Here is a 56,816-nt window from a genome sequence, read left to right as displayed (position 1 = left end):
ACTCTCGTTCCGGGAACTCGCGTCCAAGCGCGTCACCGGCTACGTCAACTGGCACCGCAACCGGCGGCGGGTGATGTTCGGCGACACGCTGACCTCGCTTGTCGCCGACATGAAGGCGCAAGGTCCCGACCATGTGGCGGTGACCGGCGATCTGGTCAACCTCGCCACCAAGACGGAGATCGTCGGTGCCGGCCTCTGGCTTAGGGATCTGGGGACGGCCCACAACGTTTCCGTCGTCCCGGGAAACCACGATGCCTATGTCCCCGGCGCCTTGAAGCGGGCTTGTGCCGAGTGGCACGACTACATGGTCGGCGACAATCCGCTCGCCTCCATCGGCCATCTCTTTCCCTATGTCCGGCTGCGCGGCAATGTCGCCATCTTCGGCGTCAACAGCGCCGAGGCGACGGCGCCCTTCTTCGCCACCGGCACGTTCAAGCGCAAGCAGGCGCTGGCGCTGGCGAAGATGCTGGGAGCCTGCCGCACGACGGGGCATTTCTGCGTGGTGATGATCCACCATCCGCCGGTGTCGAACGCCACCTCCTGGCACAAGCGGCTGATGGGCAAGCAGTTCTTCTGGAAGGTGATCCGCGAGGTCGGCGCCGATCTCGTGCTGCACGGCCATACCCATCTCGACACGCTGCACTGGATCGCCGGCGTCGACGGCCTGGTGCCGGTGGTCGGCGTGCCCTCCGCCAGTCAGAGCGCCGGCAGTGCCAAGCCCGCAGCCCGCTACAACCTGTTCCAGATCGACGGCGAGCCCGGCGCCTGGACGCTTGTCCAGCGCGAGCGCGGCCTGAAGCGCGACGGCAGCGGCATCGACTGGATCCGCCAGCGACAGCTGATGGCCAACGGCGAGACCGTCAATGTCGGCGATCAGGAGGATGCGCTGCCGGCCGGCGGCGGCCTGTAAGGTCAACAGCCGACCTTGGCGGTTGCGACGGACGCTCGGGTCGGGCAGAGCAGAGGCCCGGCCTTTTCACGGCAGCCTTGTCCATGCACCGATTACCGCCCCTCCCCACCGTCACGGCCGGCCTGCTGGCTGCCTTCGTCGGCTTCACCAGCTCGTTCTCGGTCATTTTGCAGGGACTCGGCGCGATGGGCGCGACGCGCGACCAGGCCGCCTCCGGCCTGATGGCGCTATCGGTCGCGATGGGCCTCTGCGGCATCGCCCTCAGCCGGAAGACGCGGATGCCGATCTCGATCGCCTGGTCGACGCCCGGCGCCGCGCTCCTGGCCACCTCCGCACTGCCCGAGGGCGGCTTTGCCGTCGCGGTCGGGGCCTTCGTCGTTTCCGGCCTGCTGGTCATTCTGGCCGGCGTCATCCGGCCGCTCGGGCGGCTGATCGCGCTTCTGCCGGCGAGCCTTGCCAATGCCATGCTCGCCGGCATCCTGTTCTCGCTCTGCCTGGCGCCGGTACGCGCCGTCGCGGCGACGCCGCTGGCGGGCCTCGCCGTCGCCGGCACCTGGCTCCTGGTCTCGCGGCTGAACCGGCTGCTGGCGGTGCCCGCCGCCGCGCTCGTCGCCATCGGCGTCATCGTCCTGACCCATTCCGACGGGCTGTCGACCCTTGGCCCGGCGCTGCCCTATCCGGTGGGGGTGATGCCCGTCTTCACCCTGGCGAGCCTCGTCGGCATCGCTTTGCCGCTGTTCCTGGTGACCATGGCCTCGCAGAACATCCCCGGCCTCGCCATTCTGAAGGTCAACGGCTTCGCGCCTTCGCCGGGGCCGCTGTTTGCCGTCACCGGCCTGTTCAGCCTCGCGGCCGCGCCTTTCGGCGGCCATGCGGTGAATCTGGCGGCGATCACGGCGGCGATCTGCGCCGGCGAGGAGGCCGGCCCCGCGCGCGAACGGCGCTACTGGGCAGGCGTCGTCTCGGGCCTCGCCTATGTCGGCTTCGGCCTCGCCGCCGGGCTCGTCACCGCCTTTGCCAGCCTGTCGCCGCTGCTCATCCAGGCGGTGGCGGGTCTGGCCCTGATCGGCGCCTTCTCCGGCGCGGCCCATGCCGCGCTGGCGGCGCCGGGAGAGCGGGAGGCCGCGACGCTGACCTTCCTCGTCACCGCCTCCGGCGTCGCCATCCTCGGGATCTCGGCACCGTTCTGGGGGCTTCTGGCCGGGGCCGGGCTGATGCTCGTGACGCCGCGCCCGGTCGCGGCTCCCCCCGTCGTGGCCGCCCGGCGTGAGGATGCCCCGTCCGCGCGGACCTGACGACGCCTGTCGCCGGCGAGGCGAATCGCGGCAGCTTCAGTTCAGCGAAAAACCGCGAACCGACGCGATGGCGTAGAGCGTGCCGGCGCCGATGACGAGGCCGATCATCAGCCAGGAGAGGGCGACGGCGAAGCTCGTGCCGGCGGGCGGCGGCACCGGCCGGGCCGGGATCGGCGCAGCCGCTGCTTCCGTCTTCCGCTCCCCGCGTTCCATGACCCGGACGCCGAGCCCGTCGCTATCGGCAAAGGCCTTGTCGCGCTCGACGATGCGCTCGGCGACATAGTCGGTGACGCGGTCGGCGATCACGGCGACATCGGCGGATTCCCCCAGCATCACCCGGCCGAGCCGCGTCTCCCGCGCGAAGCGGTAGGTCCGCCGGTCGCGGGCCATGGAGACATGCGCCGTGCCATCGATCCAGAACCGCGGCTGCGGGCCCCCGGAAATGGTGAAGTCGAAGCGGTCGTCGCCCGGCGGGACCTCGTCGGCGACGCTCTGCATTTCCTCGGCGAGAATCTCCAGCCGCGCCCGATCCGCCTCTCGAATGTCGACGACGACGTCGCTGCGATGCGCCGCGGCGATCTTGGCCGCCCGGATCGCGTCGGCAAGCCGTCGGTTCCCCATCAGGGACGACACATTGTCCTTGCCCTCGCCCATCCGTGCTGGTCCCTGTCGCTCACTGTTCACAATTGATTAACCATAAGTCGTCGCATCGCGAATGGGAACCGTCGTCGTCGCATTCCCCGTGCCTGCCGTCAGGGGCTGGCGTGCGAAACGCCTGATGACTCTGCGGTCTCAAGGGCTTGGGCGATATGGGCGATCGACTCCTCGCACGCCTCGTCCATCAGCATGTGCCCGGTCCCCGCCAAAGCGGCGAGCGCAAAGCCTGCGGGAACACCCGCACTCTGGGCAAAGGGGGTGATCCTGTCCTCGCGGCCCCAGATCAGCTGCACCGGCACGCCCGTGCCGGCGACGGCATCGAGCGGCAGCGACCCCTGTGTGCCGCCGCGAAACAGCAGCGCCTGGATCGACGCCAGCGCTGCGGTGGACTGCGACGCGCGGATGCGGCGATGCAAAGAGAGAACCGCTTCGTCCGGCTGCCAGCCGGGGCGGCCGAGGCCGATCAGGCTGTCGCGCAGCTCCGGGTCGGACTGCGCCGCGGCAAAGCGCGCGAGCGCCTCGGCGCCGATCTCCGGGCCGAACCCGCCCGGCGCCAGAAGCGTCAGCGAGGCCACCCGCTCGGGCGCGAACAGCGCGATGAGCGCCGCGATCGAGCCGCCCATGGAATGACCGACGAGATGGGCCGAAGCGATGCCATGCCGGTCGAGCTCGGCAATGACGGCCCGGGCCGCCAGTTTCGGCGGGCCGAAGCCCGGAAAGTCGCGCGCCTCGCCGTGCCCCGGCAGGTCGAAGGCGAGCGTCGGTCGGCCTACGGCGATTGCCGGCTGAATGCCTTCCCAGGACAAAGCGGCGCCGCCAAATCCGTGCAGGAAAACGGCCGGCTGGGCCGTCCCCTCCCCCATCGCGACGACCGGCAGAGCCGGTCCGGACGGGGAGCGATCCGCTTCGGCGCTCATGCGCTCACATCGACGCGGGAAAGGGCAGGCGCGCCGTGACCGAGATGCGATCGGGATCGGTCTTGATGTGCAGGAGCGCCAGCCCCCCGCTCGCCACCGCCGCGTCGAAGGCGGCGGCAAAGTCCTCCGTCCGCTCGACGGCCGCGGCATAGGCGCCATAGCTCCGGGCGAGCGCGGCGAAATCCGGATTGACCAGCGCGGTCGCCGAGGGGCGGCCGGGATAGTGCCGCTCCTGGTGCATGCGGATGGTGCCGTACTGGCTGTTGTCGACGAGAAGCACGATCACGGCCGCGCCCGCCTGCGCGGCGGTGCCGAATTCCTGCATCGTCATCTGGAAGCAGCCGTCGCCGGCAAAGCAGACGACCGTCCGCTCGGGATGCCGGAGTTTCGCCGCCACCGCCGCCGGCAGGCCGTAGCCCATCGAGCCCGAGGTCGGTGCAAGCTGCGCGGCGTGGCCGACGAAGCGGTGGAAGCGGTGCAGCCAGCCGGCGAAGTTGCCGGCGCCGTTGGTCAGCGTGCTCGTCGCCGGCAGCACCTTTTCCAGATGCGCCATCACGCCGTTCATGTCGACATACCCCGCGCGGGCGGCGGTGTCCGGGGCGGGCGTCGACCAGGCGAGGTAGGTGGCGTGCGCCGCCTCCGCCTCGCCCGACCAGGCGACCGTCGCGGGCGCCACCAATTGTGCGGCCTTGCGCGCGAAGGAAACGGGATCGGCGAGGATCGACAGCGCGGGATGATAGACCCGGCCGAGCTCGGCGTCATCCGGCAGGACATGGACGAGCCGCTGCTTCGGCTGGGGCACGTCGAAGAGCGTGTAGCCCTGGCTCGGCATCTCGCCGAGCCGCGCGCCGATGGCGATGACGAGGTCGGACGCCTCGATCCGCGCCTTCAGCGCCGGCGCGATGCCGATGCCGACATCGCCGGCATAGTGGGGATGAAGGCTCGGGAACAGCGCCTGGCGGCGGAAGGAGCAGGCGACCGGCAGGTGGAAATGCGTCGCGAACGTCTGGATGTCGGCGATGGCGCCGTCGGTCCAGCGCGAGCCGCCGAGGATGAGGATCGGCGCCTTGGCTCCCTCCAGCATGGCCCAGAGATCTTCGAGCTTGGACTCCGCCGGCGGAATGTCGATCGCCTCGACGCGGCTCGGGATCTCCGCTTCCGCCTCGCCGGAGAGTGTGTCCTCCGGCAGAGCGATGACGACCGGTCCCGGCGCGCCGTCGAGGGCGATGCGGAACGCCTCGGCGACGAGGTCGGGCAGTTCGGCGGCGGTGGCGGCCTCGAACACGGCCTTGGCCATGCCGCCGAAGAACTTGTCGTAGTCGACCTCCTGGAAGGCGCCGCGGCCGCGGAACTCGGTCGGCACCTGGCCGATGAACAGGATCATCGGCGTCAGGTCGTGGGCGGCGACATGCACGCCGGACGCGGCGTTCGTCGCGCCCGGCCCGCGGGTGACGAAGGCGATCCCCGGCCGACCGGTGAGCTTGCCATCGGCCTCGGCCATCATCGCCGCGCCCCCTTCCTGCCGGCAGAGGACGGTGTCGATGCCGCTGTCGACGAGGGCGTCGAGCACCGGGAGATAGCTTTCCCCCGGCACGCAGAAGACGCGCGAAACGCCCTGCGCTTCCAGCGCGCGGACGAGGAGGACGCCGCCTTCCACCTTCATTTCACCGCTCCGATGATCCGGTTGGCCGCCGAGACGATGCCCTGCAGCGACGCCGTGACGATGTTCTTGTTGATGCCGGCGCCGAACAGCCGCCCCTGGCCGAACGCCCCGCCCGCGTATTCGATGTCCATGTAGGAGATCGCCGAGGCGTTGGAGCCGTGCTGGAGCGAGTGCTCGGAATAGTCGGCAACCGACATCTCGATCCCGAGATGGCGCGAGAGCGCATCGACGAAGCCGTCGATCGGGCCGGTGCCGCGTCCGGTGATCGTCACTTCCCTGTCGCCGTCGAGGATCGTCGCCTCGAGCAGCCGCTCGCCACGGTGCTCGGGATCGGGCAGCGTGTGATGGTCGAGGAAGCGGATGCGGGCGCCCGGCTGCTCGACATAGCGCTCGATGAAGCGGTCGTAGATGCGCTTCACCGACAGCTCGGTGCCCTCGGCATCGGTGATCCGCTGGACGTCCTCGCGGAACTCGACCTGCAGCGCGCGCGGCAGGTTGAGGCCGTAGTCGGCCTGAAGGACATAGGCGATGCCGCCCTTGCCGGACTGCGAATTGATGCGGATGATCGCCTCGTAGGAACGGCCGACATCCTGCGGGTCGATCGGCAGATAGGGCACTTCCCAGAGCGTCTTGTTTGATGCGCGCGACGCCTTCATGCCCTTGTTGATCGCGTCCTGGTGCGAGCCGGAAAACGCGGTGTAGACGAGTTCGCCGACATAGGGGTGACGCTCGGGGATCACCAGCTGGTTGCAGTATTCGTAGACGTCCTTGATCTTGTTGACGTCGGAGACGTCGAGCAGGGGATCGACGCCTTGCGTGAACATGTTCAACGCCAGCGTCACGAGATCGACATTGCCCGTGCGTTCGCCATTGCCGAACAGGGTGCCTTCGACGCGGTCGGCGCCGGCCAGGAGCCCGAGCTCGGTCGCCGCGATCGCGGTGCCGCGGTCGTTGTGCGGATGCAGTGAGACGATGATGTTCTCGCGGTTGTCGAGGTTCCGGCACATCCACTCGATCTGGTCGGCATGGATGTTCGGCGTGGACATCTCGACCGTCGCCGGCAGGTTGATGATGAGCTTGTTGTCGGCCGTGGGCTTCACCACCTCGATCACCGCGTTGGAGATCTCCAGCGCGAAGTCGAGTTCGGTGCCGGTGAAGCTTTCAGGCGAATACTCGAAGCGGTAGCCGCCGCCGGCCTTGTCGGCCATCTCGGTGATCATCTTCGCCGCCTCGACGGCGATGGCCCGCACGCCGGCGCGGTCCTTCTGGAACACGACGCGGCGCTGCAGCTCGCTGGTCGAGTTGTAGAAATGCACGATCGGCCGGTGCGCGCCCTCGAGCGACTCGAAGGTGCGGGCGATCAGTTCCGGCCGGCACTGGACCAGCACCTGCAACGACACGTCCTCGCCCACGCCGCCATGCTCGACGCACCAGCGGGCGAAGTCGAAATCGGTCTGCGAGGCCGAGGGGAAGCCGATCTCGATCTCCTTGAAGCGCATCCATTTGAGCAGCTGGAAGAAGCGCTCCTTCTTTTCCTGGCCCATGGGATCGACGAGCGCCTGGTTGCCGTCGCGCAGGTCGACCGAGCACCAGATCGGCGGCTTCTCAATGCGTTTCGAGGGCCAGGTGCGGTCGGCGAGATCGACCGGGGGATAGGGCTGGTACTTCGCGGCGGCCTTGGCCATCACGGGGGCCGGCGAAGTGGCCGGTGCCGCGATGGGCGCGGGGGGAAACGTCGTGGATGCGGACATGGATAGGGCCTTCGTCGCTCGTCGAGACGGCGCGCCGTCATGCGGCTGCAGCATCGTCTTCAGCTGGGGGGACCGGTCGTGTCAAACCGGCATGAAGCGGAAGGGGCACGGCGCGCAAGGCGACCGGCTCGATCGCCGGACGCCCCTTGAACTAACGGGTCCGACGATCGCTTCTAAGCGGAAGGAGGAGAAGCTTCGGCGCGCGCGCGACAAAAAGGCCGGTCGACAGGGACAGGGCCAGAATCGTCAGAAGGGCGAGCGCGAGGTTCATGAAGAGCAGCCTAGCCGATATCGCCGAGACTGCAAGCTGGAAAGTTCAGGCCGGGTCCGGCAGTCGGAACCGCAGTTCCGAGACCGCGCCGGCCTCGTTGCGGAAGGCGAAGCTGCCGCCGATCTGCTGGGTCAGCGACAGGACGATGCGCATGCCGAGATTGCGCGAACGCCCCGCCTCGTAGCCCTCCGGCCAGCCGGGCCCGTCATCGGCGACGGTCAGAACGACCTCGCCGTCGCCGCGCTGGCGCAGGGTCACCGAAAGCGTCCCCGCACGGGAATGCGCAAAGCCGTGCTCGATGGCGTTGGAGATCAGCTCGGTCGCGATGAGGCCGAGCGGCACCGCCAGAGCGGCGGGCACGTCGAGGGGTTCGGCATTGACGGCGTAGGCGATATGGTCGGCGCCGGACGCCTCCATCAGATCGGGCCCGAGCTGCCGGAGATAGGGCGCGAGGTCGAGGCTCTGGCGCGAGGGATCGTGCAGCTGGCGCTGGATCTTGGAGATCAGGCCGATCCGGGCCGAGGCCTGCACCAGCGCCGCCTGCCCCGCCTCGCCCTCGAGCGCGCGGGACTGGGCGCTCAGCATGGAGGAGACGACGGCGAGATTGTTGGAGACGCGGTGCTGCAGCTCCTGGAACAGGAGATCGCGCTGCCTTGCATAGCCCTCCGCCTTCTCCCGCTCCCGGCCGAGGCGATCGACCGACAGATGCATCCAGTGCAGGAGGAAAATGTCGACGGAGACGATCGCGATGTAGAAGGCCAGCGCCAGCGGCGCGCCGCCGACCAGGGAGAAGGTGTGAAACGGCGGGATGAAGAAATACCAGGACGCCAGACCGCTGGCCACGGCGACCGCGATGCCGGGATAGAGGCCGGCGAAAAACGTAGTCAGGATGACGGCGGGAAAGAAGGTCAGGTAGGGAAAGCCGACGGGCAGCTGGTCATTGAGACCATAGCGCAGGCCGAAGGCGACCACGAAAGCAGCGACGGCCACCGACCACTGGAAGAGCGGCAGGCGCCGCAGGTGCGCGGTGCGGACGAGGGCGAGATGAATCGGCCTGCTCAGCGATCGGACGTCCGTCAGGGCCAAGATCCCGCCATTCCTCGAAAACACATGCGTTTCAGCAGTCGTGCCGTTCCGTCATCGGTCACATGCTTCGCTACTGCGCCTAACATTCAATTGTGGCAAGCGGCAAAAATTGTCAGGATTACGGCGCAATCCCTCAGGCAGCCAATGAATTAGTCCGACGTCAGACGACCGGAACGCCCGTCTGCTTGATTTCGCCCTCCGGCTCGACGTGGATCTGGACGGTGGCGTGAGCGAAAGCACCCTGCAGCGCCTCCTCGATGCGGTCGCAGATCTCGTGCGCGTCCCCGACGGTCATCGCCTCCGGCACGACCATGTGGAACTCGATGAACAGGGCCCGTCCCGCGATCCGCGTCTTCAGGTCGTGCACCTCGAGCGCCCCTTCGGCATGGCCGGAGATGATGCTGCGCACCCGCTCTTCCTCGCCCGGCTCCATCGCCTGATCCATCAGGCCGCTGAGCGAACTGGTGACGACGTGCCAGCCCTCGCGCAGGATGTTGACGGCGACCAGCGCGGCCATGATCGGATCGAGGACATGCCAGCCGGTCACCGAGGCGATGGCGAGACCCGCGAGCACTCCGACCGAAGTGACCACGTCGGCCATGATGTGGCGCCCGTCGGCGGCCAGCGCCGGCGAGCGGCGGGCCCGGCCCGCCCGGATCAGGAACTGCGCCCACACAAGATTGATGACGGTGGCGCTGCTGTTGATGGCGATGCCCAGCATCGGTGCGTCGAGAGCCCGCGGCGACTGGTAGGCGTCCCAGGCCTCGCGCAGGATCAGCAAGGCCGCGACGATGATCAGCGCCCCCTCCACCACGGCGGAGAAATACTCCGCCTTGGTGTGGCCGAAGTGGTGGTCGCTGTCGGCCGGCGCGAAGGAGACGCTGACGGCCCACAGCGCGATGATGCCGGCGACGACGTTGACGATCGATTCCAGGGCGTCGGAATACAGCGCCACCGAGCCGGTGACGTAATAGGCATAATACTTGATCGCGAGGACGACCAGGCCGACGCCGATGGTCGCGGTCGCGATGCGTTTCACCGGCCCCGCATCCGGATGGACGCCGTCAACATTCAGCATGTCAGGCAGCCTTCTCGCGGGCACGCCGGGGCAGATGCGCGACGATGTTCTCGATCATCCGCATGCCCGCGCCGCCGCCGAGGCTCATGATGCTTTCGGGATGGAACTGCACCGCCGCAACCGGCTCCGAGCGGTGCTCGAAGGCCATGACGATGCCGTCCTCGGTCTCGGCGGTGACCTCGAATTCCCGGGGCAGACGGACCGGATCGGCAAAGATCGAGTGATAGCGACCGACCGTCACCTCCGACGGCAGGCCGGAGAAGATGATGCCCGGCTTCTGCACCTTGATGCGCGAGGGCTTGCCGTGCACCGGCACGTGCAACGTCCTGAGCGTTCCGCCATAGGCTTCGGCGAGCGCCTGCAGGCCGAGGCAGACGCCGAACATCGGGATCTTGCGGGCCCGTGCCGAGGCGATCGTGCCCTTGCAGTCGAAGTCGGCCGGGTTGCCGGGGCCGGGCGACAGCACCACGAGATCGGGATCGATCCGGTCGAAGATCTCCTGCGCCACGGGCGTGCGCACGGTGGTGACGGTGGCGCCGGTCTGGCGGAAGTAGTTGGCGAGCGTGTGGACGAAACTGTCCTCGTGATCGACGAGCAGGATCTGCAGCCCCTCCCCGACCTTGGCGCCGGCGCGTTCGCCCAGCACGTCGTTCGGCTGGCCCGCTTCGCGGATGGCGGAGATGAGCGCCGAGGCCTTCAGCTCGGTCTCGGCCTCCTCCTCTTCCGGGTTGGAGTCGTAAAGCAGCGTCGCGCCGGCCCGAACTTCCGCGATGCCGTCCTTGAGGCGGATGGTGCGCAGCGTCAGGCCGGTGTTCATGTCGCCGTTGAAGTGGATCATGCCGACGGCGCCGCCATACCAGGCGCGCGGGCTCTTCTCGTGCTTCTCGATGAAGCGCATCGCCCACAGTTTTGGCGCGCCGGTGACCGTCACGGCCCAGGCATGGCTGAGGAAGGCGTCAAAGGCGTCCATGCCCTCGCGCAGCCGGCCCTCGATGTGGTCGACGGTGTGGATCAGCCGCGAATACATCTCGATCTGGCGCCGGCCGATGACGCGCACCGAGCCCGGCTCGCAGACGCGGCTCTTGTCGTTGCGGTCGACGTCGGAGCACATGGTCAGTTCCGACTCGTCCTTCTTGGAATTCAGGAGCTTCAGGATCTGCTCGGAATCGGAGATCGCGTCGTCACCGCGCTTGATCGTGCCGGAGATCGGGCAGGTCTCCACCCGCCGCCCGTTGACGCGCACGAACATTTCCGGCGAGGCGCCGATCAGGAATTCGTTGTCGCCGAGATTGATGAAGAAGGAATAGGGCGAGGGATTGATCGCCTTCAGGCGGCGCGACACGGCCGAGGGCGGGCTTTCGCAGCGCTCGAAGAAGGTCTGGCCGGGGACGACCTCGAACAGGTCGCCGCGGATGAATTTTTCCTTCGCCGCCTTGACCAGCTGGGCGTATTCGCCCGGCCGGTGGTCGCCGCGCGGCGGGATGCGGTCGGAAGCAGCGAACGGCGCCTCGGGCCCGCCGCCGGCGAGACCCGACGTCGTCGCGCCATCCTTCTCGAACTCGTAGCGGTCGACATAGGCCTTGGCCGAGTAGTGGTCGACCATCAGGATCTCGTCGGGCAGGAACAGCACGACGTCGCGGCGGTCGGCCGGCCGCGGCAGCGTCTCCGTCACCGGATCGAACTGGAAAGCGAGATCGTAGCCGAAGGCGCCGTAGAGGCCGAGATCGGCATCCTCCTCGGAGCGGAAGAGGGCGACCACCGTGCGCAGCACGGAAAACACCGTCGGCATGCGCGAGCGCTCTTCCTCGGTGAAGACGCGGTCCGGCAGCTTGACGGTGAGCGCGAGCCGCATGGCGGTGCGCTGCTGCGTTGCGATGTCCTCGTGGCCGTCGAGCGCCGCGGCGACGAAACCGAGCAGAACCTCGCCGCGCGGGTTCATCGCCTCGATGACCATGTCACGGCTGGTCGAGGTCAGCACCAGCGGCGGATCGACGATCGCCGTGTCCCAGCGCGTGTAGCGGCCGGGATATTCGTAGTTGGACGAGAAGACCGCGCCGCGGCGGGTGTCGAGCCGGTCGGCGAAAGGCTCGATCGCGCCCTCATAGGGCACCGCCTCGCGCCGGCGCGTGACCGCCACGCCGCCCAGCGTCTGATAGCGCTCGGCGCCGTCGCTCAAGGTCTCGAGGGTCATGGCTTCCGTCTCCCGCCGTTGAAAGGCCCTGCACCCAGCCGCCGAAAACAAAAAAGGCCGCCGGAATGAACCAGAGCGACCTTTGTCTTGAAAACACGCACGAACACGCGCAAGGCCGCTTCTTCAGGGAGCCTGCCACCAGAGCGAATGTTTCGTGTCGTTCGTCATGCCCGAAGCGTTAGCGAAAAACGCAACGGAGGGCAATGGCCACCCGCGCCCATCCTCTGCGGCCGTCGCCACCGCCGTCACGCGACGAGCTTCAGATCCCGAAATCCGTCGCGATGCTCGGCGAGAAAGGCCGCGAAGGCCGCGATGCCGAGGGGCCTGGAAATGAAGTAGCCCTGGGCGAAGGCGATCGGCGGGTGCATGGCCCGCAGCTGGCGCAGCCGCTGCGCGGTTTCGACGCCTTCGATCACCATCTCCCGTCCGGACGACTGGACCATGTCGATGGCATGGCCGAACATCCGGTCCATCAGGCTGCCTTCGGGCGCCATGGCGAAACCGCGATCGAGTTTGACGCCATCGACGGCGAGCGCGGCGAGATTGTGGATGTTGGAATAGCCGGTGCCGAAATCGTCGATATAGGTGCGGATGCCGACCGCGCGCAAAGCCTCCATCTGCTGCTGCGCCGCGACCACCGCAATCGAGTCGCTTTCGACCAGTTCGATGGTGACGGAGAAACGGTCGCGCACCGGCTCGAACACCTCAAAGATCGGACGGAGCACAGCGACGTCGAGGTCGCGGGGAAAGATGTTGAAGGTCACGTCCAACCTGTCGCGACGGGGCAGCGTCTCGCAGAGTTCGCGGCAGGCCTTCTCGACCACCAGGCGCGTGAACTTGCGGGTCAGGCCATGCTGCTCGACGAGTGGAATGAAGCGGTCGGGAAAGACGACGGAATCGTCGACGTCGCGCCATCGTGCGAGGACCTCGCAGCCGGCGATCTGTCCGGTTCGCAGATCGAGGATCGGCTGGTAGGCGCAGATGATCGAGCCGGCATCCAGATGGCGTCGGAAACGGGATGCCAGCGACCAGCGGCGAACGATGAGGGCGCGCGCCCGGCCGGACAGCCAGGCGGCGAGGACCGCGGAAAAGACGAGGGCCGCGCCCACGAAAAGCTCGAACTGCTGCATGAGGGCGAGCACCGACACCTTCGTGACGACGCAGAGCCTCTGATCGTCGACGCAGTCCCGCAGACGAAAATCGGCGGGAAAGCTGGCTTCCATCGGACCATCCCCGGCGGGTGCGTGGACGGCGGCCGAGCCGCCGCGGTGCCACCAGCGTCCGGACGGGCCGATCAGGACGACCTCCATCTCCATCCATGACGGCGGCGACATCGAGACCGCCTCGAGCGGGACGACGATGGCGAAGGGATCGACGAGGACGATGCTGCCGACAAGGCCGCCGAGCCCCGCGAACGACAGATCGCGGTCGATCCAGACCGCCGGGGAAACCTCTGTGGCCGGCAGGTCGGGCGTGCCGAGGGCCATGGGCGGATCGAAGCGCTTGGTGCTGACCGAGCACCGGATGGCACCGCCGGGGGCGTAGAAGAACTCGTTCAGCCCATCGGGAAGATAGGCGACGCGCTTCAGCTGGCGGTTGAAGTCTTCCGTGCAGGGATCGGCGGTGATCGCCCGCAGGGCGGCAAAGGTGGAGCCGATGCGGCCCGTCAGCTCGGTGTAGGGTTGCAGCACCTCGCGGCTTTCCCCGACCATCGCCCGGTAGACCTGCTGGCGCGCCATCCATCCGATGGCGGTGATGATGATGGCGAAAAGGATGATGCCCAAGAGGAGCGCGGCAAACATCTGCTGCCGGGCCGAGATGAGGTAGCGAACGATCTTTGCCATGACTGAGCCCGGAGCGAGAGCCGCCAATCAAGCAGGATGCCGTCAAGACGGACTTAAGCAGAGCCCCGTGGATTCCTCCTGCGGCAGACCCGCCGGAAGGCTCAAGCCACCAGCTCCAGCTCGTGGAACCCCTCCGCGTGGCGGACCAGGAAGGCGGCAAAATCTTCGGCACTCAGCGGGCGCGAGATGAAATAGCCCTGGACGAGATCGATGGGCGGAATGACGGCACGCAGCTGCCGCAGTCTTTCGGCCGTCTCGACGCCCTCCACCACGATCGTCCGCTCCGAGGCCCGGACCATGTCGATGGCATGGCCGAGCATGCGGGCCATGACGCTGCCGGTCGCGGCCATGGCGAAGGAACGGTCGAGCTTGACGCCATCGACCGTCAGCGCCACCAGATTCTGGATGTTCGAGTAGCCGGTGCCGAAGTCGTCGATATAGGTCCTGATCCCCGCCGCTCGCAGCGCCTCGATCTGCAGCGGCGCGTCGGCGACCTCGATGACGTTGCTCTCGACAATCTCGACCCCGATCTCGAACCGGCTGGAGGCGCTGGCGAAGATCCCGAAGACGTTGCAGAGAAAGGCCGCATCGAGATCGCGCGGGAAGATGTTGAAGGTCAGCATCAGCTTGCGCCCCTCGGGCAGGGCTTCGATCAGTTCGGCATGGGCCCGCTCCGCCACCATCCGGGTGAAGCTGCGGGTGAGCCCCGCCTGTTCGACCAACGGGATGAAACGGTCGGGATAGACGATGCTGTCGTCGACATCGCGCCAGCGCGCCAGAACCTCGCAGCCGGCGATCTCGCCGGAATGCAGATGCATGATCGGCTGATAAACGCAGACAATGGAACCGGCCTCCAGGTGGCGGCGGAAGCGCGACTCGAACGCGAAGCGGCGGACGATCATCACGCGGGCCATCCTGGCCAGCCACGCCGCCAGCGCCAGGGCGGCGACCAGGGACGCGATCACGTAGATCTTGCCGTGGCTAAGAAGGGCCGCCAGCGGGGCCTCGGTCACCACGCAGACCCGGCCGCTCAGCAGGCAGACGCTGTTGCGCAGCGCGGTGTCCAGCCCGCCGTCCTGCTGGCGCAGCGAAGCGACATAGCGCTGGTAGACGCCCGGCGTGCCGCCGCGGTGCCACCATCGCCCGGACGGCGCCACGAAGACGACCTCCATCGCCATCCAGCCCGGCGGATCGATGCGGACCGTCTCGAGCGGCAGAACGATGGCGTAGGGATGCAGGTGCAGGACGGTGCCGACCAGACCGTTCAGGCCGGCAAAGGTCAGGCCCCGGTCGACCCACATCGCCGGCTCACGGCCCTGTGCCGGCATGTCAGGCTGGCCGAGAGCGACCGGCGGGTCGAACCGCCCCATGCTGCTGGTGCATTCGACGATTCCGTTCGGCGCGTAGACGAACTCGTTGAACCGGTTGGGCTGATAGGCGACGCGGCGAAGCTGGCGGTCGAACTCCGGCGTGCACGGCGGAGCGGTCACGTCGGACTTCAGAGCGGCGAAGGTTCCAGCGGCAATGTCAGCCCGGTCGGCGAACGGACGCAGCACCGGCAGGCTCTCGCCGACGAGGAGGCGCACGACCTCGTGGCGGGCGAACAGGGCGGCTGCGGCGACGAAGAGGCCGAACAGCAGCAGGCCGAGGACCAGGCTGACCAGCCTCTGCTGCCGGGCGGAAATGAAGAGTCTGACCAGTTTTGCCATTACCGTGCCCGATGCGAGTCGCGATCATCAAGCCCGAATTGTGTCAACGATGGATTAATCAAAACTTCGTGACAGTCATGAACTGGCGGTCGGTGCGTGTTCTGCCGCTCAGAACAGGCCCTCGATGTATCCCTGCATATTCAGATGGATGCGCTCCGCCGAGGGGCTGCGGGGAAGGCCCGGCATGGTCATGATCTCTCCGCAGATCGCCACGACGAAGCCCGCGCCGGCGGAAAGTCGGACCTCCCGGACATGAACGACGTGGCCGTCCGGCGCACCGCGCAGGCTCGGATCGGTGGAGAAGGAATACTGGGTCTTGGCCATGCACACCGGCAGGTCCGCATAGCCCTGGGCTGCGAACTGCGCCAGTTGATCGACGACGCTCTTGTCCATCGTCACCGCGGCACCGCGATAGATGCGCTTGACGATGGTCTCGATCTTTTCGGCGAGCGGCATGGCGTCGGGATAGAGGGGGGCGAACTTCGCCGTGCCGCTGTCGGCGAGCGCCGCGACCTTGTGGGCGAGTTCCTCGATGCCGGCCGAGCCCTGCGCCCAGTGCCGGCACAGCACCGCCTCGGCGCCCATCGCCGCGGCATAGGCCTTGACGGCGTCGATCTCGGCGTCGGTGTCGGTGCCGAAATGGTTGATCGCCACCAGCACCGGGACGCCGAACTGCCCGATGTTCTCGATGTGCCGGCCGAGATTGGCGCAGCCACGCGTCACCGCCGCCACGTCCTCGCGGCCAAGGTCCTCCTTGGCGACCCCGCCATTCATCTTCATGGACCGCACGGTCGCGACGATGACGCAGGCGTCCGGCGTCAGCCCGGCCTTGCGGCACTTGATGTCGAAGAATTTCTCCGCGCCGAGATCGGCGCCGAAGCCGGCCTCGGTGACGACGTAGTCGGCCAGCTTCAGCGCCGTCGTCGTCGCCACGACCGAGTTGCAGCCATGGGCGATGTTGGCGAAGGGTCCGCCATGGACGAAGGCGGGATTGTTCTCCAGCGTCTGCACCAGGTTCGGCTGCATCGCGTCCTTCAGCAGCACCGCCATGGCGCCATCGGCCTTGATGTCGCGGGCAAAGACCGGCGTCTTGTCGACCCGGGTGGCGATGACGATCCTGCCGAGCCGCTCCTCCAGATCCTTCAGGTCCCGGGCGAGGCAGAGAATGGCCATGACCTCGGAGGCGACGGTGATGTCGAATCCGGATTCGCGCGGATAGCCGTTCGGCACACCGCCGAGCGAGGTGACGATCTGGCGCAGCGAGCGGTCGTTCATGTCGAGGACGCGGCGCCAGACGACGCGGCGGGTGTCGATCTTCTGCTCGTTGCCCCAGTAGATGTGATTGTCGAGCAGCGCGGCGAGAAGGTTATGCGCCGAGGTGATGGCGTGGAAGTCGCCGGTGAAATGGAGGTTCATGTCCTCCATCGGGATGACCTGGGCATAGCCGCCGCCGGCCGCCCCGCCCTTCACGCCGAAACAGGGGCCGAGCGAGGCTTCGCGGATGCAGACCGCGGCGCGCTTGCCAATGCGGTTCAACCCGTCGCCGAGGCCGACCGTCGTCGTCGTCTTGCCCTCGCCGGCCGGCGTCGGATTGACCGCGGTGACGAGGATCAGCTTGCCGTCGGGCCGCCCCTCGAGCGAGCGGATGAACTCGGCCGTGATCTTCGCCTTGTCATGACCGTAGGGAACCAGATGCTCCTCGGCGATCCCGAGTTTCGCAGCCACTTCGCGGATCGGCTGCTTGTTGGCGGCGCGTGCGATCTCGATGTCCGACTTGACGTCCGTCATGGCTGTTCCCGCCCTCGTCACTGAAGTGTCAATGTCGAGGTACCGGCCGGGAAGTCGGGAGACAAGAGTGAAATGCCGGCCGGGATCGCCCGGTACGAAAAAGCCCGGACGCGGGTCCGGGCTTCTCTGCTGCACGTGTCCGGATCGGTGGCGCGGGGAGGACGCGCTGCGATCCGCTCTGCTAGGCTCCGGAAGCGATCCTGGCCCAGCCGATCGAGCGGGAGGAACCCGTCGGCTGTCGATGGCGCTCCCGACTGAGTGATCCTGCGCGCGATGGCTGATGTGAAGCTTGTGCCGGCGATTTCCTCATCGCATTTCCGCAAGCGGCGTCCGCAAGCCACCGTCAGAGCGCGGTCGGCCCGGCCTTTTCCGGCAGCGGAAACAAGGCCGCGAACCGTTCGGCCAGCGCCCGGTCCCCCTCCAGCCGCAGCGCTCCAGCCGCCTCCAGCGTCGCCAAGGGCTGGCCGCCATAGATCCAGCCGGCGATCACCCGCGCTTCGCCGGTGAGGATGAGATCGGCCTGCGCGACGGGGCCGCGGGCGATGGCGATATGGCCGCCGGCGAGATCACCGACAAAGCTTTCGGCGCCGATGCGAAAGCCGATGGTGAGGTCGAGCCCCGAGGCCTTCTGCGGATCCAGCATGGTGCGCATCGACAGCATCAGCGACGCGGCGCTGAACGGCAGGCTCGGATCGTGCGCCGGTGAGCGGGCTGCCCAGCGGCCGAGCGCCTGGAAGATCGGCTCGCTCTCGTAGCCCCAGGGCGTCAGTTCGTAGACCTGGACCGCGCCGGGCGGCGGCAGCCGGTGGCGGACGAGCACGCCGGCGCCCTCCAGCCCCTCCAGCCGCTGTGTCAGCACGTTCGCGCTGATGCCGGGAAGGCTGGTCCTGAGATCGCCGAAGCGCTTCGGCCCGAGCATCAGCTCGCGGATGACCAGCAGCGCCCAGCGATCGCCGACGAGATCGAGGGCATGGGCGGCGGCGCAGGCATCCTCGTAACGCCGCCGCTCCGAAGATTTGGTTATTTTTTGTGACTTCATGGTTGCAATAAATAACTTGCCGCGGCATGCTTCGTCAAACGGATGATCGGGAGGACAGGCATGACGCGGCTCGTTTTCATCAACCTTCCTGTCGCCGACCTCGGTCGGTCGGTGGCCTTCTACCGCGCCATCGGTGCCGAGCAGAACCTCCTGTTCTCCGACGACACGGCGGCCTGCATGGTGTTTTCCGACACCATCCACGTGATGCTGCTCACCCACGCGAAATACCGGCAGTTCACGACCAAGGCGATCGCCGACACACGAAAGGTCTCGGCGGCGCTGATCTGCCTGTCCGAGGACAGCCGTACGGCCGTCGACGCGACCGTCGGCTGGGCCGGGGACGCCGGCGGGCGGGCCGATCCGAGCCCGCCGCAGGATCACGGCTGGATGTATTCGCGCTCCTTCGACGACCCCGACGGCCACGGCTTCGAGATCGTGTGGATGGCGCCCGCGGCCGCCTGCGCCGATGCCAGCGCTCACGCGACCGCCTGACAGCCTTCCTAACGAGACCGCATGACCGAGCCCGCCCCACCGCGACCGATGGAGGACCGCATGAGCGCAGAACTCGACCTCTTCGAACTCTCCACCAGCCGGCTGATCGCCGCCCCACCCGAGACGGTCTACCGGGTCTGGACGACGCGGACCGGTGAGTGGTTCGCGCCGAAGCCCTACACGACGCCGGGGGTCGAGCTCGATCTCCGGCCCGGCGGGATCGCCCGGATGGACATGCAGGCGCCGGACGGGACGGCGCTGCCGAACCAGGGTGTGTTCCTGGAAGTCCTGCCGAACGAAAAGCTCGTCTACACCGACGCCTTCACCGTCGGATGGAAGCCGCACGAGCCCTTCATCCTGCTGATCGTCACCTTCGCGCCGGAAGCTGGCGGCACCCGCTACACCGCGACCGTCCGGCACTGGAACGCCGAGACGATGAAGCGCCACGATGAGATGGGATTCCAAGAGGGCTGGGGCACCGCCACCGACCAGCTCGCGGAAATCGCCGAGGCCGAAGTCGCCCTCGCCTGACGTGCCAAAGGTCGGATCGGGACATCGTCGATCCCCGATTCCCCGATCCGCCGAGCCCGGAAAAGAGATCAACGAACAGCAGCCAGGGAGAAAGACCATGTCCTATATCGACGGGTTCGTCGTGCCGGTGCCGGCGGCGAAGAAGGAGGAATACCGGCTGATGTCGGAAAAGGCCTCGGTGGTCTTTCTCGATCACGGCGCGATACGCCATGTCGAAGCCTGGGGCGACGACGTGCCCGACGGCAAGGTCACCGACTTCAAGGGCTCGGTGAAGGCCGAGGACGGCGAGGTGGTCGTCTTTTCCTGGATCGAATGGCCGTCCAAGGCGGCGCGCGACGCGGGCATGGCCGCGGCGATGAAGGACCCGCGCTTCGACGGCATGGGCCCCATGCCCTTCGACGGCAAGCGCATGATCTTTGGCGGCTTCGCCGTCATCCTTGATGCCATGGGCAAGGCGCCATGATCCGCCCCTGCCTCTGGTTCGACGGCCGGGCCGAGGAGGCGGCGAGTTTCTACGTCTCGCTCCTGCCGGACTCGCAGATCGACAAGATCCATAGCGGCACGCTCGACTGGCCGGGCGGCATGAAGGGCGACGTGCTGATGGTCGAGTTCACCCTCGCCGGTCGTCCCCACATGGCGCTGAACGGCGGCCCCTATTTCCAGTTCACGCCGGCCATTTCGCTCGCCGTCGACTGCGCCGACCAGGCCGAGGTCGACCGTCTCTGGGACGCGCTCTCGGCCGGCGGCTCGACGATGGAATGCGGCTGGCTCACCGACCGCTACGGCCTCGCCTGGCAGATTATCCCTGTCCGCCTGACGGAGATGATGCGCGATCCGGATCCGGAGCGGGTGGACCGCGTGATGCGGGCGATGATGACCATGGTGAAGCTCGACGTCGCCGCGCTGGAAGCGGCCTATGGCGGGACAGGCGCCCGCTAGAGCCGCGGCGCGGTGGATTGGCGGGCGCCCTTGGAAACAGGACGGCTGAACGAGCAGGGACAGCGACGATGCGCGTGATCGTATTGGTGAAGGCGACCGAGGACAGCGAGAGAGGCATCGCCCGGACGCCGGAGACGATGGCATTGATGGCGGCGATGGGCCGTTTCAACGACGAACTGCAGGAGGCCGGCATCCTCGTCTCCGGCGACGGCTTGAGGCCCTCCTCCGATGGCAAGCGCGTCGCCTTCGACGGCCCCGACCGCACCGTCATCGACGGACCCTTTCCTGCCGTCCGCGAACTCGTCGCGGGCTTCTGGCTCTGGAACGTTCGCGATCTGGATGAGGCCGTCGCCTGGGTGAAGCGCTGCCCGAACCCGATGCCGGGTCCGAGCGAGATCGAGATTCGGCCCCTCTACGAGATGGAGGACTGGGTCTAGCCGGACCTTTCGGTCCGGCCGCCGCCGTTGGTCAGTCCCGACCGGGCGCGACCACCGCGCCGGCACCCGCCCGCGTCTTCCACAGGCTCCAAACGATGCCGCCGGCCAGGAGCGCTGTGGTCACGCCGAGCGAGAGCAGCGGCGGCACCTTGTCGATCCCCAGAAGGTCGGCGGCGAAGATCTTCGAGCCGATGAAGATCAGGACGAGCGACAGCGCCACCTTCAGATACTCGAAGCGGTGGATCATCGCCGCCAGCGCGAAATAGAGGGCGCGCAGGCCGAGAATGGCGAAGATGTTGGAGGTGTAGACGATGAACGGATCGGTGGTGATGGCGAAAATCGCCGGGACCGAATCCACGGCGAAGATGACGTCGGCCACCTCGATCATGACCAGCGCCATGAACAGCGGCGTCACGAACCAGACGGTCTTGCCCGTCACCGGATGCGGCTGGCGCACGAAGAAGCGCTCGCCGTGATGCTCGGGCGTCACGTTCAGTCGCCGCTTCATCAGGCGCACCAGCGGATTCTGGTCGAGCGGCCGCTCCTTGTCGCCGGCCACCAGCATCTTGACGCCGGTGAGGATCAGGAAGGCGGCGAAGACGTAGAGCACCCAGGAGAAGTTCGCGACCAGCGCCGCGCCGAAGCCGATCATGATCGCCCGGAGCACGATAACGCCGAGAATGCCCCAGAACAGCACGCGGTGTTGATACATCCGCGGCACCGCGAAGAAGGAGAAGATCATGGCGATGACGAAGACATTGTCCATCGCCAGCGTCTTCTCGACCACGAAGCCGGTGAGATAGTTGATCCCCGCCTCGGACCCGAGCTGCCACCAGACCCAGCCACCGAAGGCAAGGCCAAGGCCGATGTAGAGCGCGGAGAGCGTCAGGCTCTCGCGGACGCCGATCTCGTGATTGTCGCGGTGGAGGACGCCGAGGTCGAAGACCAGCAGCAGGGCGACCAGGCCGAGAAAGAACAGCCATAGCCAGGCGGGGGTGCCGAGCCAGTCGGCAGACAGAAAGGCGAGCTCCATAGGGCCACTCCATGCCGGCACGCGATGCCGAAGAAGCGGTCCGACATCGCGAAAGAGCCGGCAGCTCTCGCCAGAGGGGCCCGGACCAGGGGTTCGGGAAAAAAGCTGGTTGGCCGGAGTGAGAGCGTCAAGTGACGAGCGAAAATTTTTCGCGGGTCTGGCGGCAAGGCCGCCCCGTCGGGCGCTACCGGCGGCAGAATCGGCGCGATGCCGGACCGGGGCCTGCTGCGGCTGCGGCGAGCGTTTCCCGGAACCCGTTTCCCCGTAAGGGAGGACGGCCATCTGCCGGTTGGCGCGGGCACCATGGTGTGACTGCAAGGCCGGCGGACCCTGAAGCTGGGACCGCAGGCCTGAGCAGGAGGGGTGGTGTCGCCTTACGTCTCCATCGCGATCAGGCTGGCATTGCCGCCGGCCGCCGCCGTGTTCGTCGAAATCACCTGTTCGCGCGCGAACCGCGCCACGTAGTTCGGGCCGCCGGCTTTCGGTCCCGTGCCGGAAAGGCCCGAGCCGCCAAAAGGCTGGGAGCCGACGACGGCGCCGATGAGGTTGCGGTTGACGTAGATATTGCCGGTGGTGAGCCGCTCGGTGATCTCGCGGATGGTCTCGTCGATGCGGCTGTGGACGCCGAGGGTCAGGCCGAAGCCGGTGCGCTCGATCGCCTCGCACACCTTGCCAAGTTCGCCGGCCTTCCAGGTGACGATGTGGAGGATCGGGCCGAAGACCTCGCGGTCCAGCGCCTCCGCCCGGTCGAGCTGGACGATATGCGGCGCAATGTAGTGGCCGTCCTCCGGCAGGTCCGCCGGCAGCTTGCCCGCAAAGCGGATGCGCTGCGTCCGGCGCATGGTCTCCAGATGCTCCTCCAGCATCGCCTTCTGCTCGGCGTCGATCACCGGGCCGATGTCGGTCGAGACATCCGCCGGATTGCCGATGGAGAGCTCGGCGGCGGCGCCGGCGATCATCTGCGTCATCCGCTCGGCGACGTCCTCCTGCACGAACAGCAGACGCAGCGCCGAACAGCGCTGGCCGGCCGAGCGGAAGGCGGAGGTGACGACGTCGTCGGCGACCTGTTCCGGCAGCGCCGTGGCGTCGACGATGAGGGCGTTGATGCCGCCGGTCTCGGCGACGAGCGGGGCGATCGGCGCGTTGCGGGCGGCCAGCGCCCGGTTGATGGCGAAGGCGGTCTCGGTTGAGCCGGTGAAGGCGACCGCTGCGGTCGCCACATGGGAGACGAGTGCCGCGCCGGTCGCGCCGTCGCCGGGGGCGAGATGCAGAACCGTCTCGGCGAAGCCCGCTTCCTTCAGCAGCGCGACGGCGGCGGCGGCGACGAGCGGGGTCTGCTCGGCCGGCTTGGCGACGACGACATTGCCCGCAGCGAGCGCCGCCGCGACCTGGCCGACGAAGATCGCCAGCGGAAAGTTCCAGGGCGAGATCGCGACGACGACGCCGCGCGAGCGGTAGCGCAGGCGGTTCTCCTCGCCGGTCGGCCCCGGCAGGACGACCGGCGCGTCGAACAGGCGCTCGGCCTCGTCGGCATAGAAGCGGCAGAAGTCCACGGCCTCGCGGATCTCGGCGATGCCGTCCTCGACCGTCTTGCCGGCCTCGGTGGCGAGCAGCGTCATGAACAGGCCGCGGCGCGTCTCCATCAGATCGGCGGCGCGGCGCAGGGCCTTCGCCCTTGCCGCCGCCGGCACGCGCTCGGCGCTGGCGACGTGACGCCGCGCCTCGTCCATGAGTTTGGCCGCCGAGGCGGCGGAGAGGTGGTGGCTGACGCCGACGAGATGGCCATCGATCGGCGAGCGGATGGCCGCCCCAGACGCCGATGCGGTGTGATCGATGTCGCTGCGCGCCTCGAGGTTCGGCGGCGTCGACGGGCGTTCGGCCAGGAAGGCGGCGAGCGCCTTGCGGTCGCCGAGTTCGACGCCGACGGAATTGCGACGCTGGCCGAAAATGCCGTCGGGCAGCGCGATCTTCGCGTGGCGCGCCGGGCCGTCGGCGAGAAGGTCGATCGGTCGTTCGAGCAGGCTCTCGACCGGCACGTCGTTGTCGCCGACCTTGGCGACGAAGGAGGAGTTGGCGCCGTTTTCGAGGAGGCGGCGGACGAGATAGGCCAGGAGATCGCGGTAGCCGCCGACGGGGGCGTAGATCCGGCAGGCGATGGATTCGCCCGGCCGCGCCCGCACCGCCTCGTAGAGCGCCTCGCCCATGCCGTGCAGGCGCTGGAACTCGAAGCCTCGGGCGTTCTGGCCGGCCATTTCGAGAATGGTCGCGACCGTCAGCGCATTGTGGGTCGCGAACTGCGGATAGAGCCGCTCGCGCCGGTCGAGCAGCGCCTTGGCGGCGACGAGATAGGAGAGGTCCGTCGCCGGCTTGCGGGTGTAGACGGGGTAGCCGTCGACACCGCGCTCCTGCGCGTGCTTGATCTCGGTATCCCAGTAGGCGCCCTTGACGAGGCGCACCATCATCCGGATGCCCTTCTCCTTCGCCAGCGCGTCGACATGGTCGATGACGGCGAGCGTGCGCTTTTGGTAGGCCTGGATGGCGAGGCCGAAACCGTCCCAGCCGGAGAGGTCGGCGCTGCGCACGACGGCGTCGATGACGTCGAGCGAGAGCTCCAGCCGGTCGGCCTCCTCGGCGTCGACGGTGAGGTTCAGCTGGTAGCTCTTCGCCCTGGCGGCGAGATCGGCGAGCAGCGGCACGAGTTCGGCCATCACGCGATCATGCTGGACCGCCTGGTAGCGCGGGTGCAGCGCCGAGAGCTTGATCGAGATGCCCGGCCGCTCGGGGAGCGCCTTGTTGCCGGCCTTGCGCCCGATCGCCTCGATGGCGTCGGCATAGGACTTGAAGTAGCGCGCCGCGTCCTCGGCGGTGCGGGCACCCTCTCCCAGCATGTCGTAGGAATGGCGATAGCCCTTCTTCTCGAGCGAGCGGGCGCGATCGAGCGCGTCGCCGATGGTCTCGCCGAGCACGAACTGCCGGCCGAGAAAGCGCATCGCCTGGCGCGTCGCGGTGCGCACCGCCGGCGCGCCCATGCGCTTGACCATGGAGGAGATGACGCCGGTCGGCGTCTCGCCCGGCCGGATGATGCGTGCGGACACGCCGAGCGCCCAGGCGGAAGCCGCCGTCAGCATGCGGTCCTCGCCGCCGTCATGGTTGGCCCAGTCGCCGGCGCCGATCTTGTCCTCGATCAGCCGGTCCTGGGTGCGGGCGTCGGGAACGCGCAGGAGCGCCTCCGCCAGCACCATCAGCGCCAGACCTTCGCGCGTCGACAGCCCGAACTCGCGCAGGAAATCCTCGACGCCGCCGACGCCGCCCGACTTGCTGCGGATGGTCTCGATGAAGCCGCGGGCGGTGCGGTCGACCGCGGCCTCGTCATGGCGCCAGGTCGAGGCATTCCGGACGAGGCGGGCGACGGCCTCGTCGTCGTCGGGGGCGAAGGGGGCGGTAAAGGCGGGCAAGGTGCGCGAGGATGTCATCGGATCGTCCGGTTCGAGGGGCCGCGCAGCAATAGCAGGAGCGCCGGCGTCGTTCTCGCTATTTTCCCGATCCCGAACGGTGACTTTCGCCAGAAAACCGCTATAAGCCTTCCGACATGAGCAGTGCTGACGCCAAAGACCGGCGAATCCTCCACGAGCTTCAGAGCAATGGCCGCCTCAGCAATCTGGAGCTGGCCGAGCGCGTCCATCTGTCACCGACGGCGACGGCGGAACGGGTCAAGCGCCTGACCCGGGAGGGCTACATTCTCGGCTACACCGCGCGCCTCTCACCGGAAAAGCTCGAACGCGGCATGATCGTCTTCGTTGAGGTCAAGCTCGAGCGCACCAGCGACGACGTCTTCGCCGCCTTCGCCGCGGCTGCCAAGGCCAATCGCGACATCATGGAATGCCACATGGTCGCCGGCGGTTTCGACTACCTGATCAAGGCCCGCGTTCGCGACATGGCGGCCTACCGCGCCTTCCTTTCCGACGCGCTCCTGTCGCTTCCCGGCATTCGCGAGACCCACACCTATGCGGTGATGGAGGAGATCAAGAACTCGGCGGCCATCGCCCTGTGACACCGGCCGCCCGAAGCCGCCAAGGCCCGCCTTGCGCGCTTCCCGGGGCTCCGCAATAATCGCCGCAGGCCCGCTCGCCTCCTGCCGCCGCCCGCCTGCACCGCTTCCGTCCCCCAGCCAAAGGAACACGCCGAATGCACCTGATCACGAGACTGGCCGCCGCCGCCTTCCTCGCCTCGATGACCGCCGGCTCCGCCCTGGCGGCGGACGACGCCGCCTGCAAGACGGTGCGCTTCTCCGACGTCGGCTGGACCGACATCACCGCGACCACCGCCGTGACGTCCGAGATCCTGAAGGGTCTGGGCTACGAGCCCGATATCAAGGTGCTCGGCGTTCCCGTCACCTTCGCCTCGATGAAGAACAAGGACATCGACGTCTTCCTCGGCAACTGGATGCCGTCCATGGCCGCCGACGTTCAGCCCTATCTCGACGACAAGACCGTCGACAGCGTCAAGGCCAACCTCACCGGCGCGAAATACACGCTCGCCGTGCCGCAGTATCTCTATGACGAGGGCCTGAAGAGCTTTGACGACATCGCCAAGTTCGCCGACAAGCTGGACAGCAAGATCTACGGCATCGAGCCGGGCAATGACGGCAACCGGCTGATCCTCGACATGATCAAGAAGGACGCCTTCGGCCTGTCCAAGTTCGAGCTGGTCGAATCCTCCGAGCAGGGCATGCTCAGCCAAGTCGCGCGGGCGACGAAGGGCAATCAGCCGATCGTCTTCCTCGGCTGGGCGCCGCATCCGATGAACAAGAATTTCCAGCTCGCCTATCTGCCGGGCGGCGACGATTTCTTCGGTCCCGATCTCGGCGGCGCGACGATCTACACCACGACCCGCGCCGGCTATTCGGCCGAATGCCCGAATGTCGGCAAGCTGCTGGCCAACCTCACCTTCTCGCTCGACATGGAGAACGCCGTGATGGCCGCGATCCTCGACGACGGCAAGGACCCGGCCGTGGCCGCGACGGAATGGCTGAAGGCCAATCCCGATGCCATGACCGACTGGCTCGCCGGCGTCACCACGCTGGACGGCCAGGACGGCCCTGCCGCGGTGAAGGCGGCCCTCGGCGCCTCCTGAGCCGTTCCCACCCGTGACGCCGCCGCATTCCGGCGCGGCGGCGTCGCATCGCGACGGGCTTCCTCGGCGCCGGGGCGGGAAGCTGGCTACCGTCGTCATGCCGGCCGCGACGCCGGCCGGCGCGACACGCGGACCGACCTTCTCCAGACAGACCTTTCTCCAGAGACGAGAGCGAACCCCAAGACGTGGAATGGCTTGAACAGAACCGCCTGCCGATCGGCGGCTACGCCGCCGACTTCGTCGACTGGCTCACCCTCAACTTCACCGGCTTCTTCGATGCCGTGCAGGCGGGGCTGCAGGCCTTCATCGACGCGATCCTCTACGAGCTGCAGACGCCGCATCCCTTCGTCGTCATCGCCGCCTTCGCCGCCTTCGCCTTTGCCATGCGCCGCTCGGTTCCGGTCGCGGTCTTCACCGTCCTCGGCTTCCTGCTGATCGTCAATCTCGGCTACTGGAAGGAGACGACGCAGACGCTGGCGCTAGTCGTCGCCTCGACGGCCGTGTGCATGGCTGTCGGCGTTCCCGTCGGCATCGCCGCGGCGCGCCGGCCCTGGCTCTATGCCGTGCTGCGCCCGGTGCTCGACCTGATGCAGACCATCCCGACCTTCGTCTACCTGATCCCGGCGCTGATCCTGTTCGGCCTTGGCCTCGTGCCGGGCCTCGTCGCAACGGTGATCTTCGCGCTGCCCTCGCCGATCCGGCTGACGCGCCTCGGCATCGCCTCGACGCCGCTGCAGCTTCTCGAAGCCGGCGACGCCTTCGGCGCGACACCGATGCAGCGCCTTTTGAAGATCGAAATCCCCTATGCCCTGCCGCAGATCATGGCCGGGCTGACGCAGACGATCATGCTGTCGCTGTCGATGGTCGTCATCGCCGCGCTCGTCGGCGCACCGGGTCTCGGCGTGCCCGTGCTCAGGGCGCTGAACTCGATCAACATCGCGCAGGGCTTCGAGGCGGGTCTCGCCATCGTGCTTCTCGCCATCATCCTCGACCGCTTCTTCCACGTCGACGAGGGAGGCCGGCGATGAGCATGTCCCAGACGACGCCCGCGGCCGCGCCGAAAACGATCGTCTCGTTCCAGAACGTCTCGATCGTCTTCGGCAAGAAGCCCGACCAGGCCCTTCCCCTGCTCGACCGCGGCGCGTCCCGCGCCGAGATCAACGAGAAGCTCGGCCTCATCCTCGGTGTCGCCGATGCCTCGCTCGACATCGCCGAGGGCGAGATCGCCGTGCTGATGGGCCTGTCGGGTTCGGGCAAGTCGACGCTGATCCGCGCCGTCAACGGCCTCGCCCCGATCACCCGCGGCCGCGTCATGATCGACACCGGGCGCGGCCCGGTCGATCCCCGGGATTGCGGGTCGAAACGCCTGCGCGAGCTGCGCCGGCACGAGGTCGCCATGGTGTTCCAGCAGTTCGCGCTGCTGCCCTGGCGCAGCGTGGCGGAAAATGTCGGCCTCGGGCTCGAACTCTCCGGCATGGCCAAGGCCGAGCGGCGCGACAAGGTGATGGCGCAGCTCGAGCTCGTCGGCCTCGGCGACCGCGCGAACTCATTGGTCGGCCAGCTCTCCGGCGGCATGCAGCAGCGCGTGGGCCTCGCCCGCGCGTTCGCCACCGACGCGCCGATCCTGTTGATGGACGAGCCCTTTTCCGCCCTCGACCCGCTGATCCGCGCGCGCCTGCAGGACGAGCTCCTGGAAATCCAGGCGCGGCTGAAGAAGACCATCATCTTCGTCAGCCACGATCTCGACGAGGCCTTCAAGCTCGGCAACCGCATCGCCATCATGGAGGGCGGGCGCATCATCCAGGTCGGCACCGCCCAGGAGATCGTGCTGCGGCCGGAGAACGACTACGTCTCGGCCTTCGTCGCCCACATGAACCCGCTGAACGTCCTGACCGCCGCCGACGTGATGACGGCGCTTGACCGCGGCGGCGCCTCCGCCCCGTCCCGCGTCGCCGGCATGGCCCAGCCCGACACGCCGCTCCGCCGCGTCATGGATGCCGTCTGCGACGACCGCGGCGAGGTCATCGTCTCCGAAAAGGGCCGCATCCTCGGCAAGATCGGCCCGCAGGAAATCGTCGATGCGCTGGGAAGGCATCAGCGGCAGAAGGGCTGAAGGGGCTTATCGCGAGCCGCGGGCTCCTGTCGCGAGGGGACCCCGTTCGGAGCCGGTTCTGGCATTGAGCCGTCTCGGCATGGGTCCCGGGTCAAGCCCGGGATGACTATCCTGAGAAGAGATGGCGCGTCTTCAGCGCGCATGTTTGCAGAGGCGGCCACGACTGGGAATCATCGCCTGAAGCATCCGCCGACATCAGTCATCGGCACCGTAGGCTTCTGAACTGAGTCATCCCGGCCTTGAGCCGGGACCCATGCCGAGGCCTCGACACTGCCAAATCGGTGCCAGATTAACGGCACCCCATGCCGCACGCCACCCCGACGACAGCCCTATGCCACCAGCCTCGGCAGGTCCGGCAGCCGCCCCTCGTCCACCGCAAAGCAGGCGACCTTCGTCGGCCCGTGCTGCTTCAGCACCGGCAGCTCGTTGCGGCAGCGGTCGTTGGCGTAGGGGCAGCGGGGGTTGAAGGAGCAGCCGGTCGGCGGGTTGAAGGGCGACGGCAGCTCGCCGGTGAGGCGGATGCGCGTCGCGCGGTCGCCGGGACGCGTCGCCGGCGTCGCCGACAGCAGCGCGCGCGTATAGGGGTGCAGCGGCTGGGTGTAGAGAGCGTCGACGGGGGCGAGCTCCACCGGGCGGCCGAGATACATCACCATCACCCGGTTCGCCACGTGCCGGACGACCGAGAGGTCGTGGCTGATGAAGACATAGGTGAGGCCGAGGCGGTCCTGCAGATCGGCGAGGAGGTTCAGGATCTGCGCCTGGATCGAGACGTCGAGCGCCGAGACCGGCTCGTCGAGGACGAGGATTTTGGGCTCGAGGATCAGCGCGCGGGCGACCGCGATGCGCTGGCGCTGGCCGCCGGAGAACATGTGGGGATAGCGGGCGTAGTGCTCGGGCCTCAGACCCACTTCCTTCAGCGCCGCCTCGGCTTTCGCCCGCCGCTCGGCCGAGGAAAGTTTCGTGTTGATCTTCAGCGGCTCCTCGATGATCGCGCCGACCTTCTGCCGCGGATTCAGCGCGCCATAGGGGTTCTGGAAGACGATCTGCACCGTCGAGCGGAGCTTGGCGACATCGGCGATGGCGCCGCCCTCGATGCGCACGCCGTCGATCGTCAGCTGGCCTTCCGACGGGATCTCGATCATCGTCAGCATGCGCGCGAGCGTCGACTTGCCGCAGCCCGATTCCCCGACGATGGCTAGCGTCTCGCCGGCCTCGACCGTGAAGCTCGCGTCCTTCACCGCCTTCAGCTGGATCGGTTTCTGGAACAGGCCGCGCTTGACCTCGTAGATCTGGCTCAGATCATGGGCGGTGACGATGGCGGTCATGCGGCTTCTCCCGCGACGATGGGCGCGTTCAAGGGATAGTGGCAGAGCGCCTCGCCGAGCGCCGGCGGCTGGCGCGGCGGAAACACCGTGCGGCAGACATCGTCGGCGCGTGGGCAGCGCGGGTTGAACAGGCAGCCGTCGGGCCCGTCGCCCTGCCCCGGCACGACGCCGGGAATGGTCGGCAGGCGCTTGCCCGTCGCGCGCTCGGGAATCGCGTCGAGGAGGGCCGAGGTATAGGGGTGGTGCGGTGCCTCGAACAGCTCGGCCACCGCCTGGCGCTCGACCTGCTGGCCGGCATATTGCACGACGACGCGCTGCGCCGTCTCGGCGATGACGCCCATGTCGTGGGTGATCAGGATCATCGCCATGCCCTTCTCCTTCTGCAGATCGAGCAGGAGATCGAGGATCTGCGCCTGGATGGTGACGTCGAGCGCCGTCGTCGGCTCATCGGCGATGAGGAGTTTCGGGTTGCAGGAGATCGCCATGGCGATCATCACGCGCTGGCTCATGCCGCCCGACAGCTGGTGCGGAAACGCCTTCATCCGCCGCTCCGGCTCGGAGATGCCGACCTTGGTGAGCAGCTCGATCGTGCGGTGCTTGCGCTCGCTGGAACCGAGGCCGAGATGCGTCTTCAGGCTTTCGCCGATCTGGAAGCCGACGTTGAAGCAGGGATTGAGGCTGGCGACCGGCTCCTGAAAGATCATCGCGATGTCGCGGCCGATGATGGCGCGGCGGTCGCGGTCGCTCATGGTCAGCATGTCGCGACCCTCGAACGACATCTCGTCGGCGGTGACCGTCGCGGAGGGCGGCAGCAGGCCCATCAGGCCGAGCATGGCGACCGACTTGCCGGAGCCGGACTCGCCGACGATGCCGAGCACGTCGCCGGCATCGACGCTGAGATCGACGCCGTCGACCGCCTTGAACGGCCCGGAGGCAGTGGCGAAGGTGACGGAGAGATTGCGGAGGCGGAGGAGTGTCATAGCTTACATCACCGTCTGTCTTGTCTTGCGTCGGGCCATCGGAGGCATCTGATGCCCCTGCCCCAACCGCGACCAAAGCCTGTTGGCGGCCTCACCAATTTCCGGCCCGTCTCCTGAGCGCAGAAGGGCGGAGCCGGTTGAACAGTGAGACCTCAACTCCGTTTCAGCTTCGGATCGAGCGCGTCGCGCAGGCCGTCGCCGACGAGGTTGATCGCCAGCACCGTGATGAGGATGGCGAGCCCCGGAAAGGTCACCACCCACCAGGCGCGCAGCACGAATTCGCGCGCTTCGGCGAGCATCGTGCCCCATTCCGGCGTCGGCGGCTGCGCGCCCATGCCGAGGAAGCCGAGAGCCGCAGCGTCGAGGATGGCGTTGGAGAAGGACAGCGTCGACTGGACTATCAGCGGCCCTAGGCAGTTTGGCAGGATGGTGACCACCATCAGGCGGAACGGCGAGGCCCCGACGACGCGGGCGGCGGTGACGTATTCCCGCTCCTTCTCCGCCATGACCGAGGCGCGCGTCAGCCGGACGAAATGCGGCTGGTAGGTGAGCGCGATCGCGATCATGGCGCTGAGCAGGCCCGGCCCGAGAATGGCGACGAGAACGAGCGCCAGGAGCAGCGACGGAAAGGCCAGGATGATGTCCATGATCCGCATGATCGCCGTGTCCAGCCAGCCGCGGAAATAGCCCGCGAGCAGGCCGATGGCGATGCCGGTGGAGACCGACAGCGCCACGACGAAAACGCCGACGAACAGCGAATAGCGCGCGCCGTAGAGGAGGCGCGTGAGGATGTCGCGTCCGACCGGATCGGTGCCGAGCAGGAATTCCAGACGGCCGCCCTCCTGCCAGAAGGGCGGGATGAGCAGGGCCGACCGGTCCTGCAGCGTCGGGCTGTGCGGCGCGATGACAGGCGCGAGGATCGCCGCCAGGACGATCAGGGTGAAGACGACGAGCCCGACGACGGCGCCCTTGTTCACCGAGAAATAGTACCAGAACTCGGCGAACTGCTGCGCCCGCATGCTGCGCTTCGGCTTGCGGTCGGGGATGTCGGTGCCAATGCCCTCGGCTGATTCTTGGACGCTCATCGTGCTCTGACCCTTGGATTGATGAGACCGTAGAGAAGGTCGACGATGAGGTTGACCACCATGATGATGACGGCGACGAGGAGAAGTCCGCCCTGCACGACGGGGTAGTCGCGCTTGAACACGGAATCGACCATCCACTTGCCGATGCCCGGCCAGGAGAAGATCGTCTCGGTGAGGATGGCGCCGGCGAGCAGCACGCCGACCTGCAGGCCGATCGTCGTCACCACCGGGATCAGCGCATTGCGCAGCGCATGGATGGAGACGACGCGAAAGCGCGAGAGACCTTTCGCACGCGCGGTGCGGACAAAGTCCTCGCCGAGGACTTCGAGCATGGCCGAGCGCGTCTGCCGGGCGATCACGGCCAGCGGAATGGTGCCGAGCACGATCGAGGGCAGGATGAGATGGCTGAGCGCCGACTTGAAGGCGCCGGGCTGGCCCGACAGCAGGCTGTCGATCAGCATGAAGCCGGTGACCGGCGGAAAGAAGTACATCAGCGAGATCCGCCCGGAGACCGGCGTCCACTGCAGATAGCCCGAGAAGAAGATGATCAGCAGCAGCCCCCACCAGAAGATCGGCATGGAATAGCCGACCAGCGCCGTGCCCATGATCGACTGGTCGAACCAGGAGCCGCGCTTCACCGCGGCGAAGACGCCGGCGGGAATGCCGATGATGACGGCGAGGATGATGGCGACCAGCGAAAGCTCGATCGTGGCCGGGAAGAGGTTCATGAACTCACGCAGCACCGGCTGTTTCGTCGAGATCGACTGGCCGAAGTCGCCGTGCAGGACGTCCCAGAAATAGGTGAAGTACTGGACGTAGAGCGGCCGGTCATAGCCGAACTGCGCCACCAGCTGGGCGTAGCGCTCGGGCGACAGGCCGCGCTCGCCGGCCATGGCGATGATCGGGTCGCCCGGCAGAAGGCGGATGAAGAGGAAGGAGACGAGCGTCACCCCGATGAAGGTCGGGATCAGCAGGCCGATGCGCTTCAGCAGATATCCGAACATGGCTCAAAGATCCTTGGCGAGCATGAGGGTCGGGTGGCTCGCCGATTGGCCTTCCGGCATCCAAAGCGGCAGGTCCGCGCGGCCGGTGACGTTCCAGCCGTGCCGCGCGTAGAAGGCGAGCGCCCGGTCGTTGCCTTGGAGACACTGGACCTCGGCGCGTGTCACGCCGGCGTCCCGCAGGCGGTCCTCGAGCGCGGCGAGAAGACCGGCGGCGACCGTCGTCCCGCGCGCGTCCCGCGCCACGAAGAGCTGGTCGATTTCGTCTTCGACGAGCGCGCCGAAACCGACGATGGTGCCGTCCTCGACGGCGACCATGCTCTGGGCTGCCAGCGGCACCAGCCGGGCGGCAAAGGAGCCGAGGTCGCGCTGCGCCACGATCGGGGGCGGCAGCAGCGCAGCGTGGCCATCGTGCCAGCTGTCGTGCCAGAGGGCTGCCACCCTGTCCGCCTCGGCGCCACTATCGGCCAGCGGCCGGAAAATCGTCATTCGGAAGCGTTCCCAAAACTGAAGAGCGGCGCCGGAAGGACTGACTGCCCTTCCAACGCCGCTCGACCTTCTCTTAACCGAAACTATTCGGTGATGTCGACGCCGTCGAAGCGGTGCGAGCCGAGCGGATCCATCAGATAGCCCGAGACCTTGGTCGACATCGGCAGGCTGACCAGCGAATGCGCGATGGTCGCCCACGGCGCCTGGTCCTTGAAGATGACCTGGGCCTGCTGGTAGAGGTCCGCCCGCGCGGTCTGGTCGGAGATCTGCGACGCCTTCTTGATCAGCGCGTCGTAGTCCTTGTTGCACCAGGCGGCCTTGTTGCCGGAACCGACGCCATCGCAGCCGAGGAGGATGGCGAGGAAGTTGTCCGGATCGCCATTGTCGCCGGTCCAGCCCGCCAGCACCGCGCCGTCGTGCTTGGGATCGCCCGCCAGCTTCAGATACTGCGTCCAGTCATAGGTGACGATCTCGACCGTCACGCCGACCTTGGCGAAGTCGGCCTGCATCATCTCCGCCATGCGGCGCGCGTTCGGGTTGTACGGACGCGCCACCGGCATCGCCCAGACCTTCATCGACAGGTCCTTGACGCCAGCCGCCTCGAGCGCCGCCTTGGCCGCCTCGGGGTCGTACTTGTCGTCGGTGATCGAGTCGTCATAGGACCACATGGTCGGCGGGATCGGGTTCTTGGCGATCTGACCGATGCCGGGATAGACGGCCTCGAGAATGGCGTCCTTGTTGATCGCCATGTTCAGGGCGCGACGGACCTCCGGCTTGTCGAAGGGCGGCTGGGTCGTGTTGTAGGCGAGGTAGCCGATGTTCAGACCCGGCTGTTCCATCATGGTGACGGACGAGTCGGCCTTCAGCGCCGGAATGTCGGCGGGGTTGGGGTAGCCGGCCACGTGGCACTCGCCGGCCTTCAGGCGCTGCAGGCGGACGGCGGCGTCCGCGGTGATCGCGAAGACCAGATCGTCGATCGGCTGCTTGCCGCCCCAGTAGTCCGGATGGGCCTTATAGCGGATGACCGCGTCCTGCTGGTAGGCGACGAACTGGAAGGGGCCAGTGCCGAGCGGCTGCTGATTGAGCTTCTCCGGCGTGCCGTCGGCGAGCAGCTTGTCGGCATATTCCTTCGACATGATCGAGGCGAAGTCCATCGCGAGATTTGCGATCATCGGCGCGTTCGGCGCCGTCAGCGTCAGCTTGACGGTGTTGTCGTCGATCTTCTCGAAGGACTTGACCAGCGAGGGCATCGACATGTCGTTGTAGTAGCCCCAGGTCACGTCGCCGGCATAGGCGAAATAAGGGTTTTCCTTGTTGCCCTGGCGCTCGAAGGAGAAGATCACGTCGTCAGCGTTGAAGTCACGCGTCGGGGTGAAGAACTCGGTCGTCTGGAATTTCACGCCCTTGCGCAGGTTGAACGTGTATTCGAGACCGTCTTCCGAAACGTCCCAGCTCTCGGCCAGACCCGGAATGACTTCCGTGGTGCCACGCTTGAATTCCGTCAGGCGATTGTAGACCGGCTTGGAAGACGCGTCGAAGGTCGTTCCGGCGGTGTAGAGCCCGGGATCGAAGCCTTCCGGCGAGCCCTCGGAGCAGTAGACCAGGGTCTTGGCGGATGCCGCCGACCCGAAGGCCATGGCGAGAGCCGTCGCTGCGAGAAGCGTGGATACCAGTTTCATGGGCGATCTCCGTTGGAAAGAATGCCGGCTGCATTTGCACGAACGCGGATCAGTGAACAAGGGCCGGCATTGACGCGCCATCCCATAGCGTTAGCATTTTCGATGCAAGCTTAATTTGTGATCACTCACTCGAATACGATGCTGGGTGCCGTCTGACGGGTCGCGCCGTCGACATCCATGGATGCCAGGGCCGCCGCGGCGATGGCCTTGTAGATCTGCGCATGCGTTCCATCCGGCTCGCTGACGACGACCGGCGTGCCCGAATCGGATGTCTCGCGGATGCGGATATGCAGCGGCACCTCGCCGAGAAAGGGCACACCGAGACGAGCGGCTTCCTCGCGTGCGCCGCCATGACCGAAGATGTCGGACCGCTCACCGCAGGAGGGACACACGAAATAGCTCATGTTTTCGACGATGCCGAGCACCGGCACGTCGACCTTGCGGAACATGGCGAGCCCCTTGCGCGCATCCAGCAGCGCCAGGTCCTGTGGCGTGGAGACGATGATGGCGCCGGCCAGCGGCACCTGCTGCGCCATGGTCAGCTGGGCGTCGCCTGTGCCCGGCGGCATGTCGACGACCAGGAGGTCGAGCTGCCCCCACTCCACCTCGCGCAGCATCTGCGTCAGCGCCGACATCACCATCGGCCCCCGCCAGATCATCGGCGTCTCCTCGTCGACGAGCAGCCCCATCGACATCGCCTTCAGGCCGTAGGCCTCGATCGGAATGATGATGCGGCCGTTGCTCCTGGGCTTTTCCTTGATCGCGAGGAGCCGGGGAACCGAAGGTCCGTAGATGTCGGCGTCGAGTAGGCCGACCTTCAGCCCGAGGGCGGCAAAACCGAGCGCGAGATTGACGGCGGTCGTCGACTTGCCGACGCCTCCCTTGCCGGAAGCCACGGCGATGATCCGCTCGATGCCGGGAATGCCAGGCTTCCCCGAAGGTGCGCGGGCGGCGGGCGGTGGCGGCGCCCGGCTCGGGATCGGCTTGTGATGGGGGTGCGCGTGGCCGGCATGGGAATGAGCGCCCGGGGAGACGGCGGGCCGCGTCTGAGGAGCGCTGCCCGGCAGTTTCTCGGCGGTCAAAGCGACCATGACCGAGGTGATGCCGTCGAGCTTGGCCACCTCCGCTTCGGCCAGCCGTCGAAACGGCTCGAACACCTCGGCCGATGCGGCCGGAACCGACAGCGAGAAGAAGGCCTTCCCGTCGGCGATGAAGATATCGGAGACCATCCCGCGGCCGACGACGTCGCCGCGACCATCCGGGGCGACGAGCGACTTCAGAACGGCGAGGATCTGATCCTTTGGCGTGACGGTCATGCCTGTCACCTTCTCTTTGGGCATCCACCGGGATGTCGATGCGAGATTCGTCTCAGTTCGCGCCTGCCATAGCGCCCGCCGAGGAGGACGGCAAATACCGTGGACGCGACAGGGTGGTCGGCGCGGGCCCGGTTTCCCGCGACCGCATCGTTAGCGCGAGGTCGTATAGCCTTCGGGACAGGTGTCCCGAAACCGACGCGCCCCATCGCCCTCCCAGATGCAATTGCCGGGACTGTTCGCCGCCGCGCCGACGACGGTGTCTCGGGGACCAGCCGATTTCTCGTCGATCCTGCCAACCGCATAGGGATTGGACTGTGCCGACGAAAGACCGAAGACCGCATTGAACACGGGTGGCAAAGGCTTGTCGGCCGTGCACCCGCCCAGAAAAGCCAGACCGAGGACCGCAACGGTCATATATCGAATATGGTGCATCAGCCCCCCCATCCGCCCAGCGCATTCTGGGTCATGGCCAAAAAAAAGCACCGCCCGAGGGGCGGTGCTCTATCAATTCGTCAATAGGCATGCGGGACCAACCCGCCCTACCGGCCGGATAGGCTTACGGGCAAGCAGCCACGTAACGCTGACCCGTCCGCGAATCGCGGTAGATGCAGTCGCCGGCCTGCGAGCGCCCAATGACGTTGCCCGCGATTGCGCCAGCACCGGCACCGATTGCGCCGCCGATCAGCGCGCCCTTCGCATTGCCCGACACGCCGGCACCGATGGCAGCGCCACCCAAACCACCGATGAGGGCGCCCGTCCCGGTGCTGCGGTCGGTCTGCGAACATCCGCTGGCGACCAGCATCAGGCTGACCAGTGTACCTGCCATTACGATTTTCATGAAACTTCTACCCTCGCTGCATTCGTCCCTGAATAAAGCCTTACAGGGCCAATTCTGTTCCATCAATTCTAAAATTAACTGGGCGCATCAGGAACGAGCCCCAGGAGGGCGTCTCGACGTTAGCGCGAGGCGACGATCTGCGGCTCCGCATCGAAGGTCACGAGCAACTGTCCGCCCTTGCTGATTGACCAGTCGACGCTGGCGGACTGCTCGAAGACGCTCTCGTCGACCGCCTTGCAGGCGCCGTAGACCTTGGCGTCGCTCGTTCCGCTCAGGCGCATCTGGAGGGACAAAGCGCGCGAGCATTCAGCCTGATCTTCGTACGCTGCGACAGGAACTGGAATTTCCTGGCATACGGACGCGTCGGCATTGCAACCAACCAGTAACATGAATGCGGCGATGTGTTCCATCGAGATTACTCCTTCCCACCCATAACGGGAGACGAAGCAAGTGCGTTCCAGCTGACGCAGCGGAAATCTTCAACGAATAGATAACAGGTTCGTGTTGAGAAGCGGGGAGACAGGAGGGCAATCCGGGCGACGCAAAAATCGCGTGGCCTCAGCGGCCTTCGTTCGCCTCGAACTGCGTGTCCGGAATCAGGAGGGTGTAGCGAATGCCGTCGGGCAGGTAGTCGAGCACGGCCTCGCCGCCGACCGAATTGGGAACGATGCGTTCGAGCGTCGAGGTTCCGAAGCGCGATTCATGGTCGGCCCGCACCCGAGGACCACCCGTCTCCTGCCAGCTCAGTCGCAGATGGGATTCGCCGTCCCGGTCGATGATGTCCGAATGGATGCTGACGCGCCCTCCTGGGGCGGACAACGATCCATAGGAGGCGGCGTTGACGGCCAGTTCGTGCAGGGCCAGACCGACATGCAGCGAGGCGGTAGGCGAGAGATAGACGTCGCATCCCTCGAAATGCACCTGCCCGACGCCGTCGGGGGCATAACGCTCGACCTGCATGGCGATAAGGCTGACGAGATCGGCGCCGCGCCAGTCGGCGTCGGTGACGATATCCTGCGAAGCCGCCAGCGATTGGATGCGGCCGCGGAAGCGGACAAGAAATTCGGGAACGGTGACGGAGTGACGCGCTGTCTGGCTGGCGAGACTCTGAATGATGGCGAGGAGATTTTTCGACCGATGCGACAGCTCGCGTAGAAGCGTCTTCAGCGTTTCTTCGCGGCGCTTCTGCTCCGTGATCTCAAGCGAGGTGCCGATGATGCCGACGACGTCGTCGCCATCCCGATCTATATCGACGCGGATATCGAACCAACGCGTCGCCGAGCCAACGGTCGACGCCAGTTCGAAATGAGCTGGCCGCTCCGTCCGGATGACGTCGCGCTTAACGGCCTCAGACTTCTCGGCCGCCTGGCGACCCAGCACATCGTGGTCCGAGCGGCCGACGATGGAATCGTCGAGCCAGGAATCCTTGCTGTTGAAAACCCAAACATACTTCAGTTCGCGATCCTGTGCGAACAGCGTCATCTCGGTGTTTGCAAGAGCTTTCAGAGCCTTGTACGCAACCATTTGCTGTCGCTCGAACCCTGCTGCGTTGCGGACGACTGCGTCCTCGGTGGACAGCCAGGCGTTATCCTGCTGACATTGGGGCCTCCAACCGACCCGTCGCGACGGCGCAAGGCCTGTCCTGCGAAGGGCTCAATCGGTTCTTGGGAGAACGCGACAGCCGTCGCCCATTATCGAAGACCCAGTGAAAAACTCGCTCCCTGGTCAAACGGCTCGCAGGGCCCGAGGTTCCTTCTCTCGGTGATGCCATCCCCGTTCTTCTGCTGTGATCGGCGACACGTCCGGGCGGCGCAGGGCGCGACGCACGGACGCCCTCGCCTGCCCAGCCGTCAGGCCGCCGCCTTCTTCTCTGCTTCGAAGAACAGGGCCTGGCTGATCAGCGCCTTGACCATGTCTGGATTGAACGGCTTCGTCACGAGGAAGGTCGGCTCCGGCCGCTCGCCGGTGAGCAGCCGCTCGGGGAAGGCGGTGATGAAGATCACAGGCACGCTCAGCTGCGCCAGGATGTCGTTGACCGCGTCGATTCCGGAGCTGCCATCCGCCAGCTGAATGTCAGCCAGAACCATTCCCGGCCGCTGCTGCTCGAACAGGACCAGGGCTTCCTTGTGCGTGCGCGCGATACCGGTGACGCTGTGGCCGAGGCTCTCGACCATCTGCTCGATATCCATCGCGATCAGCGGCTCGTCCTCGATGATCATGATCTGCGTCGACACCTGGCGGCCGATATCGATGCTGGCCTCGTCGATCAGCTTGGAGAACTCACGCTCGCCGGTCGCCAGGATCTTGGCGGCCTCGCCGGTGGTGAAGCCCTCGACGGCGACAAGAAGGAATGCCTGACGCGGCAGAGGCGAAATCGCCCTGAGATTGCGGGAGGCCCGCTCTTCCCAGGCGGAGACGGGAGCATCCTCGCGGATGTTGACCTCGACCGACTGCCACAGCGACGAGAACAGCCGGTACAGAGCGATGCGGGGGCTCTCATCGTTGCTGAACAGGCTGGGATCGGCGATCAACGCTTCCAGGACCGCCGCGACATAGGCGTCGCCGCTGGCCTGCGATCCACTGAGGGCACGCGCATACCGCCTGAGATATGGAATATGCGGCGCTATGCGAGATGACATCGACATGAAAACTCCCCTCGTGTCGAATAAATTACGGTATGTCCGGTGGGGTATCAAATGCACGGATCGGCAGAAAGTTCCCATCGCGGGAACCTTTTGTCGCCGGCACCGTTTTTCAGCCAGACAATGATCCTTGATCGGGGTAGTGCACCATGGTCGGGCAATCATCAAGGGCTTGCGGATCACGCCGGCACTCACACTTAACGACTTCGGAACGGCCCGTCCGCGGCCGCCGTTCGGCGAACGTTTTTGGCAGACGAGGGGCTCGATGGCGGACCGCAAAATTGAGGACGAACCTTTGCAGATGACTCATCCGGAACAGGCGGGCGCGACGTCCCACGATCTCGGCCCGAACTCCGCGATCGGGCGCCGCCTGAAGGCCTATTATGACGACGTCGCGAGCGAGCCGGTTCCCGATCGCTTCCTGTCGCTGCTCGACGCGCTCGACGCCGCCGAGTCGGGGGCTCAAAAACCCGAGCGCGGATAAAGTCCATGAGCCAGGATCCCGAATTCCGTCGTGAACTGATTTCCATCATCCCGAACCTGCGGGCCTTCGCCGCCTCGCTGTCGGGCTCGTTCGACCGTGCCGACGACCTTGTCCAGGAGACACTGGTGAAGGCGTGGGACAAGCAGCACACGTTTCAGCCGGGCACCAATCTCAAGGCATGGCTCTTCACCATCCTGCGCAACGAGTTCTATACGCAGATGCGCAAGAAGGGTCGCGAGGTGCAGGATGTCGACGGTATCCATGCGATGCAGCTGGCTGGTCATCCCGAACAGCACGGCCATCTCGACCTGCAGGACTTCCGCCGCGCTCTCGATCGACTTCCCGACGACCAGCGCGAGGCGCTGATCCTGATCGGCGCGTCCGGCTTTTCCTACGAGGAGGCCGCCGAAATCTGCAAATGTGCGGTCGGCACGATCAAGAGCCGCGTTTCGCGGGCCCGCACCCGGATTTCGGAGCTTCTGGGAATCGAAGGCGACGGCGAATATGGACCGGATTCCATCTCGTCGCAGATCATCGGCGTGGCCCCCGCAGCCTGATAGCATCTACGCGACCGACAGGCCCGATTGCGCAATTTCCAGCCGTTTGCCGGGAACCGCTCTGGCGGTCGAGTACTTGCATTCCTATCACCGGACGAGCGCGGCTTTCCTGGCCTGCGCCTCGTCCGGCCTCCCCGTTTCCAAGAGCCCAGTGAGGACGAAGCATGCAATCCGAAACCCTGAACAATGATTTCGCTTCCGAAGGTACGGCCGGCGCCGACGCCAACCGTCCGGCCAATGCAGAGCTCGAGGCGCAGGTCGCCAAGCTCCGGACCGATCTGGCCGGCGTTGCCGAGGCGCTGAAGGCGCTGGCGAACGAGCGCGCTGATGGGGCGAAGCGCCAGGCCTACGCTTTGCGCGACGACGTCCGCGATCGCGGCGAGCGTTATGTGCAGCAGGCGCAGGATGCCGTTTCCGAACTTGAAGACCAGGTCGCTGAGCGCGTGCGCGCCGAACCGATCAAGGCAGTCGCCATCGCCGCGGCGATCGGCTACCTCTACGCCCGCATCTTCCGCTGACCATGCTGCTGGCACTGATCACCAAGATTTTCGCGGGTGAGGCGGGTGTTTTTGTCGCCCGCCTGAAGCGACTGTTGGCGCTCTACGTGCTGCTGGCGATATTGTTGCTGGTGCTGGCGATCTTCGTGATGATCGCCCTCTTTATCTGGGCGGCGCAGAATTTCGGCGCGTTGCCGACGGCGATTGGCTTTTGCGGTGGGAGTCTGGTGCTCGTGTTGATCGCGATCGCCATGATCATGATGGCGAAGCGGCGGCCGTCCACCCGAGCCGACGATCGCCTGCAGCGCGACATTGCCTCTATCGCCGGCGTCACGGCTTTGAGCAATGCGCCTCAGATCCTGCGGGCAGTACGTCAAAATCGCAGCCTGATCGCCGTCCCGGTCGCATTGGGCGGTCTGTACGGTCTCTACAGGCTGATCGCGGGTCTTCGCGGTCGCTGAAACCTGGGCGCCGGACGTCCGTCCCCGGATATCCGGCGCCCTGTCCTCGGCCGAAACGCCGGAACAAAAGGGTTTCGCAGACTGGACGGCGCCTTTCTTTCCTTTGTCGATTTCCAACCTGGAGTTTTGCCATGTCCCGAATGGACCCCGAGGAAGCCCGCCAGGGCCGCAAGGGCACGCCCGTCCTGCGCATCTTGATCATCGCCCTGTTGCTCTGCGTCGTTGCCGCTGCCGGCATGGCGGTCTATGGTTCGATGCAGCCGGACGACGATCTGCCGGCTGGCCGGGTCGGCACCGGGGATGGTGCAACACCGTCGGCCGATGCGCCGGCTGATGCGACCTCTTCGGGTGCTGATGACGCGGCGGGAACGCCGGCAGGAACCAGCCCGGCGGCGACACCCCCGGCCACCGCCAACTAAGCGATCCCTTGGCGGGGCTTCTGGTTCCTCGTCTCGGTCCGGAAAAGGTTTCGTCGACGAGAATTGGACACGGTTCGTGAACGAGGATGATGGGCTCATGGTAGTGGATACCCCGATCGAGCAGGCGGAGGCGGAGCCTCGCATTCCGTCTCCCGAGGAGTTCCAGGCAGCCATCGACGATGTCTTGGCCGACGAGACCATGTCGGACGCCGAAAAGACCCTCCGGCTCGAAACCCTGCGTCAGGAGTTCATCGTGCCCGAGCATGTCGAGCACGATCCCTACGGGACGATCCAGACGCGATTGGGCGATGCCCTGGCCATGCTCGCCGAGGGCGGGCATCTCTATCGGCCGATACCGCCGGAAGACGATAAGATCTGAATGGATGAAGGCGGCCGATCTGGCCGCCTTCATCGTTTGAGAGGCTGGCCCTCTAAGCGACGGCTCCCGGTCCAGACGCGGCCGGAACCGCCGCTGGAAGGCGGACGGCAGGCGAGGATAGACCGCCTTTCGCCATTCGCCGCGCTGCCTTCTGCGACGGCCGGAGGAACAGCGGGTGATTACGGCAGGAAGGTCGCTTCGCTCGGCACGAGGACCCGCAGCGCCTTGGGGTGCATGACGATCTCCGACGATTGCGCCAGATCGCGCAGCTCGCCGTCGCGCACCGCGCGATCGCGACGTTTCGATCCCCGATAGTCCACGGTCACCCGGCGCGCCGCATAGGTCCGCAGCGCCGGGTTCTGGCGCCACTTCCCCAGGAGGATGTCGACAGTCAGCCGGGTCATGGCACCGCGATCCCGGGTTTCGCAGATGTAGACGCCGAGGACGCCGCCGCGCGGATCGTCGGCATAGGGCAGATGGCCTTCCCCATAGATATTATTCGAGATCGCCAGGGCCGGCGTCCTCAGACGCCTCACCTCCCCGTCGATGTCGATCTCGACCTCCACTTCCGGCAGGCTGCCGAGCGCGGCCAGGATGGCGCGTGTCGACGCAACCATTTTTCCCATACGGGAGCCATAGGCGTAGCGGTCGCGCATGCGCACCATGCGCGCATGCATGCCCACCGCGAACTGGTGCACGAAGGGTTCGCCGTTGACCGTGGCAATGTCGACTTCCGTGATGGTCCCACCGGCGAGCGCCACGACGGCGGCATCGATCGCCGTGGGGATCTGCAGGGTCCGGGCAAACAGGTTCATCGTCCCCGCCGGCAGGATCGCCAGGGCGATGGAGTGATCCATCAAGGCCGTGGCTGCCGCGGACACCGTCCCGTCGCCGCCGCCGACCAGGAGCACGTCGAGATCGTCGCGGTCGGCCGCCCGCTTGATGGCGTCGACGATCTCGCTGCCCTTGACGCATTCGACCTCGATCGCATGGCCGTGCAGGCGGAACTCGGCCTTGATGAGCGCCCCGAACCGATCGAGATCGGTCGTCTTCAGTGTCCCGCCTTCGCGGTTGAGAATGGTGTGGATGTTCATTTTTTTCCTGCCGCACGACGGATGGCACGCCGCGGGTACGGCAGAGCCTCAATTGAGCCTGGGGGCACCGCTGTAAAGGGGGACGGCTGCCAGGGATGCAAATAAGCCCTCCGGCGAGGCGCAGGATCGGGCTTCGCAGGACGATTGGACCTTGCACGACGGTGAAACCGGCGACCGCGTCGATTCATCCACGCTGTTCACGGCCGTCAGACCGGTCACTCATCAGACGATACCTGCAAATTTTAAGCTCCGCCGGCGTCCGATTGCGGAACCTTGGGTGCCCGCAGGGGATTGTCTCTCTGTGTAGCTGCTGGCGAGAACGGCCGAGAGGCAAGACTTCCCCTGCAGCATTTCCGACGATTTGATCGACGAGGAAAACCCCTATGATGATCCGTAAGCTTCTCACCACGACCGCCTTGGCCAGCGTTATCGCCACGGCCGCCTTCGCTCAGGGCACGACCACGCCGACGACCGAGACGCCAGCTGCCGCTACGCCGGCCCCGGCCTCCGACTCGATGGCGCCGGCGTCCGATACGATGGCGCCTGCCGCTACCGGCACCGCGGATACCGCAGCCACGACCACGGCCGCCGCCGGCACCTATGTGCAGACGCTGGGCGCCGGCGAATATCTCGCTAGCGACCTGACGGGCGCCGACGTTTATCAGGGCAATGCTGCCGACGCTGCGTCGGCCGGCAAGATCGACAACTTCCTCGTCGGCAACGACGGCAAGGTGGTCGCGGCGATCATCGACACGGCCGGCCTCGACGAGTCCAAGGTCGTTGCCGTTCCGATCGACCAGATCACCTGGAGCATGGTCGACGGCAGCGACGATCCGCGCGCCACGCTGACCGCTTCGCGCGAAGACCTGATCGCGGCGCCGGCTTTCGTGTCGACCACGGCGGCTGAGGCTGCGCAGAATGCTCCGGCTGCCGATACGGCGGCGACGGCCCCGGCAACGGGCGGCGCGATGGCCACCGATCCGGCTGGTGCCACTGCTACCGCTCCGGCCGCCGGTGGCGCCATGGCGACCGACCAGGCCGCCGCCCCCGCGACCACGACGGCCGCCCAGCCGGTACAGTCGGCACAGATGAGCGACGGCACCTATCCGGCGACCGTCGGCAACGACCAGTTCCTTTCAGAGGACCTGATCGGCGAGAACGTCTATTCGGGCCCGGGTACCGATGCGGAGTCGATCGGCTCGGTCAATGACCTCGTGATGGCCGAAACCGGCGAAATCCGTGCCGCGGTTGTCGGCGTCGGCGGCTTCCTCGGCATCGGCGAGAAGAATGTCGGCGTGCCTTTCGCCGAGATGCAGATGACCAAGAACGAAGATGCCGAGCCGCGCATCATCCTGGCCGCCACTAAGGACCAGCTGACGTCCGCTCCGGAATTCGACGACGATGGCAACGATGAGGCGGCCACGACGGCCGACAATTCGGCCGCAACGACGGGCGCCGGCGACACGAGCACGACCCCGGCAACGGGCATGGCTGCCAACACCGACGCGACCACCGCACCGGCGGCTTCGGGCATGGCGGCAGGTACGGCAGCGACGACAGCTACGACGCCGTCGAGAGACACTGCGGCAGCCACGACGACGCCGTCGACCGACACCACCGCATCGACCGGTGGCGCCGCGGACCGCTCGGCGATGACGCCGGTCTCGGGCCCGGAACTCACGGCGGACTCGCTGATGGGAACCACCGTCTACGGTCCAAACGACGAGAACATCGGTGACGTCGGCGACATCGCGCTGAACGCCGAGGGTCAGGTCGACGCGATCATCGTCGACGTCGGCGGCTTCCTCGGCATCGGCGAGAAGCCGGTCGCAGTCGCCATGGACAACCTTCAGTTCATGAAGGACAGCGGCGGCTCCATGTATCTCTACACGCAGTTCACTCAGGAAGAGCTGAACAACGCGCCGGAGTACAACAGCTCGACCTATGCCGAGAACCGCGACCAGATGCGCATCGGCGCGGGCGGTCAGGTTCCGAATGCCGGCACGGCGCCGGCTGGTGAAGCCGCTCCGGCGGCCGGCACCCCGGCCACGACGCCGGACGCCTCGACGGGTACCGCGACCACCCCGGCACAGTAATCGGCGACACAGTCGCTACTCGGAAGGGCTCGCCAACTGGCGGGCCCTTTTTTCTTGTCGGGTGGCAGGATCTCAGTGTGGCTGGTGCCGCAAGTCTGCGACGGGCACCCATGACTCCCAGCTCCTGAAACTTTGCGAAGATGTAATCTAAAACCAGTCGCATCGGCGTTATGGTCGGCCCAGCCTTCATATGGCGTTCATGCCCGCGCAGCTATGGAACCACATGGCCATTTTGAAGCAGATCCTCGTCACTCTCGTCGTGTTGCTGGTCGCCGGCGCGCTCTGGATCCGTTTCGACGGGAGAGCGGGCGTCTATCTGGCAAGCCTCCCCCTCCCCGCGCCTGTCGCCTCGGTGGTGGCGTCCATCGCACCGGCTCCGGACAAGGACGCCGTGGTGACGGACAGTGGCGCGGCGCCTGGCGGCGGCCGCGGCCGCGGAGGACAGGGCGGGGCCGGACGGGCGACGATCGTCGTCGCCGATCGGGTCGACACTTCCCTGACCCGCAACCGCATGCGCGCCATCGGCACCGGCGAGGCCCAGCGATCCGTGACGGTGTATCCCGACGTGACCGGCATCATCGAGACGGTCCCGTTCAAATCCGGCGACACCGTCGCGGTGGGCGATGTTCTCGCCAATCTTCAGGACGATACAGAAGAGGTCGCGGTCGAGCGGGCGCGGATCGCCATCCAGGCTGCGGAGGCCAAGATCGAGCGGGTCGAGCGGCTGCAGGCTTCGCGCGCCATCACCGCCGTCGAGGTTACCGATGCGCGCCGCGAGCTCGACAATGCGCGGCTCGACCTGAGGGCGGCCGAAATCGACTACGCCAAGCGGCAGATCGTCGCGCCGATCGCCGGCCGGGTCGGCATCGTCAGCGTCGATACCGGCGACCTCGTCACCAACCAGACGGTCATCACCACCATCGACGACCGCAGCCAGATCAAGGTGATCTTCTTCACCCCGGAAACCTTCGTCCAGAACCTGACGATCGGCGCGCCCATCGAGGCCGTCAGCACGGCACGCCCGGAAAAGGTTCATACCGGCGTGATCAGCGCCATCGACAGCCGCCTCGACGAAGCCAGCCGCACCCTGCGCACCGAGGCGGTGATCGACAATCCCGAGGACGAGCTACGGCCCGGCATGTCCTTCGCCATGACGCTGGTCCTGCCCGGCGAAACCCTTCTCGCCGTCGACCCGCTGTCCGTGCAGTGGGAGCGCAACGGCCCCATCGTCTGGACCATCAAGGCCGACAACACCGTCGCGAAGACGCCCGTGCGCATCATCGAGCGCAATATCGACCGCGTCCTCGTCGCCTCCGAGACGCTGCGGGAGGGCGACCTGGTCGTCGTTGAGGGAGTCCAGGCACTGCGGGAAGGCGGTAAGGTCGAGATCCAGAATTCGCAGCAGCCCGGTATCGCCGCGCCCGAGGCCAAGGACGAGCCGCTTGCCGGCGGTGGTGGCGGCGGGGGCGTCCTCGGCTCCGTCGCACGGGCTGCCGAAAGACCGGCCGCCGTGCCGCAACCGGCCAATACGACGCCGGCCAGGGCGATGCCATGAGCGACGGCGCGGCCAAGCCCGACGGCCTGACGGCTTTCACCAGCCTGTTCATCCGCCGGCCGGTGCTCACCATCGTGCTCAACCTCCTGATTGTGGTGGCCGGCCTCGCCTCGCTGAACGCCGTCGAAATTCGCGAACTGCCCAATGTCGACCGCCCGGTCATCACCGTCTCGGTGGATTTCACCGGCGCCTCGCCGGAAACCGTCGACCGGCAGCTGACCAGCGAGATCGAGAGCGCCGTCGCCCGCGTCTCCGGCATCGCCTCGGTGTCGTCGAGCTCGCGCTTCGGCTCCAGCCGCGTCACCATCGAATTCACCGATTCCACCGATCTCAACGTCGCCGCCAGCGACGTGCGCGATGCCATCAGCCGGATTTCCAACTCGCTGCCCGAGGACGCCGAGGAGCCGCGGATCGTCAAGGCGGATGCCGACGCGGACGCCATCATGCGCCTTGCCGTCGTCGCGCCGGCGATGAAGATCGAGGACCTGACGACGCTCGTCGAGGACCGCATCGCCGACCAGTTGGCCGCCGTCGAGGGCGTCGCGGATCTCCAGCTCTACGGCGAGCGCGAGCGTCTCGTCTATGTCGACATCGAGCCCGACCGGCTGGCGACGCGCGGCCTCACCATCGCCGACGTCGCCGCCGCCCTCCAGAACGTCGCGCTGGACGTGCCCGCCGGCTCCCTCGCCTCGCCCAACCAGGACCTGATCGTGCGGGCTGATGCCAATGTGGCGACGCCCGCCGAGTTCGAGAACATTGCCCTCAACGAGCGCACGCGCCTGCGCGACGTCGCTTCCGTCCGCTTCGGTCCGGACGAGGCCGCCTCGCAGCAGCGCATCAACGGCCAGACGGGCATCGGCCTCGGCGTCATCCGCCAGGCCGGGTCGAGCACGCTCGACATCTCCACCGGCATCCGCAGCATGGTCGAGCAGCTGAACCGCACCCTGCCCGAGGGCATCGACGTGCGCGTCACCAGCGACGACGCTGTCTTCATTCAGGGCGCGATCCACGAAGTCGAGCTGGCGCTGATCTTTGCGGTCGTCATCGTCGTCGCGGTGATCTTCCTGTTCCTGCTGAACCTGCGGGCCACCTTCATCCCGGCGGTGACCATGCCGGTGGCGCTGATCGGCACCCTCACCTTCATCTATCTCGTCGGCTTTTCCATCAACATCCTGACGCTCCTGGCGCTGGTGCTGGCGACGGGCATGGTCGTCGACGACGCGATCATCGTGCTCGAGAACATCGTGCGCCGCCGCGACATGGGCGCCCGCCCCGCCGCCGCGGCGGTGCTCGGCACGCGGCAGGTGTTCTTCGCGGTGATCTCGACGACGGCGACGCTCGCCGCCGTCTTCATCCCGATCTCCTTCCTGCCGGGCGCCGCGGGCGGTCTGTTCCGCGAGTTCGGCTTCGTGCTGGCCGTCGCGGTGGTGATCTCCTCCTTCATCGCCCTGACGCTGTGCCCGATGCTCGCCTCAAAATTCCTGAAGGCGCGCGAGGACGAGCGGCCGCCCGGCTGGTTCAAGCGCGGCGTGCAGGGTTTCGGCACGAAGCTCGCCGGCATCTATGGCGTGGTCCTGAGGGCCTGTCTCGCCTTTCCCCTGCTCATCGTCACGGCTTCGGGCATCTTCTGCTTTGCCGCCTTCCTGACCTATCAGACCCTGCCGCAGGAACTGACGCCGACCGAGGACCGCGGGCTCGTGCTGATGCGCGTGACCGCGCCGCAGAGCGCCAGTCTCGACTACACCGCCGCGCAGATGCGGCGGATCGAGACCATCGTGATGCCCTATGTCGAGAGCGGCGAGGCGACGAACGTCTTCGCCACCACCGGCCGCGGCGCCGCCAACTCGGCCTTCCTGGTGATGACCCTGGCCGACTGGTCGGTCAGGGCGCGCACCCAGCAGGAAATCGTCGCGGAAGTGAACGCCGCCGTGCGCAACGTTCCGGGCGTCCGCGCCTTCGCGATCCAGCCGAACTCGCTCGGCATCCGCGGCGGCGGCCAGGGCCTGCGCTTTGCCATCGCCGGCTCGAACTACGACGAGATCACCGATGCCGCGACCAGGCTGAAGGAAGCGATGGACCGCGACGGCCGCTGGGGCCGCACGCAGCTCGCCGCCGAGGCGACGCAGCCCCAGGTCTCCGTCCTTATCGACCGCGCCCGGGCCTCCGATCTCGGCATCGAGATCGACGGCCTTGCCGGCGCCATGCAGTCGCTGCTCGACGGCCGCGAGATCACGCAGACCTATATCGAGGACAAGCAGATCCCGGTGCGGATGGTGGCGACCAGCGACCCGATCAACGATCCGGGCGACCTGCGCAACGTCTTCCTCAAGGCCCGGGACGGCCGGCTGGTGCCGATGTCGACGGTCGCCACCACCGAGGAGCGCCCGATCGCGCCGACGCTCGACCGCGAGAACCGGTCGCGCGCCATTTCGCTGTCGGCCGAACTCACCGACGGCTATCCGCTGGCCCAGGCCTGGACGGATCTGCAGCCGCTGGCCGCCGATGTTCTGCCCGACACGATGCGCCTCGTGCCGCTGGCCGAGGCGGCAACGCTGCAGGAAACGTCGAGCGGCCTTGCCGTGGTCTTCGGCTTCGCCATCGTCGTCATCGTCCTGGTGCTGGCGGCGCAGTTCGAAAGTTTCGTCTCGGCGCTGATCATCATCGCCACGGTGCCGCTCGGCGTCGCCTGCGCCGTCTTCGCCCTCGCCTTTTTCGGCCTCAGCCTCAATCTCTACAGCCAGATCGGTCTGGTGCTGCTCGTCGGCATCATGGCGAAGAACGGCATCCTCGTCGTCGAATTCGCCAACCAGTTGCGCGAGGAGGGCATGGGCCTGCGCGAGGCGACGGAGCAGGCGGCGCTGATCCGGCTGCGGCCGGTCATGATGACCATGGTCGCGACGGTCGTCGGCGGCGTGCCGCTGGTCTTCGCGTCGGGCGCCGGCGCCGAGGCGCGCATCGCGCTCGGCTACGTCATCGTCGGCGGCCTTGGCCTCGCCACCTTCGCCACGCTCTTCGTCACCCCCGTCGCCTATCTTCTGCTCGGCCGCTTCGCCAAGCCCGTCTCCGGCGCCACCGAAGAGCTGCACCGCGACATCGCCGAAGCCGAGCGGATGGGCGAGCCCGCGCCGGCGTGATCCGCCAATGCCCGTCTGACCTTAACGGAATGGTGCGGCGCGGGACCTCGCCCGCGGCGTGGAAATGCGCTAGAGCCTGCCCATGGCCCTACCTCCCCTGCTCCACCTCGACGGCATCAAGCTGACTTTTGGCGGCACGCCGCTTCTGCAAGGCGTCGAACTCTCCGTCCTTCCCGGCGACCGCATCGCGCTGGTCGGCCGCAACGGCTCCGGCAAGTCGACGCTATTGAAGATCGCCGCCGGCATCGTCGAGCCCGACTCCGGCGAAGTTTTTCGCAAGCCCGGCGCGACCATCCGCTATCTCGCGCAGGAGCCGGACTTCGGCGATGCGCCGAGCGTCGAAGCCTATGTCGCCGCGGGCCTCGGGCCGGCCGACGATCCCTACCGCGTCACCCGCTGCATCGATGCGCTCGGTCTCGACCCGAATGCGCGCCCGTCCGACCTCTCCGGCGGCGAGGCGCGCCGCGCCGCGCTCGCCCGCGTGCTCGCGCCCGAGCCCGACATCATTCTCCTGGACGAGCCGACCAACCATCTGGATCTGCCGACCATCGAATGGCTGGAAGACGAGGTGCGCTCGCTTCGCAGCGCCATCGTCGTCATCAGCCATGACCGTCGGTTCCTAGAGAAGACCACGGCGGCCACCGTCTGGATCGACCGCGGCGGCGCGCGCCGCATCAACGAGGGCTTCGGCGCCTTCGAGGCCTGGCGCGATAAGACGCTCGAGGAAGAAGAGCGCGACATGCAGAAGATGGACCGCAAGATCGTGCGCGAGGAGCACTGGCTGCGCTATGGCGTCAGCGCCCGCCGCACCCGCAACCAGCGCCGCCTCGGCGAGCTGCATGCCATGCGCGCCGACCGCAAGAGCACCCGCCGCGCCGTCGGCATGGTCGACATGACCGCCGGCGAGACGCGCGAGAGCGGCAAGCTCGTGATCGAGGCCGAGCACATCGCCAAGGCCTATGGCGACCGCGTCCTCGTCGAGGATTTTTCCATGCGCATCCTGCGCGGCGACCGCGTCGGCTTCGTCGGCCCGAACGGCGCCGGCAAGACGACGCTCCTGAAGATGCTGATCGGCGAGACGCAGCCCGATTCCGGCAAGGTGAAGCTCGGCACCAATCTCGACCTCGCCTTCCTCGACCAGAAGCGCGCCAGCCTGAACGACACGGCATCGGTCGCCGAAAACCTCACCGACGGGCGCGGCGACCAGGTCATGGTCAATGGCGAGCCGCGCCATGTCGCCGGCTACCTCAAGGATTTCCTGTTCCAGCCCGAGCAGATCCGCACCCCCGTCGGCAACCTCTCCGGCGGCGAGCGCGCCCGCCTGCTCCTCGCCAAGACCATGGCGACGCCGGCGAATTTTCTCGTCCTGGACGAGCCGACGAACGATCTCGACATGGAGACGCTCGACCTGTTGCAGGAGCTGATCGCCAACTATCCCGGCACCGTCCTCCTCGTCAGCCATGACCGCGACTTTCTCGACCGCACGGTGACGAGCGTCGTCACGCCCGACGCCGAGGGCAAGTGGATCGAATATGCCGGCGGCTATTCCGACATGCTGATTCAGCGCCGCTCCGACGCCAAGGCCGCCCGCGGCACGCTCGGCTCCGAACGCCAGGCCGGCAAGCCCGCCAAGGGCGGCCGCAACCACGACCTCACCGGCGCCTCGAAAATGGCGATGACCGCCAAGCCCGCGGCCACCGGCGTCGCCAAACTCTCCTTCAAGCAGAAATTCGCGCTGGAAAGCCTGCCGAAGACGATCGCCACGCTGGAGAAGGAGATCGCCGCCCTCGAGACCGAAATGGCAGATCCGCTGCTGTTTTCGAAGAACCCTTCCCGGTTCTCGAAGCTCGCCGACAAGCTGGACGCCAAGCGCGGCGAGCTGGCGAAGGCGGAGAACGAGTGGCTGGAGCTGGAGGTGTTGAAGGCGGAGATGGAGGCGTGACAAGAAGTGCTTATGTCAGCTTTTTTCTAACTCATTCGCTGCGCTTGCTATTTATTCAATTATCGTTGCTGCGCACAATTTTCAGCAGTTGGCCGAGACCCCACCGCCGCACACCAGCCGACGCCCCCGCTGACTGCTGCGGCATCTAGTCGTTGCCTTGCTTTCATATTAACAGCCGTCCACACATCATACTTCAGTTTTAATTATCCAATGGTAGCAGGCGAGCCCCCAGAACAACATACTCAAATCCGACTTAGGATCCCGCCAGTTCCGGACTAATCAACACCTCTCCAGTTAGTGCAGTGAAGAAGGAGGTAAGCTTGTCCCTGCCACTTTCGGTCGACATGGGTGAAATTCCGAGAAACATCCCGGCATCCCGAGACCCACGAACTTGAACACCGAAACCTTTTGACAGAACAATCTGTCGAGCTTCATCTAGCGTAATTTTACAAATTATATTTGTATAACTATTCAAAGAGACTCGAAATACTCTATCGGAAATGTCTATATCGTCATCCTCGTTAAATGTTAACTCCACAAGGGGATAGCTCTCAAGCATCTCTGAGCGCCCCTGTGATTCAATGACGGCATGTATCATAAAATTTCCTCCGAGATATGATAACAAGATCTTGTGATGACCATACAGGGAGTCGCGCTCAGCGCGAACAGATACAGTGTTATTTGCCGCCAAGACTGTCCAGCTGACCGGGGTTTCGCCATCAGTCACTACCCGCAGCTGCCTCAACAATGGCACGTCGATTAGTTTAATTTCTGAGGAGTCAACCGACGACGAAATATCTAGAAAATCTAGATCAACCCCCATATCTCTAATAAATCGGGCGATCTGATATGATAAAGTTTGCGATTGCCCGATATGCCTAGGGGTAGGATTTCTAAATGAAAATTGGTGAACACCAAACGACGAGCCGGCTGAAAAATAGCGCAAACGGCCACCAATATACATCAGTGTCGCCGCACTCATACAAGACCCGGTCCTAAATTCCCGATTAATCAGGATACCATTCTCCGCCTCAGCGCCGAGGAGAATGCTTCCTATGTGCGTAGAGAACCATCTCTCCCGGATCATGTGCCCAAGACTTATTGCCGTCTCTACATGTCCCCCGAGAGAGTCAATGTAAATCGAGGCCCGAGTTGGGACCGCCGATTTCTGTAAAAACTCTAGGAATTTTAAATCGTCACCTGGCTCGATTTTACCGAATGCATTGACATCGTTGTGGCCGCCAAAAGCGTGCTCGAATGCGGTCTGCGGAGGAGTATATTCAAACTGCATGGCGATGGGTAACGCTCGAATCTGTTGGCCGGATAATGCCCGTTTTTGCGTAAGTCGAGTATCGATAATTTAAACAAACAGTGCTGGCCCGGAAAATGTAGCTTGTTCTAACATGCAGGCGAACATGGCTGCTGCAAGAATGTGGTCTTGCCCTTCGAAGAGGCTCCGCGGGCTGCTGCGGCTAAATGATACTGTACGCTAGCCCGCGAGAGTAAGCGACGGCGTTGGGTAGGGAGCAATCCCCATCCCCGCCCTTGACGCACCGCACAAAACCTCGCATATGAGCCTGGCAACGCCGTGACGCGCTGCGCTCCCTTCTTCCCGTGCTTTTCTCCCGAAAACCCGCTGGAATGTTAGACGAGCGCCTTCGGACTTGGATCCGATCACGGCCCGTGTCGACCTGTCCGCAAGCGCGAAGACGGTCGGCCGTTTCGCGGGCTCTCCATGCCCGCCACCCAGTTCAAAGGCATTCCTTGACCCATACCAGCTTCTCGACGCTCGGCCTGTCCGACGTCCTTCTCACCGCGCTTGCGCGTGCCGAAATCACCACGCCGACCCCGATCCAGGCGCAGGCCATTCCCGTCGTCCTGGAAGGCAAGGACGTCCTCGCCATCGCCCAGACCGGCACCGGCAAGACCGCCGCCTTCGCCCTCCCCGTCATCGACGCGCTCCTGAAGAGCGGTCGCCGCGCGCAGCCGAAGACGCCCGTCGCCGTCTTCCTCGCGCCGACCCGCGAGCTCGCCTCGCAGATCGCCGACAGCGTCAAGAACCTCCTCGCCGGCACCCCACTGCGCCAGCACGTCATCTTCGGCGGCGTCTCCGCCCGCCCGCAGATCGAGGCCATGCGCCGCGGCGTCGACATCGTCATCGCCACCCCCGGCCGCCTGCTCGACCTCGTCGACCAGCAGGCGCTGTCGCTAGGCTCGGTCGAGCACATCGTCCTCGACGAGGCCGACCGCATGCTCGACATGGGTTTCGTGCGCGACGTCATGCGCATCGTCAAATCGCTGCCGACCAAGCGCCAGTCGCTGCTGTTCTCGGCCACCATGCCGCAGAACGTCGAGGCGCTCGCCGCCAAGATCCTGAAGAACCCGGTTCGCGTCGAGGTCACGCCGGAAGTCGTGACCGTCGAGAAGATCGACCAGAGCGCCTACCTCGTGCCGCAGAAGGCCAAGAAGCATTGGCTGGTGAAGCATCTCGCCGATCCCGCGCTCGACAAGGTCGTCGTCTTCACCCGCACCAAGCACGGCGCCAACCGCCTGTCGGAAGACCTGATCAAGGCCGGCATCGATTCCGCCGCGATCCACGGCAACAAGAGCCAGGCCGCCCGCCAGAAGGCGCTCGCCGCCTTCCATGCCGGCGAGACCCGCGTTCTCGTCGCCACCGACATCGTCGCCCGCGGCATCCACGTCAACGACATCTCCCATGTCGTCAATTTCGACCTGCCGGAAGAGCCGGAAAGCTACGTCCACCGCATCGGCCGCACCGCACGCGCCGGCAAGTCGGGCTTTGCCATCGCGCTCGTCGATCCGTCGGAGCGCGCAAAGCTTCGCTCGATCGAGAAGCTCACGGGCCAGCGTTTCGACCTGAAGGAGTCGGAGTTCGCCGGCGCCGAACTCGCCGCGATGGAAGAGGAGCGCGCCCGTCCGCCGCGCCAGATGCAGGGCCGTCCCTCGGGCAAGCCCGGTGGCCAGAACCGCTCGGGCCGTCCCGGCGGCAATGGCGGCGCGGCCAACCGCTCGCCGAAGCCGGAAGGCGCGCGCAACTCGCACCGCGGCGGCGGCCGCCCGCGCGCCGTCGCCTGATCGGCAGCGCACCGCGCGCTGCCTCACGGCAGCCTTTGAATGCAGAAACGGCCGGGATCTTTCCCGGCCGTTTTCGTTGGGGGCCGCCGGCCGGGCTCCGGTTGCAGCCCGGCCCCCTCGCCTCCATATCCCCTTGAGGAACAAGGCTTCCCAGGGAATGAAGGAGGACCGGCGCGATGCCCGAGACGATCAAGATCGACATCCCGCACAAGCTGACGCGCGAAGCCGCGCGCGCCCGGATCGAGCAGAGCTTTTCCAAGCTCCGCGATCAGGCGCTCGGCGGTTTTGTGAAGTTCGACGATGTGTGGACGGGCGACCGCCTCGACTTCCGCGCCAAGATGCTGGGGCAGACGGTGGTCGGCCGCCTGGACGTGCTGGAGAACAGCGTCCATGTCGAGATGGACCTGCCGACACTGCTGGCGGCGCTGGCCGGCAAGATCAAGGGGCAGATCGCCCGGGGCGGCCAGGTGCTTCTGGAGAAGAAGTAGCCGCACCCGCAAAGAGGGACGCTGAAGCGGGCCTGCTCACGCCGTCAACGGGCCCGGGCGCTTGTCGGCTGGCCCTATTGCGCGACACTGCGGAGCGTCGCTTCCGAGGCGACGACGGTGCCGCCGGTCTCGGTCGGGTCGATCTTCAAGACGTCGCCGAGCCCCGGCACCCGCGAGCCGACCTTGACGCGCATGAGTTCCTGATCGGTCGCCAGGATCGCCTCGTTCTCGAACACCATGACGATCTGATAGTCCGCCGCCACCGGCGGCCGCGCGCGCACGATCTGCGGCGCCGGCATGGCGTTCTTGTCGGCCTCGATGATCGTGCCGGTGATGATCGGGTCGATATTGGTCGGCCGCATCGAGGACAGGATCTGGCGGG

Annotated in this window: 50 protein-coding genes (2 of these 50 cut by a window edge); 23 read left to right on the top strand and 27 right to left on the bottom strand. The window is 66.5% G+C overall.

The window, feature by feature from the left end; all coding sequences use genetic code 11:
- Both IEX88_RS16980 and IEX88_RS16975 read left to right on the top strand, forming a co-directional pair.
- Nucleotides 1-910, top strand: partial view of a metallophosphoesterase family protein gene (locus IEX88_RS16980; RefSeq protein ID WP_188852906.1) — the 3' portion only. Its footprint begins 50 nt before the window's first position; the window shows 910 of its 960 coding nt (coding positions 51-960); the start codon falls outside the window, past its left edge; the stop codon is at nt 908-910.
- A gap of 83 nt (nt 911-993) precedes the next feature.
- Entirely contained in the window at nt 994-2,205 is a 1,212-nt protein-coding gene (locus tag IEX88_RS16975) for a benzoate/H(+) symporter BenE family transporter (RefSeq protein WP_188852903.1), read from the top strand.
- Nucleotides 2,206-2,241: 36 nt separating this feature from the next.
- Here the strand turns inward: IEX88_RS16975 and IEX88_RS16970 are convergent, their stop codons facing one another.
- From IEX88_RS16970 to IEX88_RS16920, 11 genes are all read right to left on the bottom strand, one after another.
- Nucleotides 2,242-2,859 carry a hypothetical protein gene (locus IEX88_RS16970; protein ID WP_188852898.1) on the bottom strand — a complete coding sequence of 206 codons (618 nt, stop codon included), beginning with the start codon at nt 2,857-2,859 and terminating at the stop codon, nt 2,242-2,244.
- Nucleotides 2,860-2,957: 98 nt separating this feature from the next.
- Entirely contained in the window at nt 2,958-3,779 is an 822-nt protein-coding gene (locus IEX88_RS16965) for an alpha/beta fold hydrolase (RefSeq protein WP_188852896.1), read from the bottom strand.
- Between the two features lie 4 nt (nt 3,780-3,783).
- Nucleotides 3,784-5,442 (bottom strand): thiamine pyrophosphate-binding protein, encoded by a 1,659-nt coding sequence (locus IEX88_RS16960; RefSeq protein ID WP_188852894.1) that lies wholly within the window; start codon nt 5,440-5,442, stop codon nt 3,784-3,786.
- A complete protein-coding gene (leuA, locus tag IEX88_RS16955; protein ID WP_188853048.1) occupies nt 5,439-7,127 on the bottom strand; it encodes a 2-isopropylmalate synthase in 1,689 nt (562 codons plus the stop codon). The genes IEX88_RS16960 and leuA overlap by 4 nt, the downstream gene beginning before the upstream one ends.
- Nucleotides 7,128-7,509: 382 nt before the next feature.
- A complete protein-coding gene (locus tag IEX88_RS16950; protein WP_188852892.1) occupies nt 7,510-8,550 on the bottom strand; it encodes a sensor histidine kinase in 1,041 nt (346 codons plus the stop codon).
- Nucleotides 8,551-8,710: 160 nt separating this feature from the next.
- Nucleotides 8,711-9,628: a cation diffusion facilitator family transporter gene (locus IEX88_RS16945; protein ID WP_188852890.1), complete on the bottom strand. Its 918-nt coding sequence runs from the start codon at nt 9,626-9,628 to the stop codon at nt 8,711-8,713.
- A gap of 1 nt (nt 9,629) precedes the next feature.
- Nucleotides 9,630-11,819 (bottom strand): anthranilate synthase, encoded by a 2,190-nt coding sequence (locus IEX88_RS16940; protein ID WP_188852888.1) that lies wholly within the window; start codon nt 11,817-11,819, stop codon nt 9,630-9,632.
- Nucleotides 11,820-12,064: 245 nt separating this feature from the next.
- Nucleotides 12,065-13,663, bottom strand: a complete 1,599-nt coding sequence (locus IEX88_RS16935) for an EAL domain-containing protein (RefSeq protein WP_188852887.1) — start codon at nt 13,661-13,663, stop codon at nt 12,065-12,067.
- 101 nt (nt 13,664-13,764) lie between these two features.
- On the bottom strand, nt 13,765-15,372 hold the full coding sequence (locus IEX88_RS16930) for an EAL domain-containing protein (protein ID WP_188852885.1): 1,608 nt from the start codon (nt 15,370-15,372) through the stop codon (nt 13,765-13,767).
- 108 nt (nt 15,373-15,480) lie between these two features.
- Nucleotides 15,481-17,160, bottom strand: a complete 1,680-nt coding sequence (locus IEX88_RS16925; protein WP_188852883.1) for a formate--tetrahydrofolate ligase — start codon at nt 17,158-17,160, stop codon at nt 15,481-15,483.
- Nucleotides 17,161-17,503: 343 nt separating this feature from the next.
- Entirely contained in the window at nt 17,504-18,199 is a 696-nt protein-coding gene (locus IEX88_RS16920; RefSeq protein WP_188852881.1) for a winged helix-turn-helix transcriptional regulator, read from the bottom strand.
- Between the two features lie 60 nt (nt 18,200-18,259).
- On the opposite strand from IEX88_RS16920, the gene IEX88_RS16915 reads away from it, so the two are divergent.
- From IEX88_RS16915 to IEX88_RS16895, 5 genes are all read left to right on the top strand, one after another.
- Nucleotides 18,260-18,691, top strand: a complete 432-nt coding sequence (locus tag IEX88_RS16915) for a VOC family protein (RefSeq protein ID WP_188852879.1) — start codon at nt 18,260-18,262, stop codon at nt 18,689-18,691.
- 60 nt (nt 18,692-18,751) lie between these two features.
- Entirely contained in the window at nt 18,752-19,222 is a 471-nt protein-coding gene (locus IEX88_RS16910; protein WP_188852877.1) for an SRPBCC family protein, read from the top strand.
- Between the two features lie 97 nt (nt 19,223-19,319).
- Nucleotides 19,320-19,685: a DUF1428 domain-containing protein gene (locus tag IEX88_RS16905; protein ID WP_188852875.1), complete on the top strand. Its 366-nt coding sequence runs from the start codon at nt 19,320-19,322 to the stop codon at nt 19,683-19,685.
- The gene (locus tag IEX88_RS16900; RefSeq protein WP_188852873.1) at nt 19,682-20,161 is read left to right on the top strand and encodes a VOC family protein; all 480 of its coding nucleotides are present in this window, start codon (nt 19,682-19,684) and stop codon (nt 20,159-20,161) included. Before IEX88_RS16905 ends, IEX88_RS16900 begins: the two co-directional genes overlap by 4 nt.
- Before the next feature lie 68 nt (nt 20,162-20,229).
- The gene (locus tag IEX88_RS16895; RefSeq protein ID WP_188852871.1) at nt 20,230-20,598 is read left to right on the top strand and encodes a YciI family protein; all 369 of its coding nucleotides are present in this window, start codon (nt 20,230-20,232) and stop codon (nt 20,596-20,598) included.
- Nucleotides 20,599-20,629: 31 nt separating this feature from the next.
- Here the strand turns inward: IEX88_RS16895 and IEX88_RS16890 are convergent, their stop codons facing one another.
- Both IEX88_RS16890 and putA read right to left on the bottom strand, forming a co-directional pair.
- Nucleotides 20,630-21,631 carry a TerC family protein gene (locus tag IEX88_RS16890; RefSeq protein WP_188852869.1) on the bottom strand — a complete coding sequence of 334 codons (1,002 nt, stop codon included), beginning with the start codon at nt 21,629-21,631 and terminating at the stop codon, nt 20,630-20,632.
- A gap of 374 nt (nt 21,632-22,005) precedes the next feature.
- Complete coding sequence (gene putA / locus IEX88_RS16885; RefSeq protein ID WP_188852867.1) at nt 22,006-25,104, bottom strand: bifunctional proline dehydrogenase/L-glutamate gamma-semialdehyde dehydrogenase PutA; 3,099 nt, start codon at nt 25,102-25,104, stop codon at nt 22,006-22,008.
- A 116-nt stretch (nt 25,105-25,220) separates the two neighbouring features.
- Here putA and IEX88_RS16880 point away from each other — a divergent pair, with 116 nt between their 5' ends.
- The 4 genes from IEX88_RS16880 to choV all read left to right on the top strand — a co-directional run bounded on the left by IEX88_RS16880 (nt 25,221) and on the right by choV (nt 28,877).
- Nucleotides 25,221-25,682 carry an Lrp/AsnC ligand binding domain-containing protein gene (locus IEX88_RS16880; RefSeq protein WP_188852865.1) on the top strand — a complete coding sequence of 154 codons (462 nt, stop codon included), beginning with the start codon at nt 25,221-25,223 and terminating at the stop codon, nt 25,680-25,682.
- Between the two features lie 179 nt (nt 25,683-25,861).
- On the top strand, nt 25,862-26,764 hold the full coding sequence (locus IEX88_RS16875; RefSeq protein ID WP_244640285.1) for a choline ABC transporter substrate-binding protein: 903 nt from the start codon (nt 25,862-25,864) through the stop codon (nt 26,762-26,764).
- 185 nt (nt 26,765-26,949) lie between these two features.
- Complete coding sequence (gene choW, locus IEX88_RS16870) at nt 26,950-27,792, top strand: choline ABC transporter permease subunit (protein ID WP_188852861.1); 843 nt, start codon at nt 26,950-26,952, stop codon at nt 27,790-27,792.
- A gap of 2 nt (nt 27,793-27,794) precedes the next feature.
- Nucleotides 27,795-28,877, top strand: coding sequence for a choline ABC transporter ATP-binding protein (choV, locus tag IEX88_RS16865; RefSeq protein ID WP_188853045.1), 1,083 nt, complete (start codon nt 27,795-27,797; stop codon nt 28,875-28,877).
- Between the two features lie 329 nt (nt 28,878-29,206).
- Here choV and IEX88_RS16860 read toward each other — a convergent pair whose 3' ends face one another.
- From IEX88_RS16860 to IEX88_RS16810, 11 genes are all read right to left on the bottom strand, one after another.
- Nucleotides 29,207-30,202, bottom strand: coding sequence for a dipeptide ABC transporter ATP-binding protein (locus IEX88_RS16860; RefSeq protein ID WP_188852859.1), 996 nt, complete (start codon nt 30,200-30,202; stop codon nt 29,207-29,209).
- The gene (locus tag IEX88_RS16855; RefSeq protein ID WP_188852857.1) at nt 30,199-31,182 is read right to left on the bottom strand and encodes an ABC transporter ATP-binding protein; all 984 of its coding nucleotides are present in this window, start codon (nt 31,180-31,182) and stop codon (nt 30,199-30,201) included. The genes IEX88_RS16860 and IEX88_RS16855 overlap by 4 nt, the downstream gene beginning before the upstream one ends.
- Nucleotides 31,183-31,334: 152 nt before the next feature.
- On the bottom strand, nt 31,335-32,201 hold the full coding sequence (locus IEX88_RS16850; RefSeq protein ID WP_188853043.1) for an ABC transporter permease subunit: 867 nt from the start codon (nt 32,199-32,201) through the stop codon (nt 31,335-31,337).
- Nucleotides 32,202-32,263: 62 nt separating this feature from the next.
- Entirely contained in the window at nt 32,264-33,271 is a 1,008-nt protein-coding gene (locus IEX88_RS16845) for an ABC transporter permease subunit (RefSeq protein ID WP_188852855.1), read from the bottom strand.
- A gap of 3 nt (nt 33,272-33,274) precedes the next feature.
- A complete protein-coding gene (locus IEX88_RS16840; protein WP_188852853.1) occupies nt 33,275-33,757 on the bottom strand; it encodes a GNAT family N-acetyltransferase in 483 nt (160 codons plus the stop codon).
- Nucleotides 33,758-33,840: 83 nt separating this feature from the next.
- Complete coding sequence (locus IEX88_RS16835) at nt 33,841-35,436, bottom strand: ABC transporter substrate-binding protein (protein ID WP_188852851.1); 1,596 nt, start codon at nt 35,434-35,436, stop codon at nt 33,841-33,843.
- Between the two features lie 125 nt (nt 35,437-35,561).
- Nucleotides 35,562-36,752, bottom strand: a complete 1,191-nt coding sequence (gene apbC, locus IEX88_RS16830) for an iron-sulfur cluster carrier protein ApbC (protein ID WP_188852849.1) — start codon at nt 36,750-36,752, stop codon at nt 35,562-35,564.
- Between the two features lie 556 nt (nt 36,753-37,308).
- Nucleotides 37,309-37,590, bottom strand: coding sequence for a YMGG-like glycine zipper-containing protein (locus IEX88_RS16825; RefSeq protein WP_188852847.1), 282 nt, complete (start codon nt 37,588-37,590; stop codon nt 37,309-37,311).
- A 119-nt stretch (nt 37,591-37,709) separates the two neighbouring features.
- Nucleotides 37,710-38,000, bottom strand: coding sequence for a hypothetical protein (locus IEX88_RS16820; protein ID WP_188852845.1), 291 nt, complete (start codon nt 37,998-38,000; stop codon nt 37,710-37,712).
- A 148-nt stretch (nt 38,001-38,148) separates the two neighbouring features.
- Entirely contained in the window at nt 38,149-39,072 is a 924-nt protein-coding gene (locus tag IEX88_RS16815; protein ID WP_244640270.1) for a sensor histidine kinase, read from the bottom strand.
- A gap of 368 nt (nt 39,073-39,440) precedes the next feature.
- Nucleotides 39,441-40,235 carry a response regulator gene (locus IEX88_RS16810; protein WP_188853041.1) on the bottom strand — a complete coding sequence of 265 codons (795 nt, stop codon included), beginning with the start codon at nt 40,233-40,235 and terminating at the stop codon, nt 39,441-39,443.
- 262 nt (nt 40,236-40,497) lie between these two features.
- Between IEX88_RS16810 and IEX88_RS16805 the strand changes: the two genes are divergently transcribed.
- The 6 genes from IEX88_RS16805 to IEX88_RS16780 all read left to right on the top strand — a co-directional run bounded on the left by IEX88_RS16805 (nt 40,498) and on the right by IEX88_RS16780 (nt 43,029).
- A complete protein-coding gene (locus IEX88_RS16805) occupies nt 40,498-40,716 on the top strand; it encodes a NepR family anti-sigma factor (RefSeq protein ID WP_274604618.1) in 219 nt (72 codons plus the stop codon).
- 5 nt (nt 40,717-40,721) lie between these two features.
- A complete protein-coding gene (locus IEX88_RS16800) occupies nt 40,722-41,273 on the top strand; it encodes a sigma-70 family RNA polymerase sigma factor (protein ID WP_188852832.1) in 552 nt (183 codons plus the stop codon).
- Nucleotides 41,274-41,437: 164 nt separating this feature from the next.
- A complete protein-coding gene (locus tag IEX88_RS16795; protein ID WP_188852830.1) occupies nt 41,438-41,791 on the top strand; it encodes a DUF883 family protein in 354 nt (117 codons plus the stop codon).
- Nucleotides 41,792-41,793: 2 nt separating this feature from the next.
- Nucleotides 41,794-42,231 (top strand): hypothetical protein, encoded by a 438-nt coding sequence (locus IEX88_RS16790; protein ID WP_188852828.1) that lies wholly within the window; start codon nt 41,794-41,796, stop codon nt 42,229-42,231.
- Between the two features lie 131 nt (nt 42,232-42,362).
- The gene (locus IEX88_RS16785) at nt 42,363-42,650 is read left to right on the top strand and encodes a hypothetical protein (RefSeq protein WP_188852826.1); all 288 of its coding nucleotides are present in this window, start codon (nt 42,363-42,365) and stop codon (nt 42,648-42,650) included.
- Nucleotides 42,651-42,747: 97 nt separating this feature from the next.
- Complete coding sequence (locus IEX88_RS16780; RefSeq protein ID WP_188852824.1) at nt 42,748-43,029, top strand: hypothetical protein; 282 nt, start codon at nt 42,748-42,750, stop codon at nt 43,027-43,029.
- A 179-nt stretch (nt 43,030-43,208) separates the two neighbouring features.
- Here IEX88_RS16780 and IEX88_RS16775 read toward each other — a convergent pair whose 3' ends face one another.
- On the bottom strand, nt 43,209-44,123 hold the full coding sequence (locus IEX88_RS16775; protein WP_188852822.1) for a diacylglycerol/lipid kinase family protein: 915 nt from the start codon (nt 44,121-44,123) through the stop codon (nt 43,209-43,211).
- A 383-nt stretch (nt 44,124-44,506) separates the two neighbouring features.
- On the opposite strand from IEX88_RS16775, the gene IEX88_RS16770 reads away from it, so the two are divergent.
- From IEX88_RS16770 to IEX88_RS16755, 4 genes are all read left to right on the top strand, one after another.
- Entirely contained in the window at nt 44,507-46,219 is a 1,713-nt protein-coding gene (locus IEX88_RS16770; RefSeq protein WP_188852820.1) for a PRC-barrel domain-containing protein, read from the top strand.
- Nucleotides 46,220-46,442: 223 nt separating this feature from the next.
- Entirely contained in the window at nt 46,443-47,774 is a 1,332-nt protein-coding gene (locus tag IEX88_RS16765) for an efflux RND transporter periplasmic adaptor subunit (RefSeq protein ID WP_188852818.1), read from the top strand.
- Nucleotides 47,771-50,908 (top strand): efflux RND transporter permease subunit, encoded by a 3,138-nt coding sequence (locus IEX88_RS16760; protein ID WP_188852816.1) that lies wholly within the window; start codon nt 47,771-47,773, stop codon nt 50,906-50,908. Before IEX88_RS16765 ends, IEX88_RS16760 begins: the two co-directional genes overlap by 4 nt.
- Nucleotides 50,909-50,990: 82 nt before the next feature.
- The gene (locus IEX88_RS16755; RefSeq protein ID WP_188852814.1) at nt 50,991-52,850 is read left to right on the top strand and encodes an ABC-F family ATP-binding cassette domain-containing protein; all 1,860 of its coding nucleotides are present in this window, start codon (nt 50,991-50,993) and stop codon (nt 52,848-52,850) included.
- 253 nt (nt 52,851-53,103) lie between these two features.
- On the opposite strand, the gene IEX88_RS16750 is transcribed toward IEX88_RS16755, so the two are convergent.
- A complete protein-coding gene (locus IEX88_RS16750) occupies nt 53,104-54,141 on the bottom strand; it encodes a hypothetical protein (protein WP_244640268.1) in 1,038 nt (345 codons plus the stop codon).
- A 473-nt stretch (nt 54,142-54,614) separates the two neighbouring features.
- Between IEX88_RS16750 and IEX88_RS16745 the strand changes: the two genes are divergently transcribed.
- On the top strand, nt 54,615-55,946 hold the full coding sequence (locus IEX88_RS16745; RefSeq protein ID WP_188852806.1) for a DEAD/DEAH box helicase: 1,332 nt from the start codon (nt 54,615-54,617) through the stop codon (nt 55,944-55,946).
- 176 nt (nt 55,947-56,122) lie between these two features.
- Nucleotides 56,123-56,434, top strand: coding sequence for a polyhydroxyalkanoic acid system family protein (locus tag IEX88_RS16740; protein WP_188852804.1), 312 nt, complete (start codon nt 56,123-56,125; stop codon nt 56,432-56,434).
- Between the two features lie 74 nt (nt 56,435-56,508).
- On the opposite strand, the gene IEX88_RS16735 is transcribed toward IEX88_RS16740, so the two are convergent.
- On the bottom strand, nt 56,509-56,816 hold the 3' portion of the coding sequence (locus IEX88_RS16735; RefSeq protein ID WP_188852802.1) for a hypothetical protein. It continues 172 nt past the right edge of the window; 308 of the gene's 480 nt are visible here — the last part of the coding sequence; its start codon lies off the right edge, out of view; the stop codon is at nt 56,509-56,511.

Origin of the sequence: Aureimonas glaciei, from assembly GCF_014643375.1 — a bacterium.
Lineage (GTDB): Bacteria > Pseudomonadota > Alphaproteobacteria > Rhizobiales > Rhizobiaceae > Plantimonas > Plantimonas glaciei.
The sequence above is the reverse complement of the archived record's forward strand: the minus strand, read 5'-3'. Positions and strand labels throughout refer to the sequence as shown.

Coding starts and splice junctions, on each gene's coding strand:
- IEX88_RS16800 (WP_188852832.1), top strand. CDS start 40,722: ATGAGCCAGGATCCCGAATTCCGTCGTGAACTGATTTCCATCATCCCG.
- IEX88_RS16785 (WP_188852826.1), top strand. CDS start 42,363: ATGTCCCGAATGGACCCCGAGGAAGCCCGCCAGGGCCGCAAGGGCACG.
- IEX88_RS16940 (WP_188852888.1), bottom strand. CDS start 11,819: ATGACCCTCGAGACCTTGAGCGACGGCGCCGAGCGCTATCAGACGCTG.
- IEX88_RS16895 (WP_188852871.1), top strand. CDS start 20,230: ATGCGCGTGATCGTATTGGTGAAGGCGACCGAGGACAGCGAGAGAGGC.
- IEX88_RS16920 (WP_188852881.1), bottom strand. CDS start 18,199: ATGAAGTCACAAAAAATAACCAAATCTTCGGAGCGGCGGCGTTACGAG.
- IEX88_RS16825 (WP_188852847.1), bottom strand. CDS start 37,590: ATGAAAATCGTAATGGCAGGTACACTGGTCAGCCTGATGCTGGTCGCC.
- IEX88_RS16835 (WP_188852851.1), bottom strand. CDS start 35,436: ATGAAACTGGTATCCACGCTTCTCGCAGCGACGGCTCTCGCCATGGCC.
- choV (WP_188853045.1), top strand. CDS start 27,795: ATGTCCCAGACGACGCCCGCGGCCGCGCCGAAAACGATCGTCTCGTTC.
- IEX88_RS16850 (WP_188853043.1), bottom strand. CDS start 32,201: ATGCGGGCGCAGCAGTTCGCCGAGTTCTGGTACTATTTCTCGGTGAAC.
- IEX88_RS16880 (WP_188852865.1), top strand. CDS start 25,221: ATGAGCAGTGCTGACGCCAAAGACCGGCGAATCCTCCACGAGCTTCAG.
- IEX88_RS16930 (WP_188852885.1), bottom strand. CDS start 15,372: ATGGCAAAACTGGTCAGACTCTTCATTTCCGCCCGGCAGCAGAGGCTG.
- IEX88_RS16855 (WP_188852857.1), bottom strand. CDS start 31,182: ATGACACTCCTCCGCCTCCGCAATCTCTCCGTCACCTTCGCCACTGCC.
- IEX88_RS16820 (WP_188852845.1), bottom strand. CDS start 38,000: ATGGAACACATCGCCGCATTCATGTTACTGGTTGGTTGCAATGCCGAC.
- IEX88_RS16780 (WP_188852824.1), top strand. CDS start 42,748: ATGGTAGTGGATACCCCGATCGAGCAGGCGGAGGCGGAGCCTCGCATT.
- IEX88_RS16965 (WP_188852896.1), bottom strand. CDS start 3,779: ATGAGCGCCGAAGCGGATCGCTCCCCGTCCGGACCGGCTCTGCCGGTC.
- IEX88_RS16900 (WP_188852873.1), top strand. CDS start 19,682: ATGATCCGCCCCTGCCTCTGGTTCGACGGCCGGGCCGAGGAGGCGGCG.
- IEX88_RS16890 (WP_188852869.1), bottom strand. CDS start 21,631: ATGGAGCTCGCCTTTCTGTCTGCCGACTGGCTCGGCACCCCCGCCTGG.
- apbC (WP_188852849.1), bottom strand. CDS start 36,752: ATGACCGTCACGCCAAAGGATCAGATCCTCGCCGTTCTGAAGTCGCTC.
- IEX88_RS16815 (WP_244640270.1), bottom strand. CDS start 39,072: ATGACGCTGTTCGCACAGGATCGCGAACTGAAGTATGTTTGGGTTTTC.
- leuA (WP_188853048.1), bottom strand. CDS start 7,127: ATGGCCAAGGCCGCCGCGAAGTACCAGCCCTATCCCCCGGTCGATCTC.
- IEX88_RS16945 (WP_188852890.1), bottom strand. CDS start 9,628: ATGCTGAATGTTGACGGCGTCCATCCGGATGCGGGGCCGGTGAAACGC.
- IEX88_RS16910 (WP_188852877.1), top strand. CDS start 18,752: ATGAGCGCAGAACTCGACCTCTTCGAACTCTCCACCAGCCGGCTGATC.
- IEX88_RS16795 (WP_188852830.1), top strand. CDS start 41,438: ATGCAATCCGAAACCCTGAACAATGATTTCGCTTCCGAAGGTACGGCC.
- putA (WP_188852867.1), bottom strand. CDS start 25,104: ATGACATCCTCGCGCACCTTGCCCGCCTTTACCGCCCCCTTCGCCCCC.
- IEX88_RS16960 (WP_188852894.1), bottom strand. CDS start 5,442: ATGAAGGTGGAAGGCGGCGTCCTCCTCGTCCGCGCGCTGGAAGCGCAG.
- IEX88_RS16840 (WP_188852853.1), bottom strand. CDS start 33,757: ATGACGATTTTCCGGCCGCTGGCCGATAGTGGCGCCGAGGCGGACAGG.
- IEX88_RS16845 (WP_188852855.1), bottom strand. CDS start 33,271: ATGTTCGGATATCTGCTGAAGCGCATCGGCCTGCTGATCCCGACCTTC.
- IEX88_RS16760 (WP_188852816.1), top strand. CDS start 47,771: ATGAGCGACGGCGCGGCCAAGCCCGACGGCCTGACGGCTTTCACCAGC.
- IEX88_RS16755 (WP_188852814.1), top strand. CDS start 50,991: ATGGCCCTACCTCCCCTGCTCCACCTCGACGGCATCAAGCTGACTTTT.
- IEX88_RS16770 (WP_188852820.1), top strand. CDS start 44,507: ATGATGATCCGTAAGCTTCTCACCACGACCGCCTTGGCCAGCGTTATC.
- IEX88_RS16775 (WP_188852822.1), bottom strand. CDS start 44,123: ATGAACATCCACACCATTCTCAACCGCGAAGGCGGGACACTGAAGACG.
- IEX88_RS16925 (WP_188852883.1), bottom strand. CDS start 17,160: ATGACGGACGTCAAGTCGGACATCGAGATCGCACGCGCCGCCAACAAG.
- IEX88_RS16740 (WP_188852804.1), top strand. CDS start 56,123: ATGCCCGAGACGATCAAGATCGACATCCCGCACAAGCTGACGCGCGAA.
- IEX88_RS16970 (WP_188852898.1), bottom strand. CDS start 2,859: ATGGGCGAGGGCAAGGACAATGTGTCGTCCCTGATGGGGAACCGACGG.
- IEX88_RS16905 (WP_188852875.1), top strand. CDS start 19,320: ATGTCCTATATCGACGGGTTCGTCGTGCCGGTGCCGGCGGCGAAGAAG.
- IEX88_RS16860 (WP_188852859.1), bottom strand. CDS start 30,202: ATGACCGCCATCGTCACCGCCCATGATCTGAGCCAGATCTACGAGGTC.
- IEX88_RS16810 (WP_188853041.1), bottom strand. CDS start 40,235: ATGTCGATGTCATCTCGCATAGCGCCGCATATTCCATATCTCAGGCGG.
- IEX88_RS16975 (WP_188852903.1), top strand. CDS start 994: ATGCACCGATTACCGCCCCTCCCCACCGTCACGGCCGGCCTGCTGGCT.
- IEX88_RS16805 (WP_274604618.1), top strand. CDS start 40,498: ATGGCGGACCGCAAAATTGAGGACGAACCTTTGCAGATGACTCATCCG.
- IEX88_RS16915 (WP_188852879.1), top strand. CDS start 18,260: ATGACGCGGCTCGTTTTCATCAACCTTCCTGTCGCCGACCTCGGTCGG.
- IEX88_RS16875 (WP_244640285.1), top strand. CDS start 25,862: ATGACCGCCGGCTCCGCCCTGGCGGCGGACGACGCCGCCTGCAAGACG.
- IEX88_RS16750 (WP_244640268.1), bottom strand. CDS start 54,141: ATGCAGTTTGAATATACTCCTCCGCAGACCGCATTCGAGCACGCTTTT.
- IEX88_RS16790 (WP_188852828.1), top strand. CDS start 41,794: ATGCTGCTGGCACTGATCACCAAGATTTTCGCGGGTGAGGCGGGTGTT.
- IEX88_RS16935 (WP_188852887.1), bottom strand. CDS start 13,663: ATGGCAAAGATCGTTCGCTACCTCATCTCGGCCCGGCAGCAGATGTTT.
- IEX88_RS16765 (WP_188852818.1), top strand. CDS start 46,443: ATGGCCATTTTGAAGCAGATCCTCGTCACTCTCGTCGTGTTGCTGGTC.